The sequence below is a fragment of the Longispora fulva genome (assembly GCF_015751905.1).
Taxonomy (GTDB): domain Bacteria; phylum Actinomycetota; class Actinomycetes; order Mycobacteriales; family Micromonosporaceae; genus Longispora; species Longispora fulva.
Window position 1 is genome coordinate 1,492,630 of sequence record NZ_JADOUF010000001.1, and the last position, 56,697, is coordinate 1,549,326.

The window sequence follows — 56,697 nt, forward strand, 5'->3', positions numbered from 1 at the left end:
GTCTCGCCGATCACGAGCCCGGCTGTGACCGTGGTGACCGCGCCGCGCTGTAGCCCGGTCGTCAGGTAGAGGAACGCGACCACCCCGGCCAGCACCATCGCGTACACGGCCGGCTCACGGAGCAGCCGTGCCGGCGCGAATGTCGTCACCGACCGCGCGGCCAGAGCCACCACCCCGAACGCGAGCCCGGCGACCAGCCCGAGAGCGGCCGAGCGGGCCCGAACCGGCAACCGCAGCGCAGCCAGACCGAGCATCCCGAGGACAAGAGCCGCGGGCACCAGCGCGAGCCGGAACGCCATCGACGCGTGCCGGGCGCTCTCGGCCCCGGCGGACAGACCCAACAGGGCCAACCCTCCGCACACCGCGACGACGGCCGCCCACTGCGCGCCGGACAGCCGCAGCCCCAGGGCCACGGTCGCCACCACCGCGGTCACGGCCAGGCTCGCGGCGAGCGCCGCCTGCACCACGAAAACCGGTTGTGACCGCAGGGCCCAGAACTGGAAGCCGAACCCGGCCCCGTCCAACGCGAGGCCCAACAGGAACGGAGTCTGCCGCATCACCCGGACGACGAGCCTCGGGTCGACGCCCGTACCCGCCGGCGTGGCCCGCGCGGCGACCGCCTGCAGCACGGAGGCCGCGCCGTAACAGATCGCGGCCAGGATCGCGGCAGCCAACCCCCAGGTCATCGCCTGATCCTACGGGGCGGTCACGGGGCGGGACGCCGTTCCGTGCGCCGGGAACCCGTCACCGGCGCGAACGTCGCCGACCCCGGATATGCCGGTCAGCCGCTGACGCCCGGATCTCCGACGAGCGCGGCGACGACCTGGGGCCAGGCCGCGGCACCGAGCGCCGCGTCAGCCTCCACAGTCCCGCCGTAGCGGAACCGGTCAGACGGATCGGCCGGCCCTTCCCCCGGCAGCCGGGGGCGGTGCCCCGCGTCGGACGAGGTCACCAGCGTGGCCGGACGCCCCGCCGAAGCGCACCGCGCGGCCAGTTCCCGGGCGAAGGTCAGCGACGGCCACATCAGGTCGTCCCCACCCGCCACGAGAACGAGCTGCGCGGCGGACCGCTCGATCGGAATCACGGCGGCCCCGGCGGCGTCGGCGAAGGTCCGCCGGCTCTGCTCGTACAGGGGGCGGAGGGACACCGGTTCGCCCTCCGGATCCGCGGGAGTCCAGCTGTCGTCGTAGGGGACGAATGGCACTGGCTCACCCTGCCAGGTCCATGACGAACGGTAGGGGTGCCGCACCCCGTCGACGCCGGGGCCGACGTTCGCCCAGACCACGGACGTGGGCGACAGGGCGATCACCGCGTCGACGCGGGGATCGTGGACGGCCAGCAGCAGCGCAGCCTCGGCGCCCTTGGACAGTCCGAGCGCGCCGATCCGCCCGCGCACGGTGCCCCGCAGCAGGTCGATCACCGCGACGAACGTCTCCAGCGGAATCTCGCAGATCCCCGGTGCCTGGCCGTCGCCGCCGAACCAGCGGATCGACAGGGCGGTCAGCCCGGCGCGGGCGAGCACCCGGCAGCGTTCGGTGTCGACGCGGCCACTGGAACCGGCCAGCACGAGGACGCCGGCCCTGCCGCCCCCCACCGGCTCGACCAGGACGCCCTCGCAGGGCGCGCTGATCACATGTTCGATGATCTCCACCAGTCTCCCCGTGACGTCGCGTCCAACGATCATCTCAGCAGCCACCGGGGCGGTGCGGCACCAGGCGAGGCCGGACCACGTATGTCCCTTGTGGATTTCCATCGGCACCCTCCTCTGGTCCATAGTGGCGGTGGTCTATCGAGAGGAATTCCCGTCGTGACGACGAGTGCGGACATCGGTACCCCCATGGAGCTCATGAGCCTGATGCAGGGCGTCTGGGCGGCGAAAACGGTCGCAGTGGCTCACGAGATCGGCGTCTTCGAGCATCTGTCCGACGGCCAGCCGATGGCGCTGGCCGAGCTGGCCCGACTGTGTGACATCGCCCATCGGCCGGCCGAGGCGGTGGTGACGACCTGCACCGCCCTGGGCCTGCTGGAGTTCGACGGCGGAGAGTGCCGGCTCACCCCGGTCGCCGCCGAGTACCTGGTGGAGGGCAAGCCATACTATTTCGGGCCCGCCGTGGCCCTGTTCGACCACCACTACGCCGGCTGGATGCGCCTGGGGCGGGCCATCCGGGACAACCGGCCCTCCACCTGGGACGACGAGGCGACCGAGACCATTTTCGACCAGGACGACTCGACGTTCAAGCAACGGTTCTGGCAGGGGATGTACGCGATGTCGTCCTTCACCACCCGGGAGATGGCGCGCGCGCACGACTTCTCGGGCGTGCGCCGGATCCTCGACGTCGGCGGCGGGGTGGGGGCGCACGACATCGAACTCTGTCGGCACTATCCGGAGCTGCGGGCCACCGTGTACGACCTGGCGCTCGTGTGTGAGATGACCCAGAAGCGCATCGCGGAGGAGGGGCTCGCCGACCGGGTGTCCGTGCACCCGGGCGACTTCTTCAAGGACGAGACCCTGCCCGGCGGGCACGACGCGGTCCTGTTCTCGATGATCCTGCACGACTGGTCGGAGCGGGACAACCGGATGCTGCTCGGCAAGGCGTTCGCCGCGTTGCCGTCCGGGGGCACGGTCATGGTCGCCGAACTCCTCGTGGACGACGACCGCACCGGCCCGTTGCCGGCGGCGTTGATGGACGTGGCGATGGTCGCGAACACCCGGGAGGGGCGCAACTACACCGCGGGGGAGTACCAGGAGTGGATGCGGCAGGTCGGGTTCACCGACGTGCGCACGGTGCGGTTCGACGCTCCGGCGGCCAACGGCCTGGTCCTCGGCACCAGACCCTGATGAGCGGGCGGCCTGACGGCAGGACCTGCCGTCAGGCCGCCGATTCATCCCATTTCCAGCGATGAAGCACGATGAAGGATGGCAACGCCCCCCACCCGCCCCGACCCTGGAACAGTGACACGACTCGAAGCGATCCGGCTCGCCGCGCAAGAGCGGGCCACGGTAATGATCACTCGACTACGAGACCTGGTGGCCCTCGAATCCCCGCCGGAGGATCCCGGCCGCCTCACCGCCTGCGCGGACGTCCTGGACCGCTGGGGCACGGCGGTCCTGGGCCGTCCAGCCCAGCGCGTCATGCTCGACGGCCTGCCGCATCTCCTCTGGCCGGCGGCCGACCAGCGGGTCCTGCTCCTCGGCCACTACGACACGGTCTGGCCGGCCGGTACGCACGACGGGTGGCCGTTCGCACTGGCTGGCGACCGGGCGACCGGGCCGGGCGTGGCCGACATGAAGGCCGGCATCGTGCAGATGCTCACCGCGCTCGAACTGGTCGGGGACACCTCCCGGGTCGGTCTTTTGCTGACCTGTGACGAGGAGACCGGTTCGCCGGCGTCGCGGCCCCTGATCGAGGAGCAGGCGGCCCGTTCCGGCGCGGTGCTGGTGGGGGAGCCGAGTACCGAGAGCGGGGAGTTGAAGGTCGCCCGCAAGGGGGGCTCCGTGTACCGGATCACCGTGCACGGGCGGGCCGCGCACGCCGGGGTCGAGCCGCACCGGGGGATCAACGCCTCGGTGGAGGCGGCCTTCCACGTGCTGGCGGTGCGCGAGTTCGCGGCGGAGGGCACGACGGTGACCCCGACGATGGTGACGGCGGGCACGATGACGAACGTCGTGCCGGAGAAGGCGGAGTTCTGCGTGGACGTCCGCGCGTGGACGAGCGCGGAACTCGACCGGGTGGACGGGCTGATCCGGGGGCTGTCCCCGCGGCTTCCGGGGGCGCGGCTGACGTTCGAAGGGGGCGTCAACCGGTACCCGTTGCAGCATTCCGTCTCGGGGCAGCTGTTCGAACTGGCGCAACTCGCAGGGAAGGAGATGGGCCTGGCCCCTGTCGACGGGGTGTCGGCGCCCGGCGCCTCCGACGCGAACTTCACCGGCTCGCTCGGGGTGCCGACGCTGTGCGGGCTCGGTGGGGTCGGCGGGGGTTCGCACGCCCGCGACGAGTGGGTGGACGTCTCGCAGATGCCGGACCGGGCGGCGCTGCTCGCCGGTCTCGTGGAGCTGATCCTCGATCCTCCACAGAGGAATTGACGCCCGCGGGGCGTGTCGCGCGGGACTCGTGGACCGGGGCCAGTAACCTGTCGCCGGGCCGGGCATTCCGGCTGTTCGCCGACGAGAAGGTAGCTGCGAGCATGGGTGCCGCTGACGAGTCGTCCCGGGCCGGATCCGGTCCCCGCTTCGGTGTCGAGGAGGAGTTCCTGGTCGTCGATCCGGCGAGCCGGGTCGTGGTGCCACACGCCGAGGGCGTGATCCGCCGGGCCCGCGAGCGCCTCGGCGCAAGGGTCTCCGGTGAGATCACGAAGATGCAGCTGGAGACCAAGACCGACCCGTGCGGCTCGGCCAAGGAGCTGTTCGCCCAGCTCACCGAGGCCCGGGGAGTGCTCGGCGCCTGTGCGGCGGCCGAGGGCGTGCGGGTGGTCGCGACCGGAACATCGGTTCTCGCGGGTACGGTGCCGCCGCCCATCACCGAGGGTGCCCGTCAGGACCGGGGGATCGCGAAGTTCCGTGGTCTGCACGACGAACAGGCCATCTGCGCGGTGCACGTGCACGTCGAGATGCCCGACCGCGACCGGGCGCTGCGGGTGAGCAACCACCTGCGGCCGTTCCTGCCGGTGCTGATCACGCTGACGGCCAACTCGCCGTTCTGGGACGGCCGCGACAGTGGGTACGCGAGCTGGCGCACCACGGTCTGGCCCCGCTGGCCGGTCGCCGGCCCGCCGCCGTTCTTCACCTCCGTCGCGCACTACGACGGGCTGATCGACACGTTCCTGTCGGTCGGGGCGCTGGTGGACACGGGCACCATCTTCTGGGACATCCGGCCGTCCGTGAGCCACCCGACGATCGAGATCCGGGTGGCCGACGTGCCGATCACGGCGGAGGAGTCGGCGCTGTACGCGGCGCTGGTCCGCGCCCTCGTCGTGCACGTCGGGGCGGCCGTCGACCGGGGCGAGGACGGTCCGGAGGTGTCGCCGGAGCTGCTGCGCGTGGCGTACTGGCAGGCGTCCCGCGACGGCCTGGCCGGTGACGGCCTCGACGTGCGCACCGGGCTGCTGGTGCCGGCCGCCGAGCAGGTGCGCAACCTGTTCGACCTGGTCCGTCCGGTGTTGGAGGACAACGGCGACCTCGACCTGGTGTCCGGCTGGCTGCGCCGGCTGTTCGACGGCGGCACCGGGGCGACCCGGCAGCGCGCGGCGGCCGAGCGGGCGGGCGATCCGGCGGGCGCGGTCGACCATCTCGTGGCGCACACGGCCCCTTCCGACTGACCGGGGCCGACCCCGCACCCGCCCGACACCGGGGTCCGGCCGCACGCCGGACCCCGACGGGAGCACCTAGCAACCTAGGACGCTCGAGGCGTGGTGACGCCCCGAACCCCCCACCCGGCGACTGAGCAATCTGGAGGAAACAGACAGCCCCGCCGTGCGCGACGCTGGTACGGATCCCACCTCGACGGGAGGCGTCCCATGCAGAGCATCGCCACGGCACCCTACGAACTCACCCGGCTGTCCCCCTCGGACATGATCTCCACGGCCCGCGCGTTCGCCGACCGGATGGCCGCGCGCCGGTCCGTCCGGGACTTCTCGTCCGCGCCGGTCCCTCTGGAGGTCATCGACCAGGCCGTCCGGGCGGCCTCCACGGCTCCGAGCGGGGCGAATCTGCAGCCCTGGCGGTTCGTCGTGATGACGGACCGCGACCGCAAGCGCCAGCTCCGGTACGCGGCGGAGGCCGAGGAGCGCGAGTTCTACGCCCGCCGGGCGAGCCCGGACTGGTTGGACGCCGTGGCCCCGATGGGCACGGACTGGCAGAAGCCGTTCCTGGAGACGGCGCCGGTCGTCATCGTCGTGTTCGAGGTGCACCAGGGCCCGAGCAGCCCGAAGCCGTACTACGCGAAGGAGTCCGTCGGCATCGCCGTCGGACTCCTGATCGCCGCGTTGCACCACGCCGGGCTGGCCACCCTGACCCACACGCCGGTCCCGATGCGGTTCCTCAACGAGGTGTGCGACCGGCCGCCGGAGGAGCGGGCGTTCGCCGTGATGCCGGTCGGCTACCCGGCCGAGGACGCGACGGTCCCCGACCTGGTCCGCAAGTCGCTCAGCGAGGTGCTGGTCCGCCGATGAGGTCAGCCACCCAACTGCTCGGCGAAGAACGCCCGCAGCGGATCGACGTGCCGGTCCTGCCGTCGCCACTCGGCCAGCAGGTCCTCCAACAGGTGCTTCTCGGCGACGAGCTCACCGTGGGAGTAGCGGCGGACCACCGGGTGGATGAAGGCGCTCTCCTTGGCCCGGTCGGGTTCGGGGTGCCGTTCGATGGCGAACACGTCCCCGTACTCGTCGCGGCCCCAGCGCAGCGAGAACGCGTACACATGCGGCTCGTCGCCGAACCGGGACACGACGTAGTCCTCGGGCAGGTCGACGTAGTGCCGGACCTCGCCGGTCGCGTCGTCGACGACCAGCGCGTCGCAGAGGAACTCGAACTGGGTCCACAGCGCCGAACTCCAGTTGACCCGGTCGAGGACGAGCGTGGTCAGCGCGTCCGGGTCGGCGGCGACGGTACCGGGCGTGAGCGGCGCGTTCTCGTAGCGTTCCCGCAGGAGCGTGGTCAGGGTCCGCAGGTTGTACCGGAAGCCGTCGATGAACGCCGACGACGCCTTCTTGAAGTCGCGGGCCTGGGCGAGGGTGCCGGCGAAGTACAGGCCGTCGACGTTGGTGGACTGCCAGTCGGGGCCGGTGGTGGGCATCCGGCCGCTGGGGACGAGCTCGGGCTGGCACCCGGGGTCGTAGACGGAGGTGTCGATGGAGAAGCCGGTGCAGCGCAGCACGGACTCGTACTCCAGGGTCGCCGTCTCGCCGTCGGCGTGCGTGTAGGTGATGTCGACCTCGAAGTGGTCGCCGACCGGCCGGATCTCGTCGATCACGCAGTCGAGGACCGAGTGCAGCGTCTTGAACTGGTAGCTGTCCAGGACCGCGCCGAACTGCCCGCGCACGTCGCCGGGGTGCTTGGTGTTCCAGGCCAGTCGCAGCGGGCGGGGGCTGGCCAGGTGCACCATCGCCGCGTGGCCGAGAATCGCCGACGCGGTCTCGAACGCCGAGTTGCCCTTGCCGATGACCATGACCCGCTGGTTGGCGTACCGGGCGGGGTCGGTCTCCATGACCTCGTAGCCGACGGCGTGTTCGATGCCGCGGATCGCCGGCACGTTGGGCTTGCCCCAACCCGTGGCCATGATCAGGCACTCGCAGCGCAGCACCCGGTCGGCGGTGTGCACGAGGAACCCGTCGTCGGTCTTCTCGACCCGCAGGACGTCGACCCCGAACCGCACCGTGAGCTGGTGGTATCGCTGGAAGTCCGCCAGGTAGCGCACGATGTCGTCGGCGTGCGGGAAATACTCGGTGCTGTACTTGCCGAACGGGACGTCGGCCGGCTCGTGCAGCAGCGAGTTCCAGTCCCAGCGCAGCCGGATCTCCGGATCCGTGCTCTGGGTGTGCACCTTGTTCAGCGAGATCAGTTTGCGGTGTCTTGGGAAGACCCGGAAGAACTCGGCTGGCGCCTCGGTCCGCTCCAGGGTCAGGTAGTCGCTGCCGGCCTGGTGAAGGTAGTAGCTCAGCTGTACCCCCGCCGGGCCCGCGCCGACAATGATGTACCGGTGAAATTCGGTCGCTCCGCCATCGCGTGACATGAGAGCGACAATCGCGGATGTCACGGCAGGTGTCAACGCACTGCACGTCATTCTGATCAGATGGTGACGACCACCCGGCCGGCTGGCCCCCTCGGCGCCGGCCGGGATGGTCGTTCGAGACAGGGACGGGATTCGAACCCGCGATCTCCAGTTTTGCAGACTGGTGCCTTCGCCACTCGGCCACCCTGTCGGGGAATGAATTCCGCGCATGCGGAATAGCGCTGTGTCGTGCGGGGGAAAGAGAAAGAAAAAGACCGCCTCGGAGAAACTCCGGGCGGTCGCTGGCAGAGGTTTCCCTATGCCGTCGAAGGCTCCCGGAGGGGCGGACAACACCGACAACCGTGCAGCTCAACGGCCTGCGAGAGCGTGGTGTGCTCCTCGCGGGTCCCTCGGGCTTCGCGGTCCATCGTGGTCACCTTTTCTTCTCGTCCTGCGGTTAGCCAGAACAATACCTCCGCCATTCGTTGATCCGCAATGGTGTTCGATGAAGAAATTCGAAAGATGCGCGTTCACCGTATGGCGCATCGACGAAAGCGGATTAGTCTGGAGGGACCGACGGACACAGTGGAAGGTCACCATGCGGCACATCAGCGTCGACGCGGAGTTGGACGGGCTCCTGCCCGTCGACGAGGCGGTCCGGCTCCTGCGGGTGGCGCTCCTGGCCGGCGCGCCGGACCATCCCTCGCCCCGGGACCCGGCAGGGTCCACGCCCCGGGATCCGGCTGGGCCCATGCCGCGAGACCTGGCTGGGCCCGGCGTCGGGGCCGCCGCTGGTCCGGGCGGGGCGGACCGACGCCCGCATGAGCCGGCCTCCCGCCCACCAGGCCTCACGCCCGCCCACCAGCACCACGGCACCACGCCGGCCGGCCGCTTCCTCGCCGCGGGCCTGCGCGGTGACGGCCCACAGGCCACGATCGTGTTCGACGACCGCACCGGCGCGGTCACGGGACTGGTCGTCGGCACCGGCCTCGGCGACCTGCGCGCCGCCGCGACCGCGGTGATCGCCGCCGAACACCTCGCCGCGGTCTACCCCCACCGGATGACCATCCTGGGCACGGGCCCCCGTGCGTTCGCCCAGCTGCGCCTGCTCGCCGCCCGGATCCGCCCCACCGAGATCCTGCTGCACGGCTCCGACGCCGGCGACCTGGTGGCCAGGGCCCGCACCCAGCTGGGCCTGACCGTCACCGCCGTCCGCGACCCGGCGGCCGCGGTCCGCGGCGCACAACTCGTCGTCACCGACGGCCTCGGCCTCGACCCGGACTGGGTCTCCCGGGGCACCCACGTCAGCGCGCTGGACTGGCACCGGGTCCTGCCGCCAGCCCTGCTGGCCAGGGCCGACCGGGTGGTCACCGACGCGCCGCGATCCGCCAGGTCCCGGCTCGGGGCCCTGGGCTCACCCGCCGTGCCCGAGGACCTCGCGGATCTCGTGGCCGGCCGCGCCCCCGGCCGGCGCGCGCCCGACGAGGTCACGCTCCTGTTGACCTGCGGCGTGCCGGGCGCCGAGCTGGCCCTGGCGCGGGCGGCCCTGCGCCGCGCCGCCGACCCGGAGGGCCAGCCGGGCCCGGGCCGCGGACACCGACGCGCCAACTACCGCCGCCGCACGCCGCACGCCCAACCCTGAAACCCACAACCACCATCTGATTACGGTGGTCCCCGACCCGCCGCGCACCGGCTCGACGACAGGTGCCCACCACGAGGCGGCGGGTCCTCCGGGTGAGGGCTGAACGCGCCTCACCCGGTGGTGTGCCTCACTCCTCCTCGGCCGGCTCCCCGCTCCCCGGCAGGGTCAGCGATCCGTTGTTCAGCGCCTTCATCAGCGTCCCGGCGAGGCCGTCGAGGGTGGAGCCGCCGGTGACCAGTACCTCCGGAACGATCTTGATCTGACCTTCCGCGATCGCGCCGGCGACCGCGACCAGGGCCGTGGACAGCTCCCCGATCGCCTCCCGCTGAGCGGTGAACCCGGCGGCCTTGGCCAGCCCGAGCGCTTCGGCGGCCTTCGCCTCGGCCAGGCCGAGCGCCTGCACCTTGTCGGCCTGGGCCTGACCGGTCAGCCGCACGTACGCCGCCTCGCCGCCGGCCTCGGCCTCGCGCGCCTCGGCCCGGTTCCGGTTGATCTCCACCGACACCTGGGCGGCGGCGAGATCGGCCTGCATGTTGGCCGTGCCCCGGGCCTTCTCCATCTGGATCCGGACGGTCTCGGCGCGCTGCTGCTCCTCGTAGGTGGCGCGCTGCTGGTTGGCGATCTCGCGATGGGTGAGCACGTCGACGAGCTCGGGCGGGAACACCACGTCCTGGATGTACACGCCGCGGGTCTCGACCTCGTAGCCGGTCAGGTACCGGGTGATCGCGGTGAACGCCGACTCCTGCACCTCCTGGCGGGTCTCGATGAACCGGATGGCCTCGAGGTCCTGGAGGGTGTTGCGGAAGTGGTTGCCGACGGCCGACTGCAGCACCTCGTTGACCAGGTTGAGGATCGTGCCGACCGAGGAGATCACCTTGGGGGCGCGGGTGTCGGAGATGTGGATCTGGACCTGCAGGTCGATGGTGAACACGAAGCCCTCGCGGCTCTTGCCGACGATCGACTCGAGCCGGGCGTCGAGGTTGTGCGCCTGGGAGGAGGCGCTGGCCCAGTTGAGGGTGAGGATCGAGGTGGGCACGATCTCGGCGGCGTAGATCCGCGGGTTGATCGCGTACTTGCCGGTGCGCAGCGGCTCCTGCCATATGCCCCGGTGCCCGGGCCGCACGATGCTGCCGAACTTGAAGTCCTCGCCCGAGGTGTCCAGGGTGGGCAGTCCGACGAAGCCCTTGATGACGGCGACCTGGCCCTGGTTGACGACGAGCATCGGCACCATCTCGACGCGGACCAGGAACGGGTTGAGCAGGTACGCCCCGTACAGCAGCGGGTCGTGCTGCAAACCGATCCGCCCGCCGCTGTCCATGAACCGCTGGAAGTCCTGGTAGTTGTTGTGCAGGCTGTTCTTCGAGCCGAGGAGCACGTCGATGATCCCGGCGTCGGACGTCTCGTCCTCCATGCCGGCGATGTCGTCGAACCCGCCGAGCCGGCTGGCGATGTCCCCGGACGGCAGCGGCTCGCCTTCCAGGACCGTGACCAGGCCGATCATGTCCCGGTTCTCGTTGGGGGCGATCACGACGACGTTGAGCTGCTCGTGCCGCAGGCCGAACGACTCGGGGGTGAGCTGGTGCTTGTGCTCGGCGAACGCGAGCTCCGGGGCCACGGGCAGCCCGAACACCTCCCGGGTCGTGATGACCAGGAAGGCGACCGGATGGATCGGGGCCAGGGTGCCCGGCGGCAGCACGGGGCGCTGGACGCCCTTCTCGCCGCCGTGGTCGAGGAACGCGCGCAGGTCGCCGTAGTTGCCGAACTCCGGTCGGTAGTGCGCGCTCTTCGCGCCGATCGGCAGCGGCCGGCCCACCTGGGCGATGACGACGCCGATCTCGCCGGCCGGGACCTGCACCCAGGGGAACTTGATCACCGAGTACACCGGCCACAGCTTGAACCGGGCCCCGGGCATGAGCAGTTCGGCCTGGTAGCCGGCCTCGCCACGGAACGCGATCGGGTTGTCGTCGGGGAGCCGGCGGAAACCGTACCGCTTGGTGACGAGGCCCACCTGGGTGGGGCCGATCCGGTGCACGGAGCGGAGGAAGAGAAGGAGTAGTAGCACCACGACGACGACGGCGATGACGCCGGTCAGACCAACCCCCATGGGGGCCTCCCGCTTCGAAGGGCTCTGGAGATTCGCAGAGTACGCCGGGGGAGGTGCCCGCGCTGCCCCCGGTCAGCCGCAGTGCAGGGCGGTCCGGACGGCGGCCGGGGCCTGGGGCATCTCCGGCACGTCGCACAACTCCGAGCTGCCGAGGACGACTCCTGTCGAGGTGCCGCTGACCTGGTGCAACAGGATCGCCACACCGCCCACTTCGGAGGTCAGCGCGCCGGCGGCCCACCCGGCCTCGCACACCAGGCTGCCGGGCCGCACGGCGGCGTCGGCGGGGAGCCCGCCGTTGACGCCCCGGGCGGCGGCGAGGACCTCGGCGTCGGTGGGGCAGGCCGCCGGGCTCGGGCTGGGGCTCGCCGCGGTGGCGGTGGAAGTGGGTCTGGCCGTGGGGGTGGCCGGGCCGCACCCGGTCGCGCCGGTGAGGAGGAGCGGCACCAGGACGAGGAGGGGGGAACGCATGATCAACATCTTAGGGGCCGGTCGGCACGCGCAACCCGGACGGGGCCTGGCTCGTTGGTACGAGTGGGTTCCAGCGGACCCGGTGACCGCGGGTCCACAGTGTCGAGGCTGTGGGCCCGTGGTCGTTCAGCGGCCCCGCCCACGTGGGCTGAGGCCCGGCGATTAGGTCAGCGTCACCGGCAACGCCGTCAGCGACCGGAGGGACAGGTTCGGCACCAGCCGCAGGTCCCCGGCGGGTACGGCCAGCCGGAGCTGTGGGAACCGTTCGAACAACGTCCGCAGCGCGATCTCCGCCTCCAGCCGGGCCAGCGGCGCGCCCAGACAGTGGTGCACGCCGTGCCCGAATGCCACGTGCGGGACCGGCCGGCGGTGGATGTCCAACCGGTCGGGATCGTCAGTGAGCGCGGGGTCGTGGTTGGCCGCGCTGAGCACCACCATGACCTCGCCGCCCGCCGGGACGGGCACCCCGCCGAGGATGAGGTCGGTGGTGGCCCACCGGGCGACCGCCATCTCGGTGGGCCCGTCGTAGCGCAGCAGTTCCTCCACGGCGCGCGGCCACAGGTCCGGTTCGGTGCGCAGCGTCGCCACCTGGTCAGGGTGTCGCAGCAGCGCCACGGTCGCCGCGCCGATCAGGTGCACAGTGGTCTCGAGGCCGGCGACCAGCAGCAGGGTGACCGTGGACAGCAGTTCGGCGTCGGTGAGGCGGTGCCGCTCGTCGCGCGCCGCGAGCAGCGCCGAGATCAGGCCCTGGTCGGGGGACGCGCGCTTCGCCGCGACGAGGTCCCCGAGGTAGGCGGCCAGGGCCCGGCCGGCCGCGCGGACCGACGCCCGGGGGCCGGCGTGGTCGAACAGGTCGCGGATCCAGCCCAGGAACACCGCCCGGTCCGTGACGGGTACGCCGAGGAGTTCGCAGATCACGATCGCCGGCAGGGGGCGGGCGAACACGTCGAGCAGGTCCACGCCGCTTCGGTCGGCCACCGCGTCGAGCAGTCCGTCGGTGATCTCCCGGATCCTGGTCCGCAGCAGCGCGACCCTGCGCACCGTGAACGCCGCGGACACGAGCCCGCGCAGCCGGGTGTGGTCGGGCGGGTCGACGCCGAGCATGGACCGGTCCAGGCCGAGCGCGGCGAGCGGTTCGACCGGCCGGCCCTCCTCGGGCAGCCGGGTGACGTCCCGGACGAGCCGGGGATCGGTGAGCGCCCGCCGCGCTTCGGCGTGCCCCACGACGTACCAGACCGGGGCGGCGTCGGTCCGGTCCACCCGGTGTACGGGACCGTCCGCCCGCAGCGCCGCGTACGCCGGGTACGGGCACGCCCGCAGCGCCGTTTCGTCGGTGTCCCACACCGCAGCGTTGTTCACGGAACGGTCACGCCCCGGTCATGCTCAGCGCGGTCAACCGGGCGGCGCTGATCACGGTGACCGGCGCGTACAGGTCCTTGGCGTGCCACAGCGCCGGGTAGTCCGCCGGGTCGTCGTGGCCGACGAGGAACGCCCGGCCGCGCGCGATCGCCGCCGCGTGCGCGGGGTCGCCGCCCCGCAACAGCACCTGGGTGGCGTACGCGGTCTCCTCCACAGTGCCCGTCCACCGGCCCCACGAGCCCTCAGGGCGCTGGGTGGCGGCGATCCAGCGCGCGGCGGAGGCCACGGCCGGCCGGGCGCCGGGGCCGCCGTACGTGGCGAGGGCGAGGGCGCAGCATGCCGTCGCGTAGTAGGGGGAGGCGTGCCACTTGTCCAGCCAGCTGCCGTCGGACTCCTGGGTGGCCAGCAGCCAGTCCACGACCATCGACCGGGGCCCGCCGAACCGGGGCTCCTCGCCTGGCCGGGCGGCCAGGTAGACGCCGAGGGCCTCCAGGACGTGCGCATTGGTGCTGATAGACGGGTTGCGTTCGTCGGGGAAGCAGGTGAAGTAGTCGTCGGTGCGGTAGTCCAGCAGGCTGTCGGGCCGGCGGACCCGGCCGTGCGAGGTGAGCGCGTGCAGTACGGCCGCGGTGTCATCGGCGTCGCAGGGCAGGCCGGGAGCCGCCGGCGCGCCGTACTCGCCGAGCGCGGCGTCGAGGCTGTCGAGCACCTCCTCGGGCACCAGATAGCGATCCGACGTGAGGGCCAGGCTGTTGAGCACCCAGGCCTGCTCGAAGTAGGTGATAGGCGTGACGCCCGGCACGGGGCCGCCGGCCGGCTCCTGGATCGCGCGCAGGTAGCGGGCCGACGGCCCGTCGGGGTCGCCGTCGGCGCCGAGCCAGGCGGCCGTGGCGGCGGGGGAGCAGGCCACGGCGCCGCCCGCCGGCTCGGCGCCACTCTGCCGCGCCGCCGTGCCGAGGACCTCCAAGGAGGCCCACAGCTTCACCGGTACCCGATGGCCCTGATCCACCCGGTCGCGCAGCTTCAGCAGCGGCTTCTCGTCGAAGCCGCGCGGCAGGTCGAGCTGACCGGCACGGGGGAGGCGCGCGTTGACCTGGGCGGTCAGCGCCGGCACGACCAGCTCGACGGCGATGGTGTCCGGCAGCGGCACGCCCCCGGCCAGCCACGACCGCAGCCAGGCCAGGCCGCGCCCGGCCGCCTCAGGGTGCCCGGCGGCGAGCAGACTCTCCGTGGCGCTGAGGGTGGGCACGTAGCCGTAGCCGTCCGCCTCGCCCCAGGAGCCGTCCGGGGCCTGCTCTCGGAGCAGGAAGTCCACTCTGCCCTGGTGGCCGGCGAACCGGGGGAGCAAGGAGACGAGACGGGATGTGTCGTAGACCGAGGTGGACACCCGGACCTCGTCGGTCGTCAGAGTGGCCAGCAGGACGTCGGCGCGACGCATGGGGGTACGCCTCTCTGCGGGGGTGGACCGGCCATCAATGTCACGGACAGTAGCGATCTGCTGTGGACGGAGTGAGTTTGGCACAGGCGCTTGTGCCAGACAAGGTGTGAGTATCGTTCTGAGCGAAGTGGGTAGTCGGACGCGTGGGACCCAAGGGTGACCTAAGTCTCATTCTGACTTTCTCCTGTCAGCGACCTGCCGATTTACTCAAGTCGATCACGGTGATGACGTGGCTCTGACCCCGATGTGCTTGTGGTCCATAATGGATTCGCTCGCCGGCGTCTTGGCTGATACTTGTCCCACTGATATCGTCTCCCCGGCTGATAAGCGCAATAATGTCGACTTCGTCGGGATGGTGGGATGAAGTTCCGCAGTACTCGCGTGCGGACCAAGGTCGTGGCACTGTTGCTCTCCCTCTTCGCGCTGTGGGCGTTCGCCGCCGGAGTGACGTTGCGCGAGGGCCTCGGCCTGCTCGACGTGAGCACGCTCGCCGATGACCTGGGCAAGCCGACGGAATCACTGGTCGCGGCCCTGCAACAGGAGCGTCGACTGTCCGTGGTGTTCCTCGGCAACGGTGCCGCCGAACAGCGGTCCGCGTTGACGGCGCAACGCACCAGGACCAACGAGGCCCGCGACGCGTTCAAGAGACTCGCCGGCGGCTCGAGCGTCAGCGGCGCGGCCAGTGACGCGCTCCAGAGCAGGATCGACGAGGTGTTCAAGCGCCTCGACGGCCTGGGGGGCACCCGCGACGCCGTCGACGCCGGCACGCTGGACCGAGCCAGGGCCGCGACGGCGTACACGGACCTGATCGCGTCCGGCTTCCGGGTCTACGGCTCGATCGCCAGCCTCGACGACCAGGACATCGCCCGGCAGTCGCGAACCCTGATCGCCTTCAGCCACGCCCGCGAGGTGCTGGCCCAGGAGGACACTCTGCTGGCCGGGGTCATCTCGGCGGGCAGGTTCGGGCCGGGGGAGCACGAGCAGTTCGTGGCACTGATGGGCACCCAGCGTTACCTGTACGCGGAGGCCGCCGCTGAGCTCACCGCCACCGACCGTGCCCGGTACGAGGAGATCGCCGCTGGCACCAGTGGTCTGGGCGGCATGCGGGCGCTGGAGGACAAGGTCGTCGACAAGGGCAAACTCGGCGTGGCCCCGCCCGTCGACGGCGTCGCCTGGAAGTCGACGGTCGACCAGGCCTTCACCGATCTGCGCGCCCTGGAGCTCAGTGCCGCCGACGGGCTCGTCGTGCGGGCCAAGCCCGCGGCAGTGGGCGTCCTCATCCGGCTCGCCCTCGCCGGCGGCCTCGGCCTGATCGCCGTCATCGCCTCCATCGTCATCTCCATCACCACCGCCCGTACCCTGGCGGCCCAGCTCACCCGGCTCCGCGAGGCGGCATGGGAGCTGTCCACCACCCGGTTGCCGCAGGTCGTCGAGCGGCTTCGGCGCGGCGAGGAGGTCGACATCTCCGTCGAGGCCCCGCCGCTGCCCACCGGCGAGGACGAGATCGGCGCGCTCAGCCGGGCGTTCAACGCCGTGCAGCAGACCGCGGTGGAGACCGCCGTCGAGCAGGCCGCGCTGCGCCAGGGCGTCCGCGACGTGTTCCTCAGCCTCGCCCGCCGCACCCAGGCGCTCGTGCACCGCCAGCTCAAGCTTCTCGACGTGATGGAGCGCCGCGAGAAGAACAGCCCGGAGGAGCTCGCGGACCTGTTCCGCGTCGACCACCTGGCCACCCGCATGCGCCGCAACGCCGAGAACCTGATCGTCCTGTCGGGCGCCACGGCCGGCCGCGGCTGGCGCAACCCCGTCCCGCTGATGGACGTCGTCCGCGGCGCCCTGGCGGAGGTCGAGGACTACGAGCGGGTCCGGGTGCTGCCCATCGGCCCGGTGGCCCTCGCGGGCCGCGCCGTCGGCGACGTGATCCACCTGCTCGCCGAGCTGATCGAGAACGCCACCGCCTACTCTCCGCCGGACACTCCGGTGCAGGTCACCGGCCAGCGGGTCGCCAACGGCTTCGTGATCGAGGTCGAGGACCGCGGCCTCGGGGTCAACCCCGAGGACATGGAGGCGGCCAACGAGCGGATGAAGAACCCGCCGGAGTTCAAGCTCTCCGGCAGCGCGCACCTCGGGCTGTACGTGGTCGGCAAGCTCGCCGGCCGCCACGACATCCAGGTCCGACTGCGCGACTCGCCGTACGGCGGCACGACCGCCATAGTGCTCGTCCCCACGTCGCTCGTCGTGGACGGCCCGGACGAGCCGGCCACCACCCCGTCCGTGATCGATCCCGTGCGGATCCTGCCCGGGCCGCGCCCGGTGCGGACCCAGCACCGGACCCTGGAGGTCGTCCCCGCCCCGCGCGGGCCGATCCTGCCGGACCGGGGTCCCGAGCCGGACATCGATGTCCACCAGCAGCCCGACACCCCCGAGTCCCAGGGAGGCGAGCCGGAGGTGCCAGAGTCCACACCGTCCGGGCTGCCCCGCCGGGTCCGCCAGGCCAGCCTGGCCGCCCCGCTGCGCGAGCAACCCGCGCCCGTCGTCGCTCCGGCCACGGAGCAGCCGACGGGTCGAGCACCCGAAGAGATCCGCTCGATGATCGGCTCCTATCAGCGGGCCACCCGCAGGGGCCGGCGCGAGGCGGACCAGGCGACACCGGAGACCCCGGCCCCGCCCGCTGAGGTCGACCAGCCCACCAGTTAGAACCACGCCCCGGGACCACCGGGGCCTCCTGGGGAGAGACATGGCACAGAAGACGAGTACGGTGCGGGATCTCGCCTGGCTGCTCGACGACCTGGTGGACCGGGTCGCGCACGCCCGGCAGGCGGCGGTGCTGTCCGCCGACGGCCTGCTCATCGCCGCGTCCAGCGGCCTCGACCGTGAGGACGCCGATCACCTGTCGGCCGTCGCGGCGGGGTTCCAGAGCCTGGCCCGGGGCGCCGGCCGGCACTTCGGTGGCGGTGCGGTGCGCCAGACCATCATCGAGATGGACTCGGCTTTCCTGTTCGTGATCGCCGCCGGGCACGGCGCGTGTCTGGCGGTGCTCGGTTCCGAGGACGCCGACATCGGCCTCATCGCGTACGAGATGGCCATGCTGGTCGCCCGGGTCGGCCAGTACCTGGCCACCCCGTCGCGCACCACCGTCGTGGCTGCCGAGGTCTGACCATGAACGAGTGGCTGGACGAGGACGCGGGGCCGGTGGTCCGGCCGTACGCCATGACCCGCGGCCGGACGCGTCCCTCGACGGGCGAGTTCGACCTGATCGCCCTCGTCGTCACCACCGGGGCGACCGGTGCCGGCCTGGAGCCGGAACACACCAGAATCATGGACCTGTGCGCGGCGCCGCTGTCGGTGGCCGAGATCTCCGCGCACCTGGACCTGCCGGTCGGCATCGTCCGGGTGTTCCTGGGCGATCTGCTCACCGCCGGGCTGATCCAGACCCGCGCGCCGCAGCCGGCGGCCGAACTGCCGAGCAGGCGTACCCTGCTGGCGGTGATCGATGGCCTCCGTGCCCTCTGACGTCGTGCCGCTGCCCACCGCGATCAAGATCCTGATCGCGGGCGGGTTCGGCGCGGGGAAGACGACCCTCGTCGGCGCGGTCAGCGAGATCCGGCCGCTGCGGACGGAGGAGACCATCACCGAGGAGAGCGTCGGGATCGACGACCTGTCCGGGGTGGAACGCAAGGAGACCACCACGGTCGCGATGGACTTCGGCCGGATCACGATCAACCCGGAACTGGTGCTGTACCTGTTCGGCACGCCCGGTCAGGACCGGTTCTGGTTCGTGTGGGACGAGCTGGCCCTGGGCGCCGTCGGCGCCGTCGTGCTGGCCGACACCCGCCGGCTGCCCGGGTGCTTCCCGTCGATCGACTATTTCGAACGCCGGGGCACGCCGTTCATCGTCGCGGTGAACTGCTTCGACGGAGCGGACCGCCACGACCCGGACGAGGTGCGCGCGGCGCTGGACCTGGACCAGGGGGTGCCGGTGGTGCTGTGCGACGCCCGCGCCCGCGAGTCCAGCAAAGAGGTCCTGATCACTCTCGTGGAGCATGTGGTCAACTCCACGCCGGCCTACGCCTAGGCCGCTCCTGGGACGTCGCCGTCAGCGACGGCGACGTCCACCCGCGGCGAAGACGCTCAGCACTCCAGCGTGTAGTGGTAGACGTAGCCGCTGGTGACACCCCAGCTGCCGGCGGGGTTGCCGGGGCAGCCGGTCCAGCGCTCGCCGATGAAGTTCGTGTGCGCGGCGTCGCTGAAGTAGGCGTACACGTTCTGGTAGCCGCCGATCGGGATCGCCTCGGCCGGAGCGGCGCTGACCCCGAGTCCGGCGAGGACGAGGGTGGACGCGATCAGTACCTGTCGAAACATGGGAAGTCCCCTCCGCGCACTGGATGGATGCCGGCCCACTGTGCCGCGCCGCGCCGCAACGGCGCTGGAACGGCCCCGCAACCACCGCCCCGGGTCCGGTGCGCGACCGATCGGGCCGTGCGCGGACGTTCGTGGCTAGTGTGGGGCCAAGGGGGTGGTATGTGGTGTTGGTCAGATTGCTCGGTCCCGTCGACATCCACGACGATGACGGCCCGGTGCCGGTGCGCGGTTCCCGCCGCAAGGCCGTGCTCGCGACCCTCGCGCTGGGCCGGGGCACCGTCGTCAGCACCGACCGGCTCATCGACGCGGTGTGGGGGGCCGACGCGCCGCCCGGTGCGGCGACCACCCTGCAGAGCCACGTGTCCCACCTGCGCGGACTGCTGGCCGGCCGGGCGTCCATCGTGGCCACGCCGCCCGGCTACCTGCTCGACCTCGGCCCCGACGGCACCGACGTCGAGGTCGCCGAGCGGCTCGTCGGCACCGGGTCACCCGACCCGGCCGGCCGCGCCCGGCGGCTGCGGGCCGCGCTGGCCCTGTGGCGGGGCCGCGCGCTGCCGGACGTGCCCCGGACCTCCTGGCTGGACGACCAGGCCGCGCGGCTGGACGACCTGTGGCTGCGCGCCCGGCGGGCCCTGCTCGACGCGTCGCTCGAGCTCGGCGAGCACGCGACGGTGCTGCCGGACCTGGAGGGCCTGGCCCGCGACCACCCGTTCGACGAGCGGGTCCACGCGCAGCTGATGCTGGCCCTGTACCGCACGGGCCGGCAGGCCGAGGCCCTCGGGGTGTTCCAGCGGCTGCGGAAGGTCCTCGCCGACGAGCTGGGGATCGAGGCCGGCCAGGCGCTGCGTGACCTGGAGGTGGCGATCCTGCGGCAGGACCCGGAGCTGGAGCCCGCCCCGCCCGTGACCCGGCCGGCGCAGCTGCCGTTGGCGGCCCCCGCCCTCGCCGGCCGGTCCCGCCACCTCGCGGACCTGGACGCGCTGCTGGCGCGCGGCGTCGCTGTGGCCACCGTCTCGGGCACCGCCGGGGTCGGCAAGAGCGCGCTCGCCGTGCACTGGGCGCACCGGGTGGCCGACCGGTTCCCCGACGGCCAGCTCTACCTGAACCTGCGTGGCTTCGACCTGACCGGTCAGGCCCTCGACCCGGTCCAGGCGCTGCGCGGCCTGCTGGAGGCCTCGGGAGTGCCGGTGACCCGGATCCCGGGTGGCCGCGACGCCCAGGCGGCCACGTACCGCAGCGCGCTCGCCGGCCGGCGGATCCTGATCCTGCTCGACAACGCCCGCGACGCCGAGCAGGTCCGGCCGCTGTTGCCCGGCACGCCCGGCTGCATGGTCGTGGTGACCAGCCGCGACCAGCTCCTCGGCCTGACCACGACCGGGGCGGCGCACCCGCTCACCCTCGACCTGTTGTCCACCGCGGAGGCCGTCGAGCTGCTGGCCCTGCGGCTCGGCGCCGACCGGGTGGCCGCCGAACCCGATGCCGTCGCCGACATCGTCGGGTACTGCGCCCGGTTGCCGCTCGCGCTGGCCATCGTCGCCGCGCGGGCCGCCGCCCGGCCGGACTTCACCCTCGCGGCGATGGCCGACGAGCTGCGGGCCGGCGGTGTCCTCGACACGCTGCACGGCGGCGACGTGGCCACGGATCTGCGCGCGGTGTTCGACTGGTCCTACCGGGCAGTGAGTCCGGCGGCGGCCGCCATGTTCCGGCTGCTCAGCCTGCACCCGGGGCCCGATGTGGGCCCGGCGGTCGCAGCGAGCCTGGCGGGCGTGCCGCTCGCACCGGCCCGCGCGGCGCTCGCCGAACTGCTCCGCGCGCACCTGCTCACCGAGCACACCCCCGGCCGGTACGTGCTGCACGACCTGCTGCGCGCCTTCGCCCTCGAACGGGCCCACGCCCACGACACCGAACCGGACCGGCAGGCCGCCCTGGCCCGGATGTTCGACCACTTCCTGCACACGGCGCGGCCCGCGGCGGAACTCCTCGCCCCGTACCTGCCGGCGGTGGCGGTGCCGGCGGTCCGGCCCGGCGTGACGGCGGCGGTCCCGGGCACCACCGACGACGCCGTCGCGTGGTTCTCCGTGGAGCACAGAGTGCTCCTCGCTGTGGTCGAGATGTGCGCGGCGTCGGGCTTCGACGTGCACGCCTGGCAGCTGGCCTGGTCGATGATCCCGTTCCTGCACCCGCAGGGTCACTGGCACGACCAGGGCACCGTCGGCCGGACCGCGCTGGCGGCCGGGGTCCGGCTCGCCGACCGGCAGGCGCAGGCGTTCGCCCGGCGGGCCATCGGCAGCGCGTACGGCGAACTCGGCCAGCACGACGAGGCCGAACACCACCTGGCGCTCGCGCTGGAGCTGTTCGACCAGTTGGGGGACCAGACCATGGCCGCGCGCCTGCACCAGGGCCTGGCGTGGAACGCCGAGCGCCAGGGCCGGCCCGACGTGGCGCTGCGCCACGCCCGGTGCGCGGCGGACAAGCACACCGGTGTCGACCGGGCCGGTGCCCTCAACGCCCTCGGCTGGGCCCACGCGCTGTGCGGGGACTACCCGAGCGCCCTGGCGCGCTGCGAGGAGGCGCTCGCGGCGTGCCGGGAACTCGGTGACGACACGATGGCGGCGTACGTCTGGGACAGCCTCGGGTACGTCCACCACCAGCTCGGCGCCGTCGAACGGGCGGTCGCCTGCTACCGCCGGTCCGTCGACCTGTTCGACGAGGTGATCAACCCCAACGCCCAGGCGGAGATCCTCGCCCACCTCGCCGACGCGCAGGAGGCCCTTGCCGACCACGCCGCGGCCCGGTCCGCCCGGCGGCGTGCCCTCGGCATCCTCGACCAGATCGACACGCCCACCGCCGACCCGCTCCGTGTCCGGCTGCTCGACGCGGTGGCGGCGCGGTCCTAGCGTCGGTGTGGCCGGGCCCGTACGAGGGGCCCGGCCACCGGCACTGTCAGGTCGTGGTGACCGTGAGGGTGTCGATCAGGAAGTCGGTCCGCAGGGACGCGTCCTCCACGCTGACGAACTTCAGGGTCACCGTCCTGCCCCGGTAGTTGCCGAGGTCGACCGTGCGGTAGACGTACCCGGTGCTGGGGTTGGTGTTCGACCAGGTGGCCAGGGTCGTGGTGGTCGTGCCGTCGACCACCTGCACCTTGAGGGTGTCGTAGACGGTCGGCTCGGTCTCCTGGGTGACGATCCGCAGGTAGTAGCCGAGCGTCGCGGAGGCGCCCGTCGGGACCGCGAACGACTGGGACAGGGTGTCGGTGTTGGTGGTGCCGTTGCCGCCCATCCGCGCGTACCAGGAACCGGTCTGCGCCGGGTAGGTCGTCGAGTTGGTGACCACGCCGCCGGTGATGGTCCAGTTCGCGGTGCCGCTCTCGAAGCCGCCGTTGGCCAGCGGGCCGCCGGGCGGGGCCAGCCGGTAGTCGATCGTGTGGGTCCAGACCAGGTCGCGGGTGGCAGCCGTGGTGCTCAGCCCGGTCAGCGGCCGGTCGTCGTTGAACTCCTCCCGGAACGAACTCGACCGGTACTGCCGCATGTTCGCGAACGTGCCGGCCGGCCCGCCGTCCACCTGCCGCCACAGGTCGATCAGGGAACCCGCGACCCGGCACTCGACCTGGTCGCCGTCCTCCACATTGGTCCGGCTGGCCGGCTGGGACGGGTCGAACGGCGTGGTGGTCATCATGTCGATGAAGGCGCCGTTGGGCCAGTAGAACATGCCGTCGCCCTTGGTGTAGCCGGCGATCGCGTTGGCGAAGCCCTCGGTCCAGGCGCAGCTCGGTCCCGACCGCTTGTGCAGGTAGTGCGGCGAGGGGCAGTCGGAGGACGGCCACCAGCCGGCGTAGAGCAGGTCCATGAAGTGGTGCCCGGACTCGTGCAGCACCAGGTGCTCGGAGTCGGGGTCGGCGTCCATCAGCGCCACGTACTTTCCGCTCGGGCTGAAGTACGTGCCGTCGGTGCTGCCCGGCTGCCAGTGGATCGTGATCCGCGAACAGTTGCCGGTCTCGCGCGCGGTCCAGCAGTTCGTGCCCGAGGCCCGGATGCCCCACAGCAGGTTCAGCGTGTCGAAGGCGTGCCAGCCCCGCATCTGGGTACTGCCGGGCGAGGTCGTGCCGAAGTCCGCGTCCCCGGCCGGCACGTTGCTCTTCGCGGCCGTGGTCACGGTGTACGCCGCCGAGCCGGCGTTGTCGGTGACCCGCCACAGACTCGAGTCGGAGGTGAACCTCACCTGGAGCGAGGCCATCTGGGTGACCGGTGAGGTGAAGCACAGAGAGTACCGGCCGTCGGTGCCGGTCAGCCCGGACGCCCAGGTCTGCGCGTTACCCGAGGAGGTGGACTTCCCGGTCACGGCGACCGGGATGTTGCGGCCTGCGAGCCACGTACCCGTCTTGTCGGTGAACGTGAACTGCCCCTTGGCGCAGATCTGCCCGGCCAGGGCGGCGGTCGGCGGGGCCAGCGGGAGGGCGTGTCCGTTGGCGGCCGGGCGGGCGTCGACGGTCACGGCGGCGCTGTCGGTGCCGACGAGGCCGGCGTGGGAGCCGCCGGCCCGGTCTCCCACGGTGAACACGGTCGTCGCGTGGGCGGACCGCTCCTGGTCGGGGTGCGCGGCGTCGGTCACGTCGGCCTGGATCTGGGCCGGGCCGGGGGCCACGGCCGTGACCCGCAGGGTCAGGGTCCGCCCCCGGGTCGGCAGCGTGAACGTCCGCTCGGCGACCTGGTCCAGGCCGACCCGTCGCGGGGCGGACAGGCCCGCGCCGGTCGCGAGGGTCAGGGTGGGGGACAGCCGGACGGCCAGCCGGGCGGCGTCGACCGGGACCTGGGACCGCAGCCGGATCCGCAGGGCTGCGGACTCGCCCACGGCCGGCAGCCGGTCCAGGGCCACGTCGGCGGCGACGCAGCTGGGGGCCGCCTCTCCGCCGGTGGCGTTCGAAGGGGTGAAGGCGCAGGCGGAGGGGGACTGCGCCTGGGCCGTCGTGGCCGGGGACAGGGCTGCGGCGAGGGCGAGTACGACGCCCACGGGTAGCAGTAGTCGTGAGGGGTGCATGAGGGGACCTCTCTCGACGGTCCGGGTCGGACACCCGGGCCGTGACGAACTGTTCGGAGGAGGTCAGCTTCCCCGAGCCATCGACCGGATGCAATATCACACCTCAGTCGTCCACTGGGGGCGGCCATAAGTGAACACGGTGGACCACGCCCCTGACCTGTGGGTTCGAGTGTTTTCCACAGGTGGTGGCGATCGGTTCACACGGGGCGGTTGTGAAAATCCTCCCGGGTCAGCGCGCGGTCAGGCGCACCGGCAGCCGCTTGAGTCCGTTCTGGAACGTCGAACGCAGCCGCACCGGCTCCCCGGCCGCCTCCACCGCCGCGAACCGGTCCAGCAGCGCCCCGAACATCGCCGCCATCTGGTGCCGGGCCAACGCCGCGCCCAGACAGAAGTGCGGCCCGTGCCCGAAGGCCAGATGGTCCGCGCCGGGCCGGTCCAGGCGGAACTCCGCCGGGGCCGCGAACACCCGGGGGTCGCGGTTGGCGGCCGAGAACCACACCACCACCTTGTCGCCGCGCCGGATCGCCACCCCGCCCAGCTCGGCGTCGCGGGTGGCGGTGCGCCGGAAACACATCACCGGCGTCCACCAGCGCAGCATCTCCTCCACGGCCGCCGGCAGCAGCGACCGGTCGGCCGCCAGCCGTTCCCACAACCCGGGCTGGGCGAGCAGCGCCGCCATCCCGCCGGGGATGCCGTTGCGCAGCGTCTCGTTGCCGGCGACGGAGAACAGCCAGAACAGGTTCTCGAACTCCGCGACGCTGACCCGGCCGCCCTCCTCGTCCACCTGGCCCAGCAGCACGGACATCACGTCCGGCCCGGGGGAGCCGCGCCGGTGCTCGGCGAGGGCGTGGGCGTAGGCGTACAGGTCGGGGATGCCGGTGCGGGTGCGCGGGTCGGGCATCCGGCCGTCGGGGTCGGGCACCGGGCGCACGGTGAGCGCGGCGCGGGCCATCGCGCTCAGCCCGTCGGCGCCCGACACGGTGTCGCTGGCGGCGTACTCCGGGTCCTGGAAACCGATCACCCGGTTGGCCCAGTCGTAGAGCAGCCGGCGGTCGCCGTCGGGCACGCCGAGAACGTCGGCGAGGACGAGCAGCGGAAGATCGGCCACCAGGGCCACGAAGTCGGCTTCCCCGCCGGCCTCCGTCGCCCGGTCGGCCAGCCGGCGGGCGTGCCCGTCCACGCGATCCCGCAGATTCGCGGTCGCCCGGGGCGTGAACGACCTGGTCAACAGGCCTCGGAGCCGGTGGTGGGCCGGCGGGTCCATGTTGAGCATCATCGCCCGCACGTACTCCAGGTCGGCCGGCGTGGCCGGGTCGCGGACCTGGGTGGCGCCCAGCCAGGAGCTGTACGTCGCCGGGTCGCGGAGCACCGCCCGGGTCTCCGCGTGCCTCCACACCGCCCAGAACCCGGGCCCGCCGTCCGGCTCGTCCACCCAACTGACCGGGGCGGCCTCGCGCAGCCGGTCGAGCTCCGCCCAGGGCATGCCCGCCGCGTACACGTCGGGATCGAGAACGCGCACCGCGTCGGAGACCGCCATGCCTGGCATCCTGCCATCCGCGCGGCGCCGGCGGGGACGTCGCGGGGTCGGGGCCGTCACCCGGCGGGCGCGGACTCCGGTCCGGCCGGCCGGGGCCGGGTGGTCGACGCGCGGACGATCACCCGAGGCAGGACGTGCACGTGCAGTGCGGCGCGCTCCGTCCGCCCACTGTGCAGCTTGCGCAGCAGGAACTCGACGGCGAGCCGGCCCACGTCCTCCCGGGCCGGGGCGACCGCGGTGAGCGGGATGTCCGCGAGGCCGGCGATCTCGTCGTTGTAGGCGACCACCGACAGGTCGTCGGGGACGACCATGCCCCGTTGGCGCGCCCGCTGCACCACCTGGATCGCGATGTCGTCGGGATGGGCGAGCACGGCGGTGACCCCGGAGGCGGCGAACGCGTCCATGATGAGGTCGAGGTCGCCGAGCAGTTCCTCGCGGGTGCGGTTCTCGTGGCGGGGCATCGCGTCGGCGAGGTCGAGGGCGCCCAACGCCGCGTCGTAGCCCAGGGTGATCCAGTCGCTGGTGGGCGACGCGCAGGTCATGAGGGCGACCCTGCGGTGGCCCAGCTCGGCGAGGTGCCGCATCGCCTGCAGGGCGCCGTGCTGGTGGTCGGACGCCACGAACTCCACCGGCCGCACGGCGGCGGGGGAGTGGTAGCGCTCGACGAACAGCACCGGCACCGGCAGGTCCGCGGTCCAGTCCAGCGCGGACGAGTGCCGGGAGAACGGTGCGCTCGGGGTGAGCAGCAGCCCGTCGATGCGCGCGTCGAGCAGCCGCTGGACGTTGAGCCGGTCGCCCTCGACGTTGTAGTCCGACACGGCCAGAACCAGCCTGATGTCGTGGGCCTGCGCCGCCCGGCGGGCCCCTTCGACGACCTCGCGGAAGTACTGGCTGGTGGCCGGGATCATCATGCCGATCGTCGGCCGCCGCCCCGTGATCACCGGCGGTTCCGTGCCCGTCGCGGTCCCGCGCAGCGCGAGCGGCGGAACCGCGCCCCCGTGCACCCGGGAGATCAGGCCGCGGTGCTCGAGCTCGGCGAGGTCGCGCCGGACGGTGATGGGTGAGACGCCGAGCTGGGTGACGAGGTCGGCCACGCGCACGGAACCGTCGCGACGCAGGGCGAGCAGGATCGCCTGATGGCGTCGAACGGCTTCCACGGGGGCTCCTTCCGGCGCGGGCGCGCGGCCCGTGTCCGCAGGGACGGGTGCCGGTCCGTGCGGTGTCGCCGGAGCGTAGGCCCGTGGTGGCCGGCGGGCAAGGACTCGACCGCACATCGATCAAACATGACCATCGAAGGTCAGACAACGATGGATCAATCGGGCCCTGACGTGCTGAAACCAGCCCTGTGATCGGTCGTGATCGGTTGACGGGGGCCGGCGTCGAGTCGACGCGACGCAGACGGGTGCAACCCGATGGCCCGCCCGCTGGTCTACTGTGCGACGCCGTCGAGGGGAGAACAGATGGACGCGACCGAGGCCGTCCGGCAGGCGTACCACGCGCACTACCGCCGGCTGGTGGCGCAGCTATACGGACTGACGGGGAGTTTCCCGGAGGCCGAGGACGTCGTGCAGGAGGCGTACGCGCGGGCGCTCGCCCGGCCGGCGACGTTCCTGGAGGTGGCCAACCCGGAGGGCTGGCTGCGGACGACGGCATTCAACGTGGCGCGCAACCGGTACCGCAGAAGGTGGCTCTTCGACCAGTTGGCCCGCAGCCGCCGGATCGGCGTCGCCGACCCGGTGCCGGGCGTGTCCCCCGACCGGGTGGCGCTCGTCGCGGCGCTGGGTCGGTTGAACCGGGTCACCCGCGAGACCGTCGTCCTGCACCACCTGGCGGACCTGAGCGTCGAGGCGGTGGCCGCGAACCTGGGCATCCCCGTCGGCACGGTCAAGGCCCGACTGTCCAGGGGCCGGGCCCAACTCGCCCGGTACCTGTCGGAGGACGCCACCCCATCACCCGTGAGGAGGAGCAGCAATGTCTGAACTGGACTTCGTCGGGCTGCGGTCCGACGCCGAGTACGCCGCCCGCCCACCGGAGTTCGCCACTGTCACCCGGCGGACCCGCGCCGTCCGCCGCCGCAGGGCCCTCGTCCTCGGCGGGGTGTTCGTGGGCGTGGCCGCCCTGACCGGTGCGATCGCGGCGGTCACCCACCGGGATCCGGTGCCGACCGTGGTCGGGGTCGACGAGACCCCGCGGGCGGCGGAGGGCCTGAACCTGGGCATGGTCCCGACGGTCGAGGGGTACGGCGACCACCTGTACGCGTTCAAGGACGGCCGGCTCTGGGCCACCGAGGACCGGGGTGCCACCTGGCTGGAGCGCACCGCGCCCGGAGTGGACGTCGTGCGGGTCCTCGGGCCGAACCTCGTGATCGGCGGCCCCGGGGCCCACCCGCTGGGCGAGCAGCCGTCCGCCGCCGGTTACCAGGTCAGCGTCGACGGGGGGCGGACCTGGATGCCGTTGCGGGAGTCGGGCCGGCCGGTCGCCGCCGTACCCGAGGGCACCCGGCCGGTGAGCTGCGACGATCTCCGCAAGGGCTGCCGGGTGCGGGTCGTCGACCCGGTCACCGGCATCCTGTCGACCCTTGCCGCGCAGCCCCGCCTCGACGGCCTGACGATCGACCCGTCGTCGACCGGGGCCGGGCTGTGGGCCGCCGGGTTCGATCCGGGCACCCACAAGGCCGCCATCGCGACCAGCGCCGACAGGGGAACGACCTGGTCGATCACCGTGCTGGCCGCCGAGGAGCCCCGGACCGCACCGGTGCCGGTGAACATGCCGTACCTGGCCAGCTTCGACGGCCGGACCGGGTACGCGACGTTCGTGGGCGACGGCGGTCCGGTCCGGGTGTACCGCACCGCCGACGGCGGCCGGACGTGGCACCGCGCGGCGGCGGCGATGCCCGGTGGGGCGTACCTGCTCGGCCCGTACTCCGTCGCCACCGCCGACGGGACGCACCTGATGGCGGTCCAGCTCGGGACGGGCACCGGCTACCTCGCCAGCCCCGACGGGGAGACCTACCAGGTGCGGGAGGTCGCCGGGCTGCCCGGGCTGGGCGCCGCGCCGCGGTTCCTCGGACCGGGCCGGCTCGCGGCCGGCACGCCGCGTGCGATGTACCTGTCCGATGACGGGGTGACCTGGCGCGGGATCACCCTGCCGTAGTCCCTCACCCCGACGAACGCGGCGACCACGCACCCCGGCCCCGCGATCGAGGGTGGCGACCCGGGGCGCCGGTCCGGGGCGGACGCTCCGACCGGCCGCCCCGGCACTCGGGGCCGGGGCGGAACACGGTACGAGCCACCCGCCACCCACGGCATCGGGGAATCCTCCCGAGCGCCTACACGTCGTCCCACGCCAACGAACTCATCCTCCAACCGGCGGCCGTCCGGACGAACTGGGTGGTCTTGTGGCCGGAGCCCTCGAACCACGCGCCGTCGAGGAATCCGGACTTACGGTAGTGGCTGAACCGGTGCGCCACCGACCCGAAGATCTCGGTCCGCTCGGAGACCTCCCATTCGGAGAACTCCGTCAATGTGCCGTCGGTGAGGATCTTCTCCCGGGGCGCGATGAACGCGTCGAGGTCGTACACCACGGGTGTGGCTCCCACGTTGCTGATGATCCGGCCCTGCGGGAGGAACACCTCGCGGATGACGTCGACATTCGGCCGGGTGCCGCCGGTGTTGGTGAACGCGCCGAGGAAGGCGCGCGTCAGCTGGTCGAGCTCGGCCTTGACGTCGGCCTCCCCGTGGACGGCGGTCGCGGGCCACTCGTCGGCGAGGATCGACCAGACCTGCTTGTCGTGCCGGAGCCCGTCGGCACCCGTGAAGTATTGCCGCAGGGTGCCGTCCAGGCTCATGCCCAGCCGCTGGGCGACCCTGACGCTGCGCGCGTTGTCGGGAAGGGTGCGCCACTCGGCGCGGGTCAGGCCCCGTACCCGGAACGCCCAGTCGATCATCATGCGCACCACCTGGATGATGAGCCCCCGTCCCTCCGCGGCCGGTTCGAGCCAGCAGCCGATCTCGCACACCCCGAGGGCGGCGTCGAAGCTGACGAACATGGTGCCGCCGACGAGGGTGCCGTCGAGCCAGATGCCGTAGATGCGCCGTCGGTCCGCCGCCGCCTCGTCGGCGTAGCGCTGGAGCACCGCCCGGGCGGCGGGGAGATCGGCGGCGACGAAGCCCGGGCCGACCCACGGTGCGATGTGGGTGCGGGCGCGGTCGATGTGGGCCAGGAACTCCTCGGCGTGCCGCGGCTCGAGCGCGCGCAGTTCGGCGTCGGCGCGCAGCGGGGTGGTGAACATTGGGCCCTCCATTTACATAACGACTGTTGCGCGAATGTATCCTGGCGATATGCCACGCCACAAGGGAGATCACGAGGCCCGCCGCCGCGACGTGTCCGGGGCCGTGTGGCGGGTGCTGGCCGCGCGCGGGTTCGGCGGCCTGACCCTGCGGGCGGTCGCCACCGAGATGGGCGCGACGACCGGCCTGCTCACGCACTACTTCCCCAACAAACAGGACCTGCTCGCCCACGCGCTGACCCTGCTCGACGAGCGCCGGGCGACCCGGCCGAGGCGCGTGGCGGCCCCGGCGGCCGAAGGGCTGGCCGCCCTGCGCGCCGCGCTTCTGGACATCCTCCCGCTGACGCCGGAGGCCGCGGCCGACAACCGGATCTGGGTCAGCTCCTGGGACGCCGCGCTGGCCGACCCGGACCTCGCGGCCGGGCACGCCGACCGGTACGGGCGCTCGCGCGAGCGGATCCGCCGGCACGTGGCGGCGGCGCAGGGCCTCGGGGAGTTGCCGTCGGGGGATCCGGACGACCTCGCCGCCGCGATCCAGTCGTTCGTGCTCGGGCTCATCGTGCAGGCGCTGCTCGGGGCGGAGGCTTTCCCGCCGGAGCGGCAGATCCGACTCCTGGACCGCTACCTGGCTGCGCTCACGACCCCGTGCTGACCTCGGGTGGAGGCGTTTCGCGGCCGGACGTCGGTCCGCTTCCGCCGGGGCGCCGGTGGCCGCCTCCGGCGCGCAGGGGTCGTCCGGTTCCGGTGTGGCCGGTGGCGCGGGGTGGCCCAGGTAGCATGGCCGCCGCGACAGTCGGAGCGTCACCACGGAGGTCCCGGGAATGAGTGTGGCGTTCTTCGCCCTCGGCGGCACGATCTCGATGGCCGGCGCCGCCGGTGAGGTCGTCACCCGGCTGAACGCCGCGGCGCTGGCCACCGGCGTGCCGGGGCTGGCCGAGCTGGGCGTGGGCCTCGACGTGCACGACATCGAGGCGGTGCCGAGCGCCAACCTGACCTTCGCCCATATCCTCGACCTCGTCGACCGGGCCACGGACGCGGTGGCCGGGGGCGCCAGCGGCGTGGTCGTCACCCAGGGCACCGACACGATGGAGGAGACGGCGTTCCTCGCCGACCTGGTGTGGGCCCTTCCCCAACCGCTCGTGTTCACGGGCGCGATGCGCAACCCGACCCTCGCCGGCCCGGACGGCCCAGCCAACCTGCTGGCCGCCGTCGCCGTCGCCGCGGATCCCCGGGCGCGTGACCTGGGCGCTCTCGTGGTGTTCGCCGACGAGATCCACGCCGCCAGGTGGGCGCGCAAGACGCACAGCACGAGTACCGCGACCTTCGCCTCCCCGAACGCCGGCCCACTCGGGCACGTGGTCGAACGCCAGGTCCGCGTCCTGACCCGCCCACCCCGGCACCCGCCCCTGCGCCGCCCGGATCCGCACGCGCTGCCCGACGTCCGCGTCGCGCTGCACACGGTCACGTTCGACGACGGGGACAGCCTTCCGGCGTACGCCGACACCCACCACGGACTCGTCGTCGCGGGCTACGGCGCGGGACACGTCCCGTCCGCCCTCGCGGCGCACCTGGGGGAACTCGCGCGGCGCGTCCCGGTGGTCCTCACCTCGCGCACCGGGGCCGGTTCGGTGCTGTCGAACACCTACACGTCGGTCGGCTCGGAGACGGATCTCCTTCGCCGGGGGCTGATCAACGGCGGTTTCCTGCATCCGCACCAGGCACGGGTGCTGCTGCGGACCCTCGTCGCGGCCGGAGCGGGGGTCGCCGAGATCCGTCAGGTGTTCGCCGAGCGGGGGTGACGCGCGGCTAGGGCCGAGGCCGGCCTCCATGCCACCAGGGACCCGTTCGCGCGTTTCCGGGTTACCGTCGAAGGCGTGCGCATCGTGCTGGCGGGTCTCCTGGTGCTGGTCCTCGGCGGATGCGCGGCGGCACCCGCGGAACACGCCGCGCCCGGGCGGAGCACGTCGTCGGCGTCCCGGCAGACCCCGTCGGAGGTCGACGCCACGCTGGCCAGCCTGCGCCGGGTCGACGACCTGCCGCTGTACGAGATGACCTACGTCGGCGACTACGACGCGCTCACCGGCGTCCCAACGGTCGCGGCGGCGAGCCCGTTCGGCTGCTCCCTGTTCGTCGCCTCCGGTGGTGCGGCACCGTTGTTCGGCCGCAACTTCGACTGGGAGCCGAACGCGGCGATGGTCCTGCACACCGCCCCGCCGGACGGGTACGCCGCGGTGTCGATCGTGGACCTGTCCTACCTCGGGGTGGGGCGCGGCGATGACCTGGTCCGGGCGCCGAAGACCCATGGGGAGCTGCTCAACGCCCCGCTGCTGCCGTTCGACGGCATGAACGAGCGCGGCCTGGCGGTCGGCCTGGCCGCCGACGACTCCGGTCGCGCCGGACGGGAGGCTGGCCGGCCCACGGTCGGGGGCGTGCGGGTCCTGCGGCTGATCCTGGACCACGCGGCGACCGTGGCGCAGGCTGTGGAGCTGCTCGGCGGGTACGACATCGACTTCTCCGGCGGACCGGCGTTGCACTACCTGTTCGCCGACGCGACGGGGGCCTCGGCGGTGGTGGAGTTCGTGGACGGCCGCACCGAGGTGTCGCGGGGCGGTCCACCGTGGCAGGCGCTCACGAACTTCCGGCTGGCGGGCTCGGACGTCGCGTCCCGCCAGAACGACCGGCGGTACGCGACGCTGCGGGCCGGCCTCGACCGGGCCGGGGGAGTGCTGACCCCCGACGCCGCGATGGGACTGTTGCGGTCCGTCGCCCAGCCGCACACCCGGTGGTCGGTGACCTACCAGCTCGACAGCCACGACGTGCGGGTGTCGACCGCCGCGCGGTGGGAGACTGTGCACTCCTTCCGGCTGTGAACCGCCACGGACCGCGGGCCCGGTACCCGGCGGGGCCCGGCGCCGTACCGGGAGGATCTAGTGGTGGAAGAGGCGGATGCCGGTGCGGGTGAGCGTGATGCCGTGTTCGCGGCAGGCGTCCTCGACCTCCGCCGAGCGGGCCGACCCGCCCGGCTCGGCGATGTGGTCCACGCCGTGCCGGTGGGCGTGGTCGACGTTGTCCCGGAACGGCAGCGCCCCGTCGGAGACGAACGCGACGCCGCGCCGCGCCGCCAGCCACGCCCGGCGGTCCCCGGCCGCGAACTCCGGCGCCGGCGTGGCCAGCGCCGCTGCCAGTCGCGCGTCCTCGTCCGGGGTCAGGCCGCCCTCCAGGTAACGGATCTGCCAGTTGATCCTGTCCTGTCGGCGGACGCCCGGCCGGAAGTCCAGGCCCCGGACCGCCGGATGGCGGCGCAGCCACCACGTGTCGGCCTTCGCGCCCGCCAGCCGGGTGCAGTCCACCCGGGACTGCTGCCCGGCCCCGATGCCGAGGGTCGCCCCGTCGCGCAGATAGCACACGGAGTTGGACTGGGTGTACCGCAGGACGATCAGGCCCAGCAGCAGGTCCCCGGCGGCGGAGGAGGAGAGGTCCAGCGCGGTGGTGAGGGGGACGCTGTCGCGTTCCTCGGTGAACCGCAGGCCGAACACCTCCCGCGACTCCAGCACCGGTGCCGTGAACGCCGGGTCGGCCTGCAGGACCAGGAAGCGGCCGTTCTTCTTCCCGGCGAGGGTCGCGACGGTGCCGGGCTCGTAGCCCGGGGCGATCACCCCGTCACACACGACGCGGGACAGCAGGTCGGCGAGTTCGGTGTCGACCGGGTGCGAGACGGCGGCCAGGTCGCCGTACGAGGACTTCGGGTCGGCGTCGCGGGCCCGCACGTACGCGCTGGTGACCGCGCCGACCCGGTCCAGGCCGTACAGCCCGGACGTGACCTCGTCGACCGGGCCCGCCATGGCGGCGCCGGCGGGTGAGACGTGTTTGAAGGACGCCGCGGCCGGTCGGCCCAGGGTCCGGGCCGCCTCGCTGACCAGCTGCCAGCCGTTGAGCGCGTCGAGCAGGTTGATGGCGGACGGGGTGCCGTTGAGCACCCGGACCGGCCACCGGCCGGGCTGCACCGGGGTGACGGTCGCGGCCTGGTGCGGATTGGTGCCGTAGCGCAGGTCCATGTGGGGACTCCTCAGTCGGGACTGACGGAGGCGCCCAGGCGGTCGACGCTCACGCGGGAAGGCTGGCCGCTCCCCGGTGGTGGTCCACCTTCGCCAGTCGCGACCAGTGCCGATGCTACCGCCCGCCGCCCGCGTGGCAATGCCCTGACCGGCGCGGAAGCGCTCAGGCGGGCCGGGCCCGCGCCTTCATCTGGTACATCGCCCGGTCCGCCCGGTCGATCGCGCACGTCAGCCCGCTGTCGGTGAGGTGCGACCAGCCGATCGCGAGGTTCAGCGCGCTGTCGGGGACCAGAGAGTTCCAGTCCTCGGCGGCGACGGCCTCGTGGATCCGGCTGCCGGTGGCCCGCGCGCCCGGCAGGTCGACGTGCGGCAGGACCAGGACGAACTCGTCGCCGCCGTACCGGGCCGCGAAGCCCTGGCCGACCGCGCGGGTCAGCACCCCGGCCAGGCGCTGCAGGACGAGGTCGCCGGCGAGGTGGCCGTAGCGGTCGTTGACGGCCTTGAAGCCGTTGAGGTCGGCCACCCCGACCGTGGCGGGGGTGCCGGCGGCGAGCAGTCCGGCGGCGTACTCGTGCAGCCGCCGCCGGTTGGGCAGCCCGGTCAACGGGTCGGTGAGGGCCGCGTCGGCGTACCGGTCGGCGACCCGGCGCAGGTTCTCGTGGTCGATCCGGGCGGCCACCCCGTCCACGAACAGTGCCGACAGCGGGTCGAGCGCCAGGTGCACCGCCCTGCTGGCCGCGCGTTCGGCGGCGATCGCCAGGGGCAGCCGGCCGGCGAGGGAGTGCGCGAGGGCCGACAGCCGGTGGGCCTCGGCGACCCCGAACGTGGCGGGGTGCACCGGTCCGGCCTCCAGCAGGGCGAGCGCGGCGTCGCCGTCCCCGGCCGCCAGCTCGGCGCACACCGGGGTCAGCGCCCGGATCGTCCGTTCGTCCGCGTCGTGTCCGACGCCGTCGAGCAGCCCGCTGAGGTCGGGGACGCTGGGGACGCCGAGCGCGGACAGCCGGGCGGCGGCGTACGCGATGTGCGCGCGGTCCACCGACCACGCCGGCGCGACGCCCCGCCCGAAGTCGTCGACGACCTTGCGGAGCAGCCGGACGGCGGTGGCCGTGTCGCCCCGGTGGTCGACGGCGACGGCGTGGCGGACCCTGATCTGCGCGCCGGTCTCCTCGTCGCTGAGGCCCAGTTCCGTGTACAGCGCGTTGGCGCGCTCCACGGCGTCGAGTGCCTGGGCGTGCAGCCCGGCCTGCGAGCAGCCGAGGGCGAGGTCGTACCAGGCGTCGGCCGCGCCGACCCAGGACGGCGCGGAGTCGAGGTGGCGCCGGCTGTACTCGAAGTGCCGGACGCACCGCTCCATGGCGCCGTGCAGGCAGGCGACGGAGCCGGCGATGGCGTGCAGTTCCCCGGCGACCGTGGCGTCGTCCACTTCGGCGAGCAGGGCGAACGCGCGGTCCAGCACGGGCGTGTACCCGGAGAGGTCGCCGACGTTGATCATCGCGCCGAGTTCGAAGGCGAGCGCCTGGGCGACGATGACGGGGGCGGTCGCGCGGTCGGAGATCCGCCGGGCCTCGGCGAGGGCCGCCTCGGACCGGCCCTGCTGCATCAGCGCCCGCAGCTGGCCGTAGACCGCATGGTGATCATGCGGTCCTTCGGTGGATTCGTCCTCGTGCACCGCATCCATATACCACAGCTGATGGGCGCGGGAGGCCCGGTGTCCTCATCGGACGGGGTGCGCCGTCCGGCCGACGCGGGCCCGCGCGGCGGCCCGGCCCCCGGCGTCGCCGTCGGAGGTGGGGTCGAGCGCGGCGAGGTCGGCGTCGACCCGTTCGGTGTCGCGGTCGGCGACGGCGGGGCCGCTGCCGGTGGGGCCGGGGAGCGGGCGGGTGCGGTGGTGCTGGACCTGGAGCCCGTAGGTGACGAGGGCCAGCAGGGCGAGGGTGGCGAGTACGGCTGTCATGGCTCTAAGTATTCGCCCGTCGATTTCCCGCCAACAGTGGCAGGATTGCCGTTGTGCATCAAAATCCTGCCAGGTAGGGTTGGGGTCATGTTGAGGACCATCGCCGTCGTGATCATGGACGGCGTCGCGCCGTTCGAGCTCGGCCTCCTGTGCGAGGTCTTCGGCATCGACCGCACCGACGACGGGGTGCCGCCGTTCGACTTCCGGGTCTGCGGCGAGCGGGCCGGCGAGCCGCTGCGCACCGGCGTCGGCATGCTCGTCACCCCGGAGTACGGCCTCGACGCGCTCGTCCACGCCGACCTCGTCGCCGTCCCGGCGCACGCCATCGCCGACGACTACCCGCCGGCCGTCCTGGCCGCCCTGCGCGCCGCCGCCGACCGGGGCGGCACCCTGGTCTCGGTGTGCAGCGGCGTGTTCGTCCTCGGCGCCGCCGGCCTGCTCGACGGCCGCGCGTGCACCACCCACTGGCGGCACGCCGGGGAGCTCGCCCGGCGTTTCCCCGAGGCCAGGGTCGACCCCGACGTCCTGTTCGTCGACGACGGCACCATGGTGACCAGCGCCGGCACCGCCTCGGGCATCGACGCGTGCCTGCACGTGGTCCGCCGGGAGCTCGGCTCGGGGGTGGCCAACGCCATCGCCCGGCGGATGGTGGTCGCCCCGCAGCGCGAGGGCGGCCAGCGGCAGTTCGTGGAGCTGGCCATTCCCGAGTGCACCGGCGACAGCCTCCAGCCGCTGCTCGCCTGGATGCTCGAGCACCTCGACACAGAGCACTCCGTGGCCGACCTCGCGCACCGGGCCATGCTGTCCGAGCGCACATTCGCCCGCCGGTTCGCCGCCGAGACCGGCACCACCCCGGGCCGGTGGATGGCGCTGCAGCGGGTGCTGCACGCCCGCCGGCTCCTCGAGGAGACCCAGTTGTCGGTGGAGGAGGTCGCGCACGTCTGCGGCTTCGGCACGGCCGCGCTGCTCCGGCACCACTTCAACAGGATCGTCGGGGTGGCGCCGAAGGACTACCGCCGGTCGTTCGCCAGCGTGCCGTAGCGCACGAGGCAGTGCCACAGCTGCTTGACGTACTGCAGCGTCTCCGCCTGGTCCCCCCACTCCGTCCACAGGTCCGGGGTGGTCACCACCGAGCGGGCCGCGACGCCGAGCACGGCGGCGTCCAGCACGCCGGACGGCGCGTGGTCGCGGAGGATCCGCGCCGCGAGGGGCCGCATCACGGGACCCCGGAAGTCGACGGGTACGGCGTCAGCCGTCAACGTGAAGCCGCCGTGCCACTCGACAGCGATCCCGCACCGGTCGGCCAGCGCGACCAGCCGCTTCCCGGATTCCGTGCCGTCGAAGGAGGGGTCCAGGACCAGGGCCTCCGCGTCGGTGGCGAGGTCGACCGTGCCGTGTACCTGGGCCTCGATGTAGTCGTCGAGAGCCCGCCCGGGCTCGCCGCCGCCGCCAGGACACCGTAGGTGGGCCGCTCCGCCGCGAGAACCCCCGGAGCCTGGTACGCGCCGCCGAACAGGCGCTTCTCCCACCCGTCGCGCTCGCCACCCGGGTACGCGGTCAACCCGCCGTTGGACACACCGGTCTCGAACTGGCTCCGGTACCGGCCGTCGGCGGCCAGGCCCTCCGCCACGGTCCGCCCGTCGGCGAGCAGCCGGTCGGGGTGGAAGTTCAGCGTGATCCGGCCGTGGGCCGCGACGGCGGCGAGCAACGCGGCGGAATCCGGGAGCACCCGGTCGCGGCGGACGAGGGATCGGACGTCGTCCAGCGCCGCACGCTGCGCGGCGGTCAGTCGGGCGGCCTGCTGCATCGGGGCAGTATCCGGGGCGGCGGCGCGGACCGGCAATCGAATTGCGCCCGCCGGCGACCCCGTCGGCCAGGATCGGCGCTGGTGATCCAGGCGGCGCGACGGGCGGGCCCGCACCGCGCGACGATCCGAGCTGGGTGCCCGCGTGCCACGGCGGGTTCCGGGGTCGGCGGTCGGGAGAGGCGGCTAGATTTCTGGGGGAAGCCACCCACAGGAGGTCGTCGTGCGCGCTGTCGCGGTGTCGGAGTTCGGGGCGACCCCCGAGATCATGGAGCTGCCCGTCCCGGAGCCCGGCCCCGGCCAGGTCCAGGTCCGGATGCGTGCCGCCGGGCTCAACCCGTTCGACTGGAAGGTCGCCGACGGGGTGCTGGGCGGCAAGGTGCGGCACCGGTTCCCGCTGGTGCTCGGCGGGGACGGCGCGGGCGAGGTGGCGGCGCTCGGCGGGGGCGTCACCGGATTCGCGGTCGGCGACCTGGTGTTCGGCCTGTTCATGCGGCTGAGGGACGGCGGCGGCTCGTACGGCGAGTACGCGGTCGCCGACGCCGTGGGCCTCGCCCGGATTCCCGACGGGGTGGCGGTCACCGACGCGGCGGCGTTGCCGATGGCCGGGACCACCGCGCTCAACCTGGTCGCGGAGGCGGGGGTCGCGCGGGGCCAGACGGTCCTGGTCGTCGGGGCGACCGGCGGGGTCGGCACGTTCGTCGTCCAGTTGGCCGCCGCGCGCGGCGCGCACGTGATCGCCACCGCCCGGCCGGACGCCGCCGACGCGGTGACGGCCCTCGGGGCGGCGGAGACCGTGGACCACTCGGCGGGGCCGGTGGCGGCCCAGGTGCTGGCCCGGTACCCGCATGGTGTCGATGTTCTGATCGACGTCGCCAGTGACCATGCCGGCCTGGTGGCGGTGGCCCCGGCGGTCCGCTGGGGCGGGGTGGTCGGGGCGAGCACGTGGGCCGTGGACCCCGAAGCCCTCGCCGCCCGCGGCATCCGGGGCTTCAACCTGGACAACCGGCCCACCGCCGCAGACCTGGGCCAGGTGGCCGACGAGGTGGCCGCGGGCCGGCTGCGGGTCGCCATCGAGAGCGTCGTGCCCCTGGAGGAGGCCCCGGCGGCGCTGGCCCGCAGTCGCGCCGGCTCGGCCCGCGGCAAGACGGTCATCACGATCTGAGCGCCGGGTGCACCCCCGGGGCGTCCGGCTCGGGGGGTGGGTCGGGCGCGCCCTGCTGTCGGGGTCACCGTGCCGGTGACGTCACATATTTCCCGAGGAACCGTTCCAGCGCGTGCCGGGTGATCTGGGTGCCCCAGCCGCCCCACTGGAAGTCGTAGCCGTGGTCGGTCATCGGCAGCGTGATCAGCTCCTGCGGCACGCCGGCCGCCTCCAGCTTCACCGACAGCCGCACGGTCTGGGTCTCCGGGTCGACCAGCGCGTCGTGCTCGCCGTGCACCAGCAGGGTCGGCGGCAGCTTGCCGCGCACGTAGGACACGGGGGAGGCGATCCGGTAGGCGTCGGCCGCCGTGCCGGGGGTGCCGCCGGTGAACTTCTCCACCGCGTCGCGGGTGTACCCGCCCAGCGAGTTGTCGTGCCACCCCGCGACCAGGTCGGTCGCCGGGTACAGGCCCACGACGGCCTTCACCGACGAGTCCGGCGCGGGGCAGCTCGGCGGCAGGGCGGCGTCCCCGACGCTGTAGGCGGCCAGCAGCGCCAGGGTGCCGCCCGCCGACTCGCCCATCAGGACGATCCGGGTCGGGTCGATCCCGTACTGCTCGGCGTGCGCGCGGACCCAGCCGATCGCGCACTTCACGTCGCCGGCGGCCTGGTTCCACCGGGGCGGCGGGGCCAGCCGGTACTGGACGTCGAACACCGCGTACCCGTGCTCGTTGAGCCATCCGTTCCACTTCGGGTACTGGCCCTGCTGGCCGGAGACGAACGCCCCGCCGTGCACGGCGACCACGACCGGCGCGGGCCGGGCGGCGGACCGGGGCGGCAGCCACACGTCGAGGGGCAGCTCGCGGCCCTCCACCGTGGCGTACGTGACCGTGCGGGCCGGGTCCGGCTTACCGAGGTTGAGCCCACCGGTGAAGTAATCGCGCACGGACAGGTGGGCGCCGGTGAGGTGCGCCGTGATCAGCAGGTTCGCGGTCGGCAGCAGACCGGCGATCATGGCCAGCAGGGCGACGAAGGTGACGGTCCACGCGAGCCGGCGGCGCTGCACCGCGCGCAGTGCCAGGGCCAGCAGCAGGCACACGACGGCGAGTACCACGACGTACAGCGCGTACTCGCTGGTCACGAGGTAGGTCTTCCAGGCCCAGCCCGCCGGGGGCAGCGGGGCCCACAGGGCGACGAGGGCCGCGACGAGGACCAGGGTCAGGGTGACACTCAGGACGACGACGGTCCGGCCGCCGTGCGACAGGCGTGCGGGCTTCGGGTGCGGCGGGGCTTCGAGCTGTTGCATGTCGTCCTCCCCGGGACGCTCCAGGTTGGCCTCCCCAGCATGCCACCGGCACCGGCACCGGGCGGAGGTTTCGCTACAGCGGAAGTCCGCCCCGGTCCTTGAGCCGCTTCATCGTGATCTGAGAGTTGATCTTCGTGACGCCGGGCAGGGAGGTCAGCCGCTCGATGCACAGCACCTCGTAGGCGCTGATGTCGGCGACGGCGACCCGCAGCAGGTAGTCGGGCACCCCGAACAGCCGGTAGGCCTCCACCACGTCCGGGATGCCGTCGAGCCCCTCCTCGAACGCCGTGATCGTGTCGCGGTCCTTGGCCTGCAGCTCGATGGTCGCGAACACCTCGAAGCCCCGGCCGACGGCGGCGGGGGCGATCACGGCCCGGTACCCGGCGATGATCCGGTCGTCCTCCAGTTGCCGCACCCGGCGCAGGCACGGCGAGGCGCTCAGGCCGACCCGGTGCGCGAGGTCGGCGTTGGTCAGTCGGCCGTTGTCCTGGAGTTCGCGCAATATTCTGCGGTCGATGCTGTCCACGGCGTCATTATCTACCACCACGACACCCCGGGAGGGGCAAGAACGATCACATATTGCGCCCGGTACCCGGTAGTCTGTCCGCATCACGGTCCTGGGGTTCGTGGAGCGCACCCCGGGACCTTGACATCTTTGAAGAGTGCACCCACTCGCTCCGGGGCGGGCCTGCCGGCGTCACGAGCGCCCCAGGCCCGGCCCCGTCTCGCAATGTGAAACGCTGTTGTCGAAGCGTAGAGAAGAGTGGGGTTCGCGCGTGAATATCGAGGTTCTGAACGAGGTCTCCCGACGGGTGCTGTGGCTCGCCGTGCGGATGGTCGACGCGGCCAACCGGGAGCGCGACACCGGCGACGGGGTCAAGGTCGGCGGCCACCAGGCGTCCTCGGCGTCCCTGACCAGCGTGCTGACCGCGTTGTACCTGCACCACCTCGACGCCGCCGACAAGGTCAGCGTGAAGCCGCACGCCTCGCCGGTGTTCCACGCGATCCAGTACCTGCTCGGCAACCTGGACCGCAAGTACCTGACCACGCTGCGGTCGCGCGGCGGGCTGCAGTCCTACCCGTCGCGGACCAAGGACCCCGACGAGGTGGACTTCTCCACCGGCTCCGTCGGCCTGGGCGCCGCCGCCCCGCTGTTCGCCGCCGTCACCCGGCGCTACGTCGACGCGCACTTCGGCGAGCGGCCGAACTCCCGGTTCGTCGCGCTGATCGGCGACGCCGAACTCGACGAGGGCAACATCTGGGAGGCCATCGTCGATCCGGCCACCACCGGGCTCGGCAACGTGATGTGGGTCGTCGACTTCAACCGGCAGTCCCTCGACCGGGTCGTCCCCGGCATCCAGATCGACAAGTGGCGCGGCCAGTTCGACGCGGCCGGCTGGCACGTCGCCGAGGTCAAGTACGGCCGCAAGTTGCAGGCCGCGTTCGCCCAGCCCGGCGGCGAGGTGCTGCGGACCTGGCTCGACGCGATGCCCAACGAGCAGTACCAGTCGCTGTTCGCCCTGTCCGGCGAGGAGCTGCGGATCCGGTTCCTCGACGGGGCCCCCGCCGGGGTCGCAGAGTTCGTCGCGGGCGTCGAGGACCTCTACACCCTCGTCACCGACCTCGGCGGGCACGACATCGGCGCGCTGATCGACGCGTTCGAGGCCGCCGACGGGGAAAAGGACCGGCCGAGCGTCGTGTTCGCGTACACCGTGAAGGGCTGGGGTCTGCCGCTCGCCGGCAATCCGCGCAACCACTCCGGCCTGCTCACCGGCGAGCAGGTCGCCGGGCTGCGCGCCGAGGTCGGCCTCGACGAGACGAACGAGTGGGACCGGTTCGACGCGGCCAGCCCCGCCGGCATCCTGTGCAACTCCCGCCGCGACGCGCTCGCCAAGCCGCCGCGCTCGGCGGCCCTCGGCGTGACCGTGCCCACGTCGACCGGGCTGCGCTCGGCCAAGCCGATGTCCACCCAGGAGGCGTTCGGCCGGATCCTCGTGGACCTGTCCCGCGACCCGGCCGTGGCCCCCTACCTGGTCACCACCGCCCCGGACGTGGCCACCTCCACCAACCTCGCCGGCTTCATCAACCGGACCGGCGTGTTCGCCCCCGAGCCGCGCAGGGCCTGGTCGGCCGACCCGCTCGTCAAGTGGTCGGAGGGCCCGACCGGCCAGCACCTGGAACTCGGCATCTCCGAGATGAACCTGTTCCTGCTGCTCGGCCAGCTCGGCCTGTCCTGGGACCTGTCCGGCCAGCCGCTGCTGGCCGTCGGCACGGTCTACGACCCGTTCGTGTGCCGGGGCCTGGACGCCTTCATCTACTCGGTGTACTCCGGCTCCCGCTTCGTCGTCGCCGGCACCCCCTCGGGCGTCACCCTGGCGCCGGAGGGCGGCGCGCACCAGTCGACGATCACCCCGTCGATCGGCCTGGAACTGCCGAACACGACGCTGATCGAGCCCGCGTACGCAGGTGCCCTGGACTGGCTGCTGTGCGACGCGTTCGGCAGGATCGCCGCCGGACCGTCGACCAACCCGACGGCCGGGCCGACCGAGGACGGGGCCTACTACTTCCGGCTCACCACCCGGCCGATCGACCAGGCCCCGTTCGCGGCTGCGAAGGAGCGCCTCGGCGAGGCGGTGCTGCGCCGGCAGGTCCTCGCCGGCGCGTATCCGCTGGTCGCCTCCACCGTCGCCGGCCCGACCGTCTACCTCGCCGCCACCGGCGCGGTGCTGCCGGAGACCCTGGCCGCCGCAGAGGAGCTCGCCGAGGAGGGCATCGCCGCGCACGTCGTGGACGTCACCTCCCTCGACCGGCTGTACTCGGCCTGGCAGCGCACCCTCCGCCAGGGCGTGCGCACCGCGACCACGCCCTCGGTGGCCGGGGCGCTGCGGGCGGCGTTCCCGACCCGCGCGCCGATCGTGACCGTGCACGACGGGGCCTCGCACGCGATGGCGTGGCTCGGCTCGGCGCTCGGGGTGCCGTGCGTGCCGCTGGGCGTGGACACCTTCGGCCAGTCCGGCACGGTCCAGGAGCTCTACGAGCTGCACGACCTGACCCCGGGCTCGATCGTGAACGCCGCGCTGGCGGCGCTGTCCCTGGGCTGATCCGGCCGACCGTCACGGGCCCGTCCGCCGTCGGCGGGTGGGACCGTGACGCGCCCTGGCCCCGGGGAGCGGGCACATTCCCCGATTGCGCAAAGTGGTCATATCTGGGCAATTACCATCCTGAGGGTATGCCCGCCGTGATCCACCCGAGAGGGGAACATCTGTGCGCCTACCCACCCGCCTGACCACCGGAGGCGTCCTGCTCCTGCTGTCCACGGTGCTCTCAGCGGCAGCGTCGACCGCCGCGCCCGCCGTCGAACCCGAGGGCCCGGCGTCGGACGGCCTGATCGTCGAGTTCCGGCCCGGCACCGACGGCGACCCGTCCCGGACCGACCTGCCCGAGATCGAGGGGATCAGGCTGTCGGTGGCCGTGCCGATGGCCAACGACCGGGTCCTGGTCCGCACCCAGCCGGCCGACCTGTCCCGGGCGACCCGCGACGACGTGATCCGCCGGCTCGCCGCCGACCACCGCGTCGTCTCCGTCGAGCCCAACCTGCGGATCGCCGCCCCGAACTCCGAGGACCCGTACTACTCCTACCAGTGGGACCTGCACGAGGACACCGCCGGCATGCGCGTCCCGGAGGCGTGGGACCAGGGCGCCCGAGGCGCCGGCGTGACCGTGGCCGTACTGGACACCGGCATCACGAAGCACCCGGACCTCGACGGCAACGTCGTCGGCGGCTACGACTTCCTCAGCAACGCCGCGGCGGCCCGCGACGGCGACGGCCGGGACGCGAACCCCGCCGACGAGGGCGACTGGACGACCTTCGGCCAGTGCGAGAAGAGCCGGCCGGGGCGGCCGAGCACCTGGCACGGCACGCACGTCGCCGGCACCGTCGCGGCGGTCGGGGACAACAGCGTCGGGGTCACCGGCGTCGCCCCGCAGGCCAGGCTCGTCCCCGTCCGGGTGCTCGGGGCGTGCGGCGGCACGGTCGCCGACATCTCCGACGCGATCGTCTGGGCGTCCGGCGGCCCCGTCCCCGGCGTTCCGGCGAACCCGAACCCGGCCCGGGTGCTCAATCTGAGCCTGGGCGGGACGAACGCGTGCCCCCGGGCCTACTCGGCGGCGTTGAAGTCGGCGACAGGGCGGGGCGCGACCGTGGTGATCGCCGCCGGCAACGACAACCAGCCCGCCAGCCGGGCCACCCCGGCCAACTGTGGCGGGAACACGATCGTGGTCGCCGCGCTGAACCGGGCCGGCGGCAAGGCCGGGTACTCCAACTACGGCGAGACGGTCGACATCGCGGCCCCGGGCGGGGACACCGAGAACGCTGCCGCCGACGGCATCCTGTCCACCTGGAACCAGGGCCAGACGACGCTCGGGGACGCCGGTTACGGATACATGGAGGGCACCTCGATGGCGGCCCCGCACGTCGCGGGCCTCGCGGCACTGCTGCTCGGCCTCGACGGCACCCTGGCCCCGGACGACCTGAAGTCCGTCATCCAACTGACCGCGCGCGCCCTGCCGGGCGACTGCCCCGACGGTTGCGGCACGGGGCTCGCCGACGCGGGCGCGGCGGTGCGCTTCCTCCTCACGACCTGACTCAGCGCGCCGCCTCCACGGTCACGACCACGCCGCTGAACGCCGCGGTGCCGACGACGCCGTCCACCTCGGCGTCGTCGGTCAGGTCGTTGACGCTCACCCCAGGGCGTTCGGCCGCGACGGTCAGCCGGGTGCCGGACCGGCTGTGTCCCCACCCGTGCGGCAGGCTCACCACGCCCGGCATCATGTCGGCGCTCGCCGCGACCTCGGTCTCGACCGTCCCCACCCGCGACGCGATCCGGACCAGTTGCCCGTCGGCCAGCCCCCGGGCGGCCAGGTCGTCGGGGTGCATCAACAGCTGGTGCCGGGGCCGGCCTTTGGCGAGCCGGGGCGCGTTGTGCATCCACGAGTTGTTGCTGCGCAGGTGCCGCCGGCCGACCAACCGCAGTTCGCCGGCCCCGAGCGGGGTGAGCAGTTCGGCGCGGGCGTCGGCCAGGGCCGCGAGGAGCTCCGGCGGGGCGGCGTGCACCCGGCTGTCGCGGGTCCGCAACGCCCCGGGCAGTGCCGGCCTCAGCGGTCCGAGGTCCACGCCGTGCGGTCGGCGGCGCAGGGTCCGCATCGACAGTCGGTGCCTGCCGGTGCGCAGCAGCAGGTCGACGAGCTGGTCGGGGCGCAGCCGGGACTGCACGGCCAGCCGCAGGTCGCGCCAGGTGCGCTTCCCACCCCACATCTTCCGGTACCGGCGCCCCAGCTCCCCGAAGATCTGCCAGTCGTGCCGCGTACCGGCCGGGGCGGCCAGGATCGCGGGGGAGTAGCGGGCGGTGTCGCGGACGGCGAGGGCGTGGAACACGATGTCGTAGTTGTCGTGCTCCAGCGCGGTGGTCGGCGGCAGGATGATGTCGGCGTGCCGGGTGGTCTCGTTGACGTACAGGTCGATGGACACCATGAAGTCCAGGCCGTCGAGGGCCCGGTCCAGCTGGCCGCCGTTCGGGGTGGACAGCACCGGGTTGCCCGCCGAGGTGACCAGGGCCCGGACCTGGCCGTCGCCGGGGGTGAGGATCTCCTCGGCGAGGGCGGCCACCGGCAGCTCGCCGCCGAACTCCGGCAGGCCGCGCACCCGGCTATGCCACTTCGCGTAGTGTCCGCGCCCGATCAGCCCCCGGCCGACGATGTCGACGGCCGGCCGGGTGAGCAGGGTGCCGCCGGGCCGGTCGAGGTTGCCGGTGACCAGGTTGAGCAGCTGCACGCCCCACTGGCTGAGCACGCCGTGCTTCTGGGTGGACAGCCCGACCCGGCCGTAGCAGGCGGCCCCGTCGGCGGCGGCGAACTCAGCGGCGATCCGCCGGATGTCGACCGCCGGCACGCCGGTGACGTCGGCGACCCGTTCGGGGGTGAACTCCGCGACTGCGGCGCGCACCGCGTCGAGGCCGTCCACGTAGGGGGCCGGCCGCGCGAGCCCGGCCTCGAACACCTCGCGGACCAGCGCGAACAGCAGCGCCGCGTCGGTGCCGGGCCGGATGAAGTGGTGCTCGTCGGCGACGTGCGCGGTCTCGGTGCGCCGGGGGTCGACCACGACCATCCTCCCGCCGCGCGCCCGCAGATCGACGAGCCTGCGCCGGACATCGGGGACTGTCATCAGGCTGCCGTTGGATGCCAGGGGGTTCGCGCCGAGTACCAGGAAGAAGGTTGTCCTGTCGATGTCGGGCACGGGGAGCAGGAACTGGTGGCCGTAGAGCCAGTAGGAAACGAGGTGGTGGGGCAGTTGGTCGACGGAGGTCGCCGAGTAGCGGTTGCGGGTGCGCAGCTGGCCGAGGAACAGCGGCCCGTGGGTGAGCGAGCCGTAGTTGTGCACGTTGGGATTGCCCAGGTAGACGGCGACGGCGTCGCCGCCGTGCGCGCGGCGGATCGCGACCAGGCGGCGTGCGACCTCGTCGAGGGCCTCGTCCCAGGAGATCTCCCGCCAGCCGTCGGCGGTCCGGCGCACCGGGCGTCGCAGCCGGTCGGGGTCGTCGCGGATGTCGGTCAGCGCGAGGGCCTTGGGGCAGATGTGGCCCCGGGACAGCGGGTCGTCGACGTCCCCTCGGATGTCGACGACCGCGCCGTCGCGCAGGGTGAACCGCAGCCCGCAGATGGCCTCGCACAGGTTGCAGGCCCCGAACCGGACCACGTCCTCGGTCATGTCCCGATCCTCCCATTACCAATGGGTAACAGGAAGGGCCTTCAGCCGCAGTTGTACACCGTCGCGGAGCCGTAGGTCGTCAGGTACCCGGGCGGCACCTTCCTGGAGTACCGGTAGGTGTTCGGCGTCGTGCCCACGCACTGGTAGGTGGCCTCCCAGCCCGAGCCGACGGTCGACCATGTGCCGTCGGCGTTCTGCCGCTGCCAGTGGTAGTAGAGGTCGCCGTCGTCGTAGTCGCTGCACCGGTAGTAGCCGGAGACGGTCAGCGTGCCGCCGTTGTTCCCGCTTGTCTCGTAGCTGACCCAGCAGGTCCTGACGGCGGACGAGGTGGTGCCGGCGGCCTGGGCGGGGGCGGTCAGGCCGGCCAGGGCGGTGGCCGCGAGGGCCAGGGTGGTCAGCAGACGGGCACCGCGTGGTGCTGTCATCGGGTTCTCCTCGGATTCGGGGATCTGCCCGCATGCTGCCGGCGTGCGCGGGGGGACATGAACATATCAACGGGTATCAGTCAATGTACATGTGTCCGAATGTGCTGATGATGGAAAAACCTCCACTGTCCATATTAGACAGTGGAGGTTATAGTGTCGGGCCCTACTCGGCGTGCTCCGCCGGGATCGTGCCCAGCCGGCCGGCCTTGAAGTCCTCGAAGGCCTGGATCAGCTCGTTGCGGGTGTTCATCACGAACGGCCCGTACGCGGCGACCGGCTCCCGGATCGGCTGCCCGCCCAGGACGAACACGTCCAGCGGGGTGTCGCCCGGGTTGGCGGCGACGGTGAGCGCGCCGCCCGCCCCGAACACGGCGAGCTGGCCCATCGCGATCGGCCGCCTCTCGGTGCCGACGGTGCCGGCGCCGCCGAGGGCGTAGGCGAGGGCGTTGAAGTCCGCCCGCCACGGCAGGGTGACCGAGGCTCCGGGGGCGATCGTGGCGTGCACCAGGGTGATCGGCGTGTGCGTGGACCCCGGCCCGGCGTGCCCGGCCAGTTCGCCGGCGATCACCCGGATCAGCGCGCCGCCGTCGGGCGAGGTGAGCAGGGCGACCTTGTTCCCGGTGATGTCCTGGTAGCGGGGCGCGGCCATCTTGTTCGACTTCGGCAGGTTGACCCACAGTTGCACGCCGTGGAACAGGCCGCCGCTGACCACGAGGTGCTCGGGCGGGGTCTCGATGTGCAGGATCCCGGCCCCGGCGGTCATCCACTGGGTGTCGCCGCCGCCGATCAGGCCTCCGCCGCCGTTGGAGTCGGAGTGCGCCATCTCGCCGTCGATCATGTAGGTCACGGTCTCGAATCCCCGGTGCGGGTGCCACGGGGTGCCCTTCGGCTCGCCCGGACCGTAGTCGACCTCGCCCATCTGGTCCATGTGGATGAAGGGGTCGAGGTCGGCGAGGTCCACGCCGGCGAACGCGCGCCGGACGGGGAAGCCCTCGCCCTCGTAGCCCTTCGGGGCGGTGGTCACGGACACCACGGGGCGGTCGCGGTCGGTGAGGGGGTCGGGCTGCGGAACGCGCGGCAGGGCCAGCGTGTTCTCGACGGTCACAGCGGGCATGGGGCCCCTCCAGATCATTTAGTTGCTCAGTCAACTACTTGCACTGTACCCAAGATATTTGCTTAGTCAACTATTCCCGTGGCGGTCGCGGGCCTTCAACCGGACGGACGGCATCTCCGGGGCCGGAATGGGATCCCCGTCGTAGCCGCGCACCGCGCCGAACCGGCGGCCGGCCATCCAGTCCTCCCGGGCCTCGACGATCTCCTCGTGCGAGCGGGCGACGAAGTTCCACCACATCACCAGCGGGTCGTCGAACGGCGCGCCGCCGAGCAGGAACAGCCGGGCGTCCCCGTCGGCCTCCAGCGGCAACGACCGGCGGCCCTCGCCCAGGTAGAGCAGCCCGCCGGGGGCCAACTTCGTGCCGGCGACCCGCGCGGCCCCGTTCGTGACGATCGCCGCGTACTCGAACGCGGCCTCCACCGGCAGCGTCGTGCGCGCCCCCGCCGCGAGCACGACCTCGGCCCCGACCAGCGGCGTGTGGGCGAGCGCCGGTGACGTCACCCCGCCCATCGAGCCCATCACGACGGTGACCTCCACCCCGTGCCCGGCCAGCCGCGGCAGGTCCGCGTGGTGGTCGAACCGGGGCTCGTCGTGCCGGGCCCCCTCGGGGAGCGCCACCCACAACTGCAGCCCGTGCATCACGGGCGGGTGCGTGGCCGGCGACTCCTCGGAGTGCGCGATGCCGCGCCCGGACGTCATCAGGTTCAGCTGCCCGGGCCGGATGCTCTGGAGACTGCCCAGGCTGTCGCGGTGCAGCACCTCGCCCTCCACCAGCCAGGTGACGGTCTGCAACCCGCAGTGCGGGTGCGGCCCGACCTGCATCCCTGGCCGGTCGGCCACGTCGTCGGGCCCGAACGCGTCGGCGAAGCACCACGCGCCGACCATCCGGCGGGGGCGCTGCGGCAGGAGCCGGCGCACCACGGTGTACCGGCCGAGGGCCACCTCGTGCCCGGGGAGAAGAAGGTTTTCCACCCCCTGAGCGTAGGTGGCCCCCGGCCGGGGCCCGCTCACCTCCCGCGACGGGCGATCTTGCCCTTCGTCAGGGTCAGCACCTGGTCGGACTGGCGGGCCACCTCCTGGGAGTGCGTGACGACGATGACGCAGGTGCCCTGCTCGTGGGCGAGTTCCCGGAACACCTCGACCATCTCCTGGGCGGTGTCGCCGTCCAGGTTGCCGGTCGGCTCGTCGGCGAACAGGATGTCCACGTCACAGGCCAGGGCCCGGGCGATGGCGACCCGCTGCTGCTGGCCGCCGCTGAGTTCCAGGACCGGGGCTTTCGCCTCCTGCTCGTCGAGTCCGAGCCGTTCGAGCAGCTCCATGGCCCGCGTTTTTCCGCCCTTCACCCCGGTGATCTCCATGGCCGTGGTCACGTTGCGCACCGCGCTCATGTAGGTCAACAGGTTGTACGACTGGAAGATCGTCGCCACGTGCCGGTTGCGGTACCGCGCCAGGCCCATGCCGCGCACGTCCTCGCCGCGGTAGAGCACCCGGCCGTCGACCGGGGAGTCCAGGCCGCTGGCCAGGCTGAGCATCGTCGTCTTGCCGCTGCCGGACGGCCCGAGGATTGTGTAGAAGGTGCCCGGCTCGAAGGCGTAGGTGACGTTCTTGAGCACCCAGACCTTGCGCCGGGGGCCCTGGAAGGCGTGACTGACGCTGTCGAGTTCGAGAATCGGTGCCACGGTCATTCGCCCTTCATCAGGATGGTGCGCGGGTTGAGCTTGAGGACCGCCAGGCCCGGCAGGACGGTGGCGAGCAGCGCGATGCCCAGGCCGACGCCGGCCACCCGGCCCACCTCGGCAGCCTCCAGCCGGACGGAGATCCTGTCCACCGGCTTCATCGACTCGGACTCGACCGGGGAACCGATCCGGACGGCGGACACGGCGCCGGTCGTGCCTCCGACGGTCACCGCCCCACCGGCCATGCCGTTCTGGTTGGCCTTCTTCGCCGCCGCGACCTCCCGGTCGAGGAGCGCGCTGCCGGCGTACTGCGACAGGGCCTGACCGACCAGCACCGAGAACCCGAGAGCGAGGACGGCGACCGCGACCACCTCCACCAGGTGCTGGCCGACGAGCTTCCACTTGCGCTCGCCCAGGGACAGCAGGATGCCCAGCTCCTGGCGGCGGTCCCGGATCGCGAGGGTGACGATCAGCCCGAGGATCGCGGCCCCGGCGATCGACACCAGCCAGACGGCCACCCCCGCGAACGAGGCGATGCCCTGGATCGGGCCGACGAGGTCGTTGTACAGCCGGTCGTTGTTGTCCAGCTTGAACACCTCCAGATCGATGCCCGCAGCCTTGGCCGCCTGCTGGAACTGCGCGAACCTCTCCGGATCCTTCAACGTGTACTTCGCGGTCTGCACCTGCGGCTGCCCGTCGACCAGCGTGGCCGGGTTGAGCGTGGCGAGCGCCCCGAACGGCACGTAGACCTTGTTGCCAGGGAGCATCGACGGAGGCATCCAGGAGTCGGTCAGGGCCGTCGGGTCCCGGTACACCCCGATGATCTCGAATTCGGCGCTGTGCTTGCCGTCCGCCGACCTCAGGGTCAACTTGCCGCCCACCTTGAGGGTGTTCTTCTTGGCCAGGCGCTCCTCGACCAGGGCGACGTTGCTGCCGTCGTCCTTCATCGTGGGCGCGCGGCCCTCGACCAGGGTGTGCCGGCCCTTGCCGAACTCGTCGGTGAGGCCCAGATCGCGGGCCCCGCTGAGCGAGAGCGTGTTCATGTCGACCGGACCGGCGGAGTCGCCACCGGCGGCCGTGGCCATGTGCAGGCCCTCCGGGGGCTTGCCCCCGCCCTCGACCAGCTTCACCCCCTCCGGTGGGGCCGACGAGCTCTCCAGGGAGTAGTTGTAGCCCCGCACCAGCGGGGACTTTCCGAGCGCGTCCACCTTCGCGGTGCTCAGGGAGTCCTTGCCGGAGATCTGCGGCATGCCCCCGTTGGCCTTCGCCATCGCCTTCTCGAAGTCGAAGTAGAGGGAGATGTCCGCGCCGACCTTGGCCTTCGTGTTGGCGGCCGACTGCCGGGTGGCGCTCTGGAGCAGGAAACCGGCCAGCACCAGCGTGAAGATGACCAGGAACAGCCCCAACATGATCAGGGACTTGGCCTTTCTGGCCACCAGGCTCAGGCCCGCCCGTTTGACAAAGTTCACATTCACGCTCAGTTCGCCTCCGTCGTTCGCGTTCGTCGCTGCGTTGCCAGGGACCTTTCAGGCCGGGTCATTAGAGTCCTGGCGGCGTCTCGCCAGCGTCTGGAGATCGCCATACGCCCGCCATAACCCCGGGCTGGTGTGCTGATCGAGGAGGTGTCCATGCGGGTACTGGTGGTCGAGGACGAACCGTTCCTCGCGAGCGCGCTGCGGTCCGGGCTGCGCCGCGAGGCCATGGCGGCCGACGTCGCCCACGACGGCGAGGACGCCCTGCGCCGGCTCGCCGTGCACGCCTACGACGTGGTCGTCCTCGATCGGGACCTGCCCGGCGTGCACGGCGACGACGTGTGCCGGCACGTGGCGACCGCACTGCCCGGTTGCCGGATCCTGATGCTCACGGCCGCCGGCGGCTTGCGGGACAAGGTCGCCGGCCTCGGCCTCGGCGCCGACGACTACCTGGTCAAACCGTTCGACTTCCCGGAACTCGTCGCCCGGCTGCGCGCCCTCGGCAGGCGGACGGCCCCCGCCCAGCCGCCCGTCCTGGACAGGGTGGGGCTCCGGGTCGACCAGCACCGGATGCAGGCGTACCGCGACGGCCGGTTCCTGCCGCTCACCCGCAAGGAGTTCGCCGTGCTGACCCTCCTGATGCGGGCCGAGGGCGGGGTGGTCAGCGCCGAGCACCTGCTGGAGAAGGCGTGGGACGAGTACGCGGACCCGTTCACCAACGCCGTGCGGATCACCATCTCCACCCTGCGCCGCAAGCTGGGCGACCCGGCGGTCCTGCACACCGTCACCGGCGTCGGCTACTACCTCGGCGCGCCGCCCCGGACCGGACCCGAGGCCGGCCGGTGACCGCGCGGCTGAGCGTTCGGGCCAAGCTGACCCTGGTCTACGGCACGCTGATGCTGGTGGTCGAGGCGATCCTGCTCGCCGTCGTGTACTTCCTGATGACCTACGTGCCCGTCTACCGGATCGCCGCCGCGGACGGCCCGGTGGGGATGCCGGTGCCCGACGACTGGCAGCCGCCGCCCGGCCCGTGGGACGCCCAGCCGGCGGGCGTCATCGCCATCTCGTCCAAGGCCGACGTGCTCACCTCGCTGCTGTGGTCGTTCGGGGTCGGACTCCTGCTGGTCACGGCGCTGGGCCTGCTCGTGTGCTGGTTGGTCGCCGGCCGGGTGCTCAGCCCGCTCGCCCGGATCACGGCCGCAGCCCACACCGCCACCACCGGCACCCTGCACGAACGGATCGCCCTGCCCGGCCGCGCCGACGAACTCAAGAAGCTCGCCGACACGTTCGACGGCATGCTCGCCCGCCTGGAACGCGAGTTCGCCGCGCACCAGCGGTTCGCGGCCAACGCCGCCCACGAACTGCGCACCCCTCTCGCCGTCACCCGCACCATGCTCCAGGTGGCCCTCGCGCACCCGGAGGACCACGACCTGCGCGAACTCGGCCCGAAACTGCTCGCCACCAACGAGCGCAGCATCGCCACGACCGAGGCGCTGCTGGTCCTCGCCAGCGCCGAACACGCGCGGGTGCGCACCGGGCCGGTGGATCTCGCCGCCCTCGCGGGGGAGGTGGTCGGCCAGGTCGCGGCCGAGGCCGCCCAGCGGGAGGTGTCGGTGGCCCACCGGCTGCCCGGGTGCTGGGTGACCGGCGACCCGGCCCTGCTGCGCCAGCTCCTGCTGAACCTGGTGCACAACGCCGTCCGGCACAACCACGCCGGGGGACAGGTGGCGGTCGGCGTGCTCCCCGCGGCGGCCGGCGGCGGGACGCTGACCGTGTCGAACACCGGCCCGGTGGTACCCCAGGACGAACTGTCGTTCCTGTTCGAGCCGTTCTACCGGCGGCACGGGCGCGCCGGGCGGGGCGGGGCCGCGCCCGGCGCGGTCGGGCACGGCCTGGGGTTGGCGATCGCGCGGGCCATCGCCGAGGCGCACGGCGGCCGGATCTGCGTGGTCGCCCACCACGCCGGCGGCCTGACCGTGACCGTGACCCTCTGAGATCAACCCCCGCGGCTACCTCGCGCGGCGGGAGTTGGTGAGCACCACCCCGCCGAGGCACAGTGCGCCCCCGACCAGCGCCGCCGGCTGGGGCACCTCCCCGAGCCACGGCCACGCGAGGAGGAGCGCGCCCACCGGCATGAGGTACAGCGCGGTCGTGACGCGGGCCGCAGCGGTCCGGGCCAGTGCCCGCGACCACGCGAGGTACGCGACCGCCCCGGGGAAGACGCCGAGGTAGACGATCGACGCGGTCGCCGCGTGCTGGGCGGTCGGCAGGGCGCGCAGGGCGCCGGGGAGCCCCGGCAGGAGGAACAGCGTGCCCGACCAGATCGACCACGTGGCCACCTGGAGCCCGGAGTACCGGGTCAGGAGCGGTTTCTGGCCGATGAAGAACACCGCCTCGCACAGCGCGGCGACCAGGACCAGTCCGACGCCGGGAACACCGGCCCGCAGACCGGCGAGTCCGTCGTGACCGGACACGGCGATGACGACCACGCCGACGCAGCTGACGCCGATGCCGGTCCAGCCCCGGGCCCCGAGGCCCTCACGCAGGGTGAACCAGGCCAGTACGGCGGTGAGGACGGGTACCGTCGCGACGAGGAACGCCGCGACCCCGGCCGAGACGCGCTGTTCCCCGAGCCCGAGGGTGAGCTGGTAGCCGGCGACGCCGACTCCGCCGAGCGCGAGCAGTGTCGGCATGTCCCGTACGGCCGGGCGGGGCATTCTCGTAGCGATCGCGAAGCCGACGAGCACCACGGAGGCGATGCCGAAGCGGAGCGCCGCGACCTGCCAGGGGGAGTAGCTCGGGAGCGCGGCCCGGATCCCCACGAAGGCCGAGGCCCACAGCACCACGGCCAACGGCAGGTCCACCGGGACGCGGCCGGACGTGCCGGTGGACGGCAGTTGTGCGTCCTTCGAGGTGGTGGAGGTGGACATCGGTGCTCCTCACGGCGGGTCGGCGGGTCGGCAGGGTGGGCGGTCAGCGAGTGGTCGTGGACTCGACCGGGAGGCCCTCCCGCTTCCAGTACTCGATGCCGCCGATGATCTCCTTGACCTGGAAGCCGAGCCGCGAGAGTTTCAGCGCGGCCTTGGTCCCGGCGTTGCAGCCGGGGTACCAGCCGTAGACCACGAGGACCGCCCCGCGGTCCAGGCCGGCCGTGCTCCCGGCGTCGATCTCCGCGTGCGGCAGGCTGACCGCGCCCGGGACGCGCTCCGCCGCATGCGCCTCGCGACCGCGCGGGTCGATCACCACGATGTTCCCGATCCGGTTGTCCAGGTCGTGCCAGACGTCGGAGGAGTCGGACTCGCAGCGCAGTCGCGCGGCGAAGTACTCCGCCGCCTCGTGCGGCGCGGCGACGCCGATGCCGTGGATCTTGGACGACAGGGAGATGGGAGGGGTCATGACGGGTGCTCCTTCTCGGGTGGCGGGGGATCGCGGTGCCAGGGGGTGAAGTCTTCGCGGTGGCGGCGGGGGAAACCTGTCCACCGGCCAGGATTTGGCGGATCCGACTGCGGGAACGCAAGATTCCTACCGGCTGGACCCGCCGGAGTAGAGGATTGTGCTGATGAGGCTCGACGACGTCGACCGGGCGATTCTGGAGTGCCTGTCCGCCAACGCCCGGATCAGCAACAGCGATCTGGCGCGGGCCGTCGGCCTCAGCCCGACCCCCTGTCTGCGCCGGGTCCGCCGGATGGAGGCCGAGGGCCTGATCCGCGGCTACACGGCCATCATCGATCCGCAGCTCGTTGGGCGGGCCTTCGTCGCCCTGGTCGGGGTCCGGCTGAGCCAGCACGTGCGGCCGGACATCCGGCGCTTCGAGGCGGGGGTGATGGCCCTGCCGGAGGTCACCGAGTGTCACCACACGACGGGCGAGTTCGACTACTTCCTCAAAGTGGAGGTCGCCGACCTGCCGGCGTACGAGTCGTTCCACGCGGACCGGCTCGCCGCGCTGCCCGGCATCCGAACCGCCGTCACCTTCGTGATCATGAACAGCCTGCGCTGACCGGGAGCCGTTTGGTCCGCCTCCGGCCTGGGTAGTCCCCGCTCAGGTGTACTGAGGGGGCGGCGATGGCTGACACCGAGTACGAGGGCCCGCTGCGCGAGCTGATCGGGTTCGAGGTCACCGGCCGCGACGGGGCCCGCGGCCGGGTGGACGACGCGACGGGCGACTTCGGGCCGTACCTGCTGGTGGTGCGGGTGGCCGACGAGAATGTGGTGATTCCTGCCGATGCCATCACCGCGGTGGACCCGGAGGCCCGACAGGTGCGGGTGACGCCAAGAGATATATGACATAGTACTGACCATGAGCGTGCGCACCGTCGACTACCACACGGCCGGGGAACCCTTCCGGATCGTCACCGGCCTGGCGATCCCTGGCGGTTCCGTGCCGGCCCGCCGCGAGGCGCTCCGCCTCGCCCAGGTCGACCCGGGCGCGCCCGGCCGCGACGTCGAGGAGCTGCGCCAGCTCCTGTGCCGCGAACCCCGGGGCCACGCCGACATGTACGGCGGGTTCATCGTCCCGGCGAACGACGCCGCCGCGTCTGCCGGCGGCGTCGACGGGAAGCCTTCGGCCGACGACGGGGGCGTTGACGCCCGGTCGCCGGCCGGGGACGGGACCGGGCACTTCGGTGTCCTGTTCTGGCACAACGACGGCTACTCCACGGCGTGCGGCCACGGCACCATCGCCCTCGGCGCCTGGGCCGTGCACTCCGGACTGGTCCCCGCCCCGGACACCGGCACGACGGAGGTCCGGATCGACGTGCCCTCCGGCCGGGTCGCCGCCCTGGTCGACACCGAGGCCGGCCGGGTCTCGGCCGTCACCTTCCGCAACGTGCCGTCCCGGGTCGTCGAGCTGGCCGTGCCCGCCGGGGACGCGGTCGTGGACCTGGCCTACTCCGGGGCGCTGTACGCGGTCCTCGACACCGCGGCGCTCGGCCTCGCCGTCGAGCCGTCCGACCTGCCGGAACTCATCCGGGCCGGCCGCCGGATCAAGGCCGCCCTGCCCGGCCGGGACCTCTACGGCGTCATCTTCTGCGACCGGCGCGTCGCGGACCCGGC

At 72.8% G+C, this 56,697-nt stretch carries 49 protein-coding genes, 1 tRNA gene, 2 pseudogenes and 1 riboswitch (2 of these 53 cut by a window edge); of the genes and pseudogenes, 24 read left to right on the forward strand and 28 right to left on the reverse strand.

Going from position 1 to position 56,697, the window contains the following annotated elements; translation table 11 throughout:
- Positions 1–686, reverse strand: the 5' portion of a protein-coding gene (locus tag IW245_RS06495; protein ID WP_197002289.1) for a DMT family protein. Its footprint begins 154 nt before the window's first position; the window shows 686 of its 840 coding nt (coding positions 1–686); it begins with the start codon at positions 684–686; its stop codon lies off the left edge, out of view.
- A gap of 95 nt (positions 687–781) precedes the next feature.
- The gene (locus IW245_RS06500; protein WP_197002290.1) at positions 782–1,684 is read right to left on the reverse strand and encodes an acyl-CoA thioester hydrolase/BAAT C-terminal domain-containing protein; all 903 of its coding nucleotides are present in this window, start codon (positions 1,682–1,684) and stop codon (positions 782–784) included.
- 123 nt (positions 1,685–1,807) lie between these two features.
- On the opposite strand from IW245_RS06500, the gene IW245_RS06505 reads away from it, so the two are divergent.
- From IW245_RS06505 to IW245_RS06520, 4 genes are all read left to right on the forward strand, one after another.
- Positions 1,808–2,839 carry a methyltransferase gene (locus tag IW245_RS06505; protein ID WP_233472597.1) on the forward strand — a complete coding sequence of 344 codons (1,032 nt, stop codon included), beginning with the start codon at positions 1,808–1,810 and terminating at the stop codon, positions 2,837–2,839.
- A 114-nt stretch (positions 2,840–2,953) separates the two neighbouring features.
- Positions 2,954–4,084, forward strand: coding sequence for a M20/M25/M40 family metallo-hydrolase (locus tag IW245_RS06510; RefSeq protein ID WP_233472595.1), 1,131 nt, complete (start codon positions 2,954–2,956; stop codon positions 4,082–4,084).
- A gap of 101 nt (positions 4,085–4,185) precedes the next feature.
- Positions 4,186–5,316: a carboxylate-amine ligase gene (locus IW245_RS06515; protein WP_197002292.1), complete on the forward strand. Its 1,131-nt coding sequence runs from the start codon at positions 4,186–4,188 to the stop codon at positions 5,314–5,316.
- A 252-nt stretch (positions 5,317–5,568) separates the two neighbouring features.
- Complete coding sequence (locus IW245_RS06520) at positions 5,569–6,168, forward strand: nitroreductase family protein (RefSeq protein ID WP_372445302.1); 600 nt, start codon at positions 5,569–5,571, stop codon at positions 6,166–6,168.
- 2 nt (positions 6,169–6,170) lie between these two features.
- On the opposite strand, the gene IW245_RS06525 is transcribed toward IW245_RS06520, so the two are convergent.
- Together IW245_RS06525 and IW245_RS06530 are read right to left on the reverse strand one after the other, a co-directional pair.
- Positions 6,171–7,724, reverse strand: coding sequence for an NAD(P)-binding domain-containing protein (locus IW245_RS06525; protein ID WP_197002294.1), 1,554 nt, complete (start codon positions 7,722–7,724; stop codon positions 6,171–6,173).
- Between the two features lie 117 nt (positions 7,725–7,841).
- Positions 7,842–7,914 (reverse strand) — tRNA-Cys (locus IW245_RS06530).
- 387 nt (positions 7,915–8,301) lie between these two features.
- On the opposite strand from IW245_RS06530, the gene IW245_RS06535 reads away from it, so the two are divergent.
- Positions 8,302–9,345, forward strand: a complete 1,044-nt coding sequence (locus IW245_RS06535; RefSeq protein ID WP_197002295.1) for a hypothetical protein — start codon at positions 8,302–8,304, stop codon at positions 9,343–9,345.
- Positions 9,346–9,472: 127 nt separating this feature from the next.
- Here IW245_RS06535 and IW245_RS06540 read toward each other — a convergent pair whose 3' ends face one another.
- The 4 genes from IW245_RS06540 to IW245_RS06555 form a co-directional block, all read right to left on the reverse strand.
- Entirely contained in the window at positions 9,473–11,449 is a 1,977-nt protein-coding gene (locus tag IW245_RS06540; RefSeq protein ID WP_197002296.1) for an SPFH domain-containing protein, read from the reverse strand.
- Positions 11,450–11,521: 72 nt separating this feature from the next.
- The gene (locus IW245_RS06545; RefSeq protein WP_197002297.1) at positions 11,522–11,917 is read right to left on the reverse strand and encodes a hypothetical protein; all 396 of its coding nucleotides are present in this window, start codon (positions 11,915–11,917) and stop codon (positions 11,522–11,524) included.
- 162 nt (positions 11,918–12,079) lie between these two features.
- Positions 12,080–13,276 carry a cytochrome P450 family protein gene (locus tag IW245_RS06550; protein WP_197002298.1) on the reverse strand — a complete coding sequence of 399 codons (1,197 nt, stop codon included), beginning with the start codon at positions 13,274–13,276 and terminating at the stop codon, positions 12,080–12,082.
- A gap of 7 nt (positions 13,277–13,283) precedes the next feature.
- Complete coding sequence (locus IW245_RS06555) at positions 13,284–14,714, reverse strand: prenyltransferase/squalene oxidase repeat-containing protein (protein WP_197002299.1); 1,431 nt, start codon at positions 14,712–14,714, stop codon at positions 13,284–13,286.
- Positions 14,715–15,074: 360 nt separating this feature from the next.
- Between IW245_RS06555 and IW245_RS06560 the strand changes: the two genes are divergently transcribed.
- Genes IW245_RS06560 through IW245_RS06575 form a run of 4 tightly spaced genes read left to right on the forward strand, consistent with a single transcriptional unit; the run spans position 15,075 to position 18,786 of the window.
- Positions 15,075–17,408: a nitrate- and nitrite sensing domain-containing protein gene (locus IW245_RS06560; RefSeq protein WP_197002300.1), complete on the forward strand. Its 2,334-nt coding sequence runs from the start codon at positions 15,075–15,077 to the stop codon at positions 17,406–17,408.
- Positions 17,409–17,448: 40 nt separating this feature from the next.
- Positions 17,449–17,868: a roadblock/LC7 domain-containing protein gene (locus IW245_RS06565; RefSeq protein WP_197002301.1), complete on the forward strand. Its 420-nt coding sequence runs from the start codon at positions 17,449–17,451 to the stop codon at positions 17,866–17,868.
- A 2-nt stretch (positions 17,869–17,870) separates the two neighbouring features.
- Positions 17,871–18,224, forward strand: a complete 354-nt coding sequence (locus IW245_RS06570) for a DUF742 domain-containing protein (RefSeq protein WP_197002302.1) — start codon at positions 17,871–17,873, stop codon at positions 18,222–18,224.
- Positions 18,205–18,786: a GTP-binding protein gene (locus IW245_RS06575; RefSeq protein WP_197002303.1), complete on the forward strand. Its 582-nt coding sequence runs from the start codon at positions 18,205–18,207 to the stop codon at positions 18,784–18,786. Before IW245_RS06570 ends, IW245_RS06575 begins: the two co-directional genes overlap by 20 nt.
- A 56-nt stretch (positions 18,787–18,842) precedes the next feature.
- Here the strand turns inward: IW245_RS06575 and IW245_RS06580 are convergent, their stop codons facing one another.
- Positions 18,843–19,073, reverse strand: coding sequence for a DUF6289 family protein (locus IW245_RS06580; protein WP_197002304.1), 231 nt, complete (start codon positions 19,071–19,073; stop codon positions 18,843–18,845).
- 164 nt (positions 19,074–19,237) lie between these two features.
- Between IW245_RS06580 and IW245_RS06585 the strand changes: the two genes are divergently transcribed.
- A complete protein-coding gene (locus tag IW245_RS06585; RefSeq protein ID WP_197002305.1) occupies positions 19,238–21,970 on the forward strand; it encodes an AfsR/SARP family transcriptional regulator in 2,733 nt (910 codons plus the stop codon).
- Positions 21,971–22,016: 46 nt separating this feature from the next.
- Here the strand turns inward: IW245_RS06585 and IW245_RS06590 are convergent, their stop codons facing one another.
- The 3 genes from IW245_RS06590 to IW245_RS06600 form a co-directional block, all read right to left on the reverse strand.
- A complete protein-coding gene (locus IW245_RS06590; RefSeq protein WP_197002306.1) occupies positions 22,017–24,107 on the reverse strand; it encodes a hypothetical protein in 2,091 nt (696 codons plus the stop codon).
- 229 nt (positions 24,108–24,336) lie between these two features.
- A complete protein-coding gene (locus tag IW245_RS06595) occupies positions 24,337–25,644 on the reverse strand; it encodes a cytochrome P450 (RefSeq protein WP_231398684.1) in 1,308 nt (435 codons plus the stop codon).
- Positions 25,645–25,700: 56 nt separating this feature from the next.
- A complete protein-coding gene (locus tag IW245_RS06600; protein WP_197002307.1) occupies positions 25,701–26,801 on the reverse strand; it encodes a substrate-binding domain-containing protein in 1,101 nt (366 codons plus the stop codon).
- A 303-nt stretch (positions 26,802–27,104) separates the two neighbouring features.
- Here IW245_RS06600 and IW245_RS06605 point away from each other — a divergent pair, with 303 nt between their 5' ends.
- Together IW245_RS06605 and IW245_RS06610 are read left to right on the forward strand one after the other, a co-directional pair.
- Positions 27,105–27,623, forward strand: a complete 519-nt coding sequence (locus tag IW245_RS06605) for an RNA polymerase sigma factor (protein ID WP_197002308.1) — start codon at positions 27,105–27,107, stop codon at positions 27,621–27,623.
- Entirely contained in the window at positions 27,616–28,797 is a 1,182-nt protein-coding gene (locus tag IW245_RS06610) for a WD40/YVTN/BNR-like repeat-containing protein (protein ID WP_197002309.1), read from the forward strand. Before IW245_RS06605 ends, IW245_RS06610 begins: the two co-directional genes overlap by 8 nt.
- Before the next feature lie 595 nt (positions 28,798–29,392).
- On the opposite strand, the pseudogene IW245_RS40350 reads toward IW245_RS06610, so the two are convergent.
- Positions 29,393–29,935: pseudogene (locus tag IW245_RS40350) on the reverse strand (GNAT family N-acetyltransferase); the annotation flags it as partial.
- Between the two features lie 49 nt (positions 29,936–29,984).
- Here IW245_RS40350 and IW245_RS06620 point away from each other — a divergent pair.
- From IW245_RS06620 to IW245_RS06630, 3 genes are all read left to right on the forward strand, one after another.
- A complete protein-coding gene (locus tag IW245_RS06620) occupies positions 29,985–30,584 on the forward strand; it encodes a TetR/AcrR family transcriptional regulator (protein ID WP_197002311.1) in 600 nt (199 codons plus the stop codon).
- 169 nt (positions 30,585–30,753) lie between these two features.
- On the forward strand, positions 30,754–31,731 hold the full coding sequence (locus IW245_RS06625) for an asparaginase (protein ID WP_197002312.1): 978 nt from the start codon (positions 30,754–30,756) through the stop codon (positions 31,729–31,731).
- A 75-nt stretch (positions 31,732–31,806) separates the two neighbouring features.
- A complete protein-coding gene (locus tag IW245_RS06630; protein ID WP_233472585.1) occupies positions 31,807–32,802 on the forward strand; it encodes a carcinine hydrolase/isopenicillin-N N-acyltransferase family protein in 996 nt (331 codons plus the stop codon).
- A gap of 57 nt (positions 32,803–32,859) precedes the next feature.
- Here IW245_RS06630 and IW245_RS06635 read toward each other — a convergent pair whose 3' ends face one another.
- The 3 genes from IW245_RS06635 to IW245_RS06645 all read right to left on the reverse strand — a co-directional run bounded on the left by IW245_RS06635 (position 32,860) and on the right by IW245_RS06645 (position 35,941).
- The gene (locus tag IW245_RS06635) at positions 32,860–33,987 is read right to left on the reverse strand and encodes a phosphoribosylaminoimidazolecarboxamide formyltransferase (RefSeq protein ID WP_197002313.1); all 1,128 of its coding nucleotides are present in this window, start codon (positions 33,985–33,987) and stop codon (positions 32,860–32,862) included.
- 25 nt (positions 33,988–34,012) lie between these two features.
- Positions 34,013–34,098: riboswitch (ZMP/ZTP riboswitch) on the reverse strand.
- Between the two features lie 52 nt (positions 34,099–34,150).
- A complete protein-coding gene (locus tag IW245_RS06640) occupies positions 34,151–35,656 on the reverse strand; it encodes a GGDEF domain-containing protein (protein WP_197002314.1) in 1,506 nt (501 codons plus the stop codon).
- A 45-nt stretch (positions 35,657–35,701) separates the two neighbouring features.
- The gene (locus IW245_RS06645) at positions 35,702–35,941 is read right to left on the reverse strand and encodes a hypothetical protein (RefSeq protein ID WP_197002315.1); all 240 of its coding nucleotides are present in this window, start codon (positions 35,939–35,941) and stop codon (positions 35,702–35,704) included.
- A gap of 87 nt (positions 35,942–36,028) precedes the next feature.
- Here IW245_RS06645 and IW245_RS06650 point away from each other — a divergent pair, with 87 nt between their 5' ends.
- Positions 36,029–36,982, forward strand: a complete 954-nt coding sequence (locus IW245_RS06650; RefSeq protein WP_197002316.1) for a GlxA family transcriptional regulator — start codon at positions 36,029–36,031, stop codon at positions 36,980–36,982.
- Here the strand turns inward: IW245_RS06650 and IW245_RS40355 are convergent.
- On the reverse strand, positions 36,952–37,470 hold the full coding sequence (locus IW245_RS40355) for a DUF3626 domain-containing protein (RefSeq protein ID WP_233472576.1): 519 nt from the start codon (positions 37,468–37,470) through the stop codon (positions 36,952–36,954). The two genes, IW245_RS06650 and IW245_RS40355, sit on opposite strands and share 31 nt — an antisense overlap.
- Positions 37,428–37,748 (reverse strand): annotated as a pseudogene (locus IW245_RS42090) (DUF3626 domain-containing protein); the annotation flags it as partial. The gene IW245_RS40355 and the pseudogene IW245_RS42090, both read right to left, overlap by 43 nt.
- A 220-nt stretch (positions 37,749–37,968) precedes the next feature.
- Between IW245_RS42090 and IW245_RS06660 the strand changes: the two are divergent.
- A complete protein-coding gene (locus IW245_RS06660; RefSeq protein WP_197002317.1) occupies positions 37,969–38,910 on the forward strand; it encodes an NADP-dependent oxidoreductase in 942 nt (313 codons plus the stop codon).
- Positions 38,911–38,974: 64 nt separating this feature from the next.
- Here the strand turns inward: IW245_RS06660 and IW245_RS06665 are convergent, their stop codons facing one another.
- Together IW245_RS06665 and IW245_RS06670 are read right to left on the reverse strand one after the other, a co-directional pair.
- Positions 38,975–40,195 carry an alpha/beta hydrolase gene (locus IW245_RS06665; RefSeq protein WP_197002318.1) on the reverse strand — a complete coding sequence of 407 codons (1,221 nt, stop codon included), beginning with the start codon at positions 40,193–40,195 and terminating at the stop codon, positions 38,975–38,977.
- Between the two features lie 73 nt (positions 40,196–40,268).
- Entirely contained in the window at positions 40,269–40,721 is a 453-nt protein-coding gene (locus IW245_RS06670) for an Lrp/AsnC family transcriptional regulator (RefSeq protein WP_197002319.1), read from the reverse strand.
- 307 nt (positions 40,722–41,028) lie between these two features.
- Between IW245_RS06670 and IW245_RS06675 the strand changes: the two genes are divergently transcribed.
- Both IW245_RS06675 and IW245_RS06680 read left to right on the forward strand, forming a co-directional pair.
- Positions 41,029–43,296, forward strand: a complete 2,268-nt coding sequence (locus tag IW245_RS06675) for a thiamine pyrophosphate-binding protein (protein WP_231399378.1) — start codon at positions 41,029–41,031, stop codon at positions 43,294–43,296.
- 163 nt (positions 43,297–43,459) lie between these two features.
- Entirely contained in the window at positions 43,460–44,839 is a 1,380-nt protein-coding gene (locus IW245_RS06680) for a S8 family peptidase (RefSeq protein WP_197002321.1), read from the forward strand.
- A 1-nt stretch (position 44,840) separates the two neighbouring features.
- On the opposite strand, the gene IW245_RS06685 is transcribed toward IW245_RS06680, so the two are convergent.
- The 6 genes from IW245_RS06685 to IW245_RS42095 all read right to left on the reverse strand — a co-directional run bounded on the left by IW245_RS06685 (position 44,841) and on the right by IW245_RS42095 (position 51,648).
- Positions 44,841–46,958, reverse strand: coding sequence for a molybdopterin-dependent oxidoreductase (locus IW245_RS06685; RefSeq protein ID WP_197002322.1), 2,118 nt, complete (start codon positions 46,956–46,958; stop codon positions 44,841–44,843).
- A 41-nt stretch (positions 46,959–46,999) separates the two neighbouring features.
- Positions 47,000–47,383: a hypothetical protein gene (locus tag IW245_RS06690; protein WP_197002323.1), complete on the reverse strand. Its 384-nt coding sequence runs from the start codon at positions 47,381–47,383 to the stop codon at positions 47,000–47,002.
- Positions 47,384–47,546: 163 nt separating this feature from the next.
- The gene (locus tag IW245_RS06695; protein WP_197002324.1) at positions 47,547–48,497 is read right to left on the reverse strand and encodes a pirin family protein; all 951 of its coding nucleotides are present in this window, start codon (positions 48,495–48,497) and stop codon (positions 47,547–47,549) included.
- A 66-nt stretch (positions 48,498–48,563) separates the two neighbouring features.
- A complete protein-coding gene (locus IW245_RS06700) occupies positions 48,564–49,469 on the reverse strand; it encodes a pirin family protein (RefSeq protein ID WP_197002325.1) in 906 nt (301 codons plus the stop codon).
- Positions 49,470–49,504: 35 nt separating this feature from the next.
- Positions 49,505–50,182 (reverse strand): ABC transporter ATP-binding protein, encoded by a 678-nt coding sequence (locus IW245_RS06705; protein WP_203787455.1) that lies wholly within the window; start codon positions 50,180–50,182, stop codon positions 49,505–49,507.
- Positions 50,179–51,648: an ABC transporter permease gene (locus IW245_RS42095; RefSeq protein ID WP_197002326.1), complete on the reverse strand. Its 1,470-nt coding sequence runs from the start codon at positions 51,646–51,648 to the stop codon at positions 50,179–50,181. The genes IW245_RS06705 and IW245_RS42095 overlap by 4 nt, the downstream gene beginning before the upstream one ends.
- Before the next feature lie 153 nt (positions 51,649–51,801).
- Between IW245_RS42095 and IW245_RS06715 the strand changes: the two genes are divergently transcribed.
- Together IW245_RS06715 and IW245_RS06720 are read left to right on the forward strand one after the other, a co-directional pair.
- The gene (locus tag IW245_RS06715; protein WP_197002327.1) at positions 51,802–52,491 is read left to right on the forward strand and encodes a response regulator transcription factor; all 690 of its coding nucleotides are present in this window, start codon (positions 51,802–51,804) and stop codon (positions 52,489–52,491) included.
- Positions 52,488–53,639 carry a sensor histidine kinase gene (locus IW245_RS06720; protein WP_197002328.1) on the forward strand — a complete coding sequence of 384 codons (1,152 nt, stop codon included), beginning with the start codon at positions 52,488–52,490 and terminating at the stop codon, positions 53,637–53,639. The genes IW245_RS06715 and IW245_RS06720 overlap by 4 nt, the downstream gene beginning before the upstream one ends.
- Positions 53,640–53,654: 15 nt before the next feature.
- Here IW245_RS06720 and IW245_RS06725 read toward each other — a convergent pair whose 3' ends face one another.
- Positions 53,655–54,575: a DMT family transporter gene (locus IW245_RS06725; protein ID WP_197002329.1), complete on the reverse strand. Its 921-nt coding sequence runs from the start codon at positions 54,573–54,575 to the stop codon at positions 53,655–53,657.
- A 43-nt stretch (positions 54,576–54,618) separates the two neighbouring features.
- Positions 54,619–55,041: a rhodanese-like domain-containing protein gene (locus IW245_RS06730; protein ID WP_197002330.1), complete on the reverse strand. Its 423-nt coding sequence runs from the start codon at positions 55,039–55,041 to the stop codon at positions 54,619–54,621.
- A gap of 163 nt (positions 55,042–55,204) precedes the next feature.
- On the opposite strand from IW245_RS06730, the gene IW245_RS06735 reads away from it, so the two are divergent.
- From IW245_RS06735 to IW245_RS06745, 3 genes are all read left to right on the forward strand, one after another.
- The gene (locus IW245_RS06735) at positions 55,205–55,642 is read left to right on the forward strand and encodes an Lrp/AsnC family transcriptional regulator (RefSeq protein WP_197002331.1); all 438 of its coding nucleotides are present in this window, start codon (positions 55,205–55,207) and stop codon (positions 55,640–55,642) included.
- A gap of 65 nt (positions 55,643–55,707) precedes the next feature.
- Positions 55,708–55,929, forward strand: coding sequence for a hypothetical protein (locus IW245_RS06740; RefSeq protein WP_197002332.1), 222 nt, complete (start codon positions 55,708–55,710; stop codon positions 55,927–55,929).
- 13 nt (positions 55,930–55,942) lie between these two features.
- On the forward strand, positions 55,943–56,697 hold the 5' portion of the coding sequence (locus tag IW245_RS06745) for a proline racemase family protein (protein ID WP_197002333.1). The gene runs 292 nt beyond the window's last position; 755 of the gene's 1,047 nt are visible here — the first part of the coding sequence; the start codon lies at positions 55,943–55,945; its stop codon lies beyond the right edge, outside the window.

What these genes read in the sequence shown, in the direction of transcription:
- IW245_RS06500 (WP_197002290.1), bottom strand. Translation starts at nt 1,684, where the DNA reads ATGATCGTTGGACGCGACGTCACGGGGAGACTGGTGGAGATCATCGAA.
- IW245_RS06515 (WP_197002292.1), top strand. Translation starts at nt 4,186, where the DNA reads ATGGGTGCCGCTGACGAGTCGTCCCGGGCCGGATCCGGTCCCCGCTTC.
- IW245_RS06520 (WP_372445302.1), top strand. Translation starts at nt 5,569, where the DNA reads ATGATCTCCACGGCCCGCGCGTTCGCCGACCGGATGGCCGCGCGCCGG.
- IW245_RS06525 (WP_197002294.1), bottom strand. Translation starts at nt 7,724, where the DNA reads ATGTCACGCGATGGCGGAGCGACCGAATTTCACCGGTACATCATTGTC.
- IW245_RS06535 (WP_197002295.1), top strand. Translation starts at nt 8,302, where the DNA reads ATGCGGCACATCAGCGTCGACGCGGAGTTGGACGGGCTCCTGCCCGTC.
- IW245_RS06540 (WP_197002296.1), bottom strand. Translation starts at nt 11,449, where the DNA reads ATGGGGGTTGGTCTGACCGGCGTCATCGCCGTCGTCGTCGTGGTGCTA.
- IW245_RS06545 (WP_197002297.1), bottom strand. Translation starts at nt 11,917, where the DNA reads ATGCGTTCCCCCCTCCTCGTCCTGGTGCCGCTCCTCCTCACCGGCGCG.
- IW245_RS06555 (WP_197002299.1), bottom strand. Translation starts at nt 14,714, where the DNA reads ATGCGTCGCGCCGACGTCCTGCTGGCCACTCTGACGACCGACGAGGTC.
- IW245_RS06560 (WP_197002300.1), top strand. Translation starts at nt 15,075, where the DNA reads ATGAAGTTCCGCAGTACTCGCGTGCGGACCAAGGTCGTGGCACTGTTG.
- IW245_RS06565 (WP_197002301.1), top strand. Translation starts at nt 17,449, where the DNA reads ATGGCACAGAAGACGAGTACGGTGCGGGATCTCGCCTGGCTGCTCGAC.
- IW245_RS06570 (WP_197002302.1), top strand. Translation starts at nt 17,871, where the DNA reads ATGAACGAGTGGCTGGACGAGGACGCGGGGCCGGTGGTCCGGCCGTAC.
- IW245_RS06575 (WP_197002303.1), top strand. Translation starts at nt 18,205, where the DNA reads ATGGCCTCCGTGCCCTCTGACGTCGTGCCGCTGCCCACCGCGATCAAG.
- IW245_RS06580 (WP_197002304.1), bottom strand. Translation starts at nt 19,073, where the DNA reads ATGTTTCGACAGGTACTGATCGCGTCCACCCTCGTCCTCGCCGGACTC.
- IW245_RS06590 (WP_197002306.1), bottom strand. Translation starts at nt 24,107, where the DNA reads ATGCACCCCTCACGACTACTGCTACCCGTGGGCGTCGTACTCGCCCTC.
- IW245_RS06595 (WP_231398684.1), bottom strand. Translation starts at nt 25,644, where the DNA reads ATGGCGGTCTCCGACGCGGTGCGCGTTCTCGATCCCGACGTGTACGCG.
- IW245_RS06605 (WP_197002308.1), top strand. Translation starts at nt 27,105, where the DNA reads ATGGACGCGACCGAGGCCGTCCGGCAGGCGTACCACGCGCACTACCGC.
- IW245_RS06610 (WP_197002309.1), top strand. Translation starts at nt 27,616, where the DNA reads ATGTCTGAACTGGACTTCGTCGGGCTGCGGTCCGACGCCGAGTACGCC.
- IW245_RS06620 (WP_197002311.1), top strand. Translation starts at nt 29,985, where the DNA reads ATGCCACGCCACAAGGGAGATCACGAGGCCCGCCGCCGCGACGTGTCC.
- IW245_RS06625 (WP_197002312.1), top strand. Translation starts at nt 30,754, where the DNA reads ATGAGTGTGGCGTTCTTCGCCCTCGGCGGCACGATCTCGATGGCCGGC.
- IW245_RS06635 (WP_197002313.1), bottom strand. Translation starts at nt 33,987, where the DNA reads ATGGACCTGCGCTACGGCACCAATCCGCACCAGGCCGCGACCGTCACC.
- IW245_RS06645 (WP_197002315.1), bottom strand. Translation starts at nt 35,941, where the DNA reads ATGACAGCCGTACTCGCCACCCTCGCCCTGCTGGCCCTCGTCACCTAC.
- IW245_RS06650 (WP_197002316.1), top strand. Translation starts at nt 36,029, where the DNA reads ATGTTGAGGACCATCGCCGTCGTGATCATGGACGGCGTCGCGCCGTTC.
- IW245_RS06665 (WP_197002318.1), bottom strand. Translation starts at nt 40,195, where the DNA reads ATGCAACAGCTCGAAGCCCCGCCGCACCCGAAGCCCGCACGCCTGTCG.
- IW245_RS06675 (WP_231399378.1), top strand. Translation starts at nt 41,029, where the DNA reads ATGGTCGACGCGGCCAACCGGGAGCGCGACACCGGCGACGGGGTCAAG.
- IW245_RS06685 (WP_197002322.1), bottom strand. Translation starts at nt 46,958, where the DNA reads ATGACCGAGGACGTGGTCCGGTTCGGGGCCTGCAACCTGTGCGAGGCC.
- IW245_RS06690 (WP_197002323.1), bottom strand. Translation starts at nt 47,383, where the DNA reads ATGACAGCACCACGCGGTGCCCGTCTGCTGACCACCCTGGCCCTCGCG.
- IW245_RS06695 (WP_197002324.1), bottom strand. Translation starts at nt 48,497, where the DNA reads ATGCCCGCTGTGACCGTCGAGAACACGCTGGCCCTGCCGCGCGTTCCG.
- IW245_RS06705 (WP_203787455.1), bottom strand. Translation starts at nt 50,182, where the DNA reads ATGACCGTGGCACCGATTCTCGAACTCGACAGCGTCAGTCACGCCTTC.
- IW245_RS06715 (WP_197002327.1), top strand. Translation starts at nt 51,802, where the DNA reads ATGCGGGTACTGGTGGTCGAGGACGAACCGTTCCTCGCGAGCGCGCTG.
- IW245_RS06725 (WP_197002329.1), bottom strand. Translation starts at nt 54,575, where the DNA reads ATGTCCACCTCCACCACCTCGAAGGACGCACAACTGCCGTCCACCGGC.
- IW245_RS06730 (WP_197002330.1), bottom strand. Translation starts at nt 55,041, where the DNA reads ATGACCCCTCCCATCTCCCTGTCGTCCAAGATCCACGGCATCGGCGTC.
- IW245_RS06735 (WP_197002331.1), top strand. Translation starts at nt 55,205, where the DNA reads ATGAGGCTCGACGACGTCGACCGGGCGATTCTGGAGTGCCTGTCCGCC.
- IW245_RS06740 (WP_197002332.1), top strand. Translation starts at nt 55,708, where the DNA reads ATGGCTGACACCGAGTACGAGGGCCCGCTGCGCGAGCTGATCGGGTTC.